At 38.1% G+C, this 44,413-nt stretch carries 50 protein-coding genes, 11 tRNA genes, 1 rRNA gene and 1 riboswitch; of the genes, 13 read left to right on the top strand and 49 right to left on the bottom strand.

Features of this window, described 5'->3' with window-relative positions; genetic code table 11:
- The 13 genes from T323_RS0125495 to T323_RS0125435 form a co-directional block, all read right to left on the bottom strand.
- Nucleotides 1–216, bottom strand: a 16S ribosomal RNA gene (locus tag T323_RS0125495); the annotation flags it as partial.
- Nucleotides 217–378: 162 nt separating this feature from the next.
- Nucleotides 379–455 (bottom strand) — tRNA-Ile (locus T323_RS0125490).
- A 7-nt stretch (nucleotides 456–462) separates the two neighbouring features.
- Nucleotides 463–536: transfer RNA gene (locus T323_RS0125485), tRNA-Gly, on the bottom strand.
- Nucleotides 537–545: 9 nt separating this feature from the next.
- Nucleotides 546–622 (bottom strand) — tRNA-Pro (locus tag T323_RS0125480).
- A gap of 7 nt (nucleotides 623–629) precedes the next feature.
- A tRNA-Arg gene (locus T323_RS0125475) sits at nucleotides 630–706 on the bottom strand.
- A 45-nt stretch (nucleotides 707–751) separates the two neighbouring features.
- Nucleotides 752–837 (bottom strand) — tRNA-Leu (locus T323_RS0125470).
- Nucleotides 838–889: 52 nt separating this feature from the next.
- Nucleotides 890–974 (bottom strand) — tRNA-Leu (locus T323_RS0125465).
- A gap of 17 nt (nucleotides 975–991) precedes the next feature.
- Nucleotides 992–1,067: transfer RNA gene (locus T323_RS0125460), tRNA-Asp, on the bottom strand.
- A gap of 22 nt (nucleotides 1,068–1,089) precedes the next feature.
- Nucleotides 1,090–1,165 (bottom strand) — tRNA-Val (locus tag T323_RS0125455).
- A gap of 40 nt (nucleotides 1,166–1,205) precedes the next feature.
- Nucleotides 1,206–1,280, bottom strand: a tRNA-Glu gene (locus T323_RS0125450).
- A gap of 6 nt (nucleotides 1,281–1,286) precedes the next feature.
- Nucleotides 1,287–1,377, bottom strand: a tRNA-Ser gene (locus tag T323_RS0125445).
- Nucleotide 1,378: 1 nt separating this feature from the next.
- Nucleotides 1,379–1,453 (bottom strand) — tRNA-Asn (locus tag T323_RS0125440).
- A 153-nt stretch (nucleotides 1,454–1,606) separates the two neighbouring features.
- Entirely contained in the window at nucleotides 1,607–2,062 is a 456-nt protein-coding gene (locus T323_RS0125435) for a SprT family protein (RefSeq protein WP_026675773.1), read from the bottom strand.
- A 107-nt stretch (nucleotides 2,063–2,169) separates the two neighbouring features.
- Between T323_RS0125435 and cmpA the strand changes: the two genes are divergently transcribed.
- Nucleotides 2,170–2,304, top strand: coding sequence for a cortex morphogenetic protein CmpA (gene cmpA, locus T323_RS29075; protein WP_156942536.1), 135 nt, complete (start codon nucleotides 2,170–2,172; stop codon nucleotides 2,302–2,304).
- Nucleotides 2,305–2,362: 58 nt separating this feature from the next.
- On the opposite strand, the gene T323_RS0125425 is transcribed toward cmpA, so the two are convergent.
- From T323_RS0125425 to acpS, 14 genes are all read right to left on the bottom strand, one after another.
- Nucleotides 2,363–4,543 carry a Tex family protein gene (locus T323_RS0125425; protein ID WP_026675772.1) on the bottom strand — a complete coding sequence of 727 codons (2,181 nt, stop codon included), beginning with the start codon at nucleotides 4,541–4,543 and terminating at the stop codon, nucleotides 2,363–2,365.
- Between the two features lie 153 nt (nucleotides 4,544–4,696).
- Nucleotides 4,697–5,302, bottom strand: a complete 606-nt coding sequence (locus T323_RS0125420) for a PP2C family serine/threonine-protein phosphatase (protein ID WP_026675771.1) — start codon at nucleotides 5,300–5,302, stop codon at nucleotides 4,697–4,699.
- Complete coding sequence (gene sigB, locus T323_RS0125415; RefSeq protein ID WP_026675770.1) at nucleotides 5,303–6,088, bottom strand: RNA polymerase sigma factor SigB; 786 nt, start codon at nucleotides 6,086–6,088, stop codon at nucleotides 5,303–5,305.
- Nucleotides 6,051–6,533: an anti-sigma B factor RsbW gene (gene rsbW / locus T323_RS0125410; protein WP_026675769.1), complete on the bottom strand. Its 483-nt coding sequence runs from the start codon at nucleotides 6,531–6,533 to the stop codon at nucleotides 6,051–6,053. Before rsbW ends, sigB begins: the two co-directional genes overlap by 38 nt.
- Complete coding sequence (locus T323_RS0125405) at nucleotides 6,530–6,871, bottom strand: STAS domain-containing protein (RefSeq protein WP_026675768.1); 342 nt, start codon at nucleotides 6,869–6,871, stop codon at nucleotides 6,530–6,532. Before T323_RS0125405 ends, rsbW begins: the two co-directional genes overlap by 4 nt.
- 54 nt (nucleotides 6,872–6,925) lie before the next feature.
- The gene (locus T323_RS0125400; protein WP_035179971.1) at nucleotides 6,926–7,951 is read right to left on the bottom strand and encodes a PP2C family protein-serine/threonine phosphatase; all 1,026 of its coding nucleotides are present in this window, start codon (nucleotides 7,949–7,951) and stop codon (nucleotides 6,926–6,928) included.
- 11 nt (nucleotides 7,952–7,962) lie between these two features.
- Nucleotides 7,963–8,373, bottom strand: coding sequence for an anti-sigma regulatory factor (locus T323_RS0125395; RefSeq protein WP_026675766.1), 411 nt, complete (start codon nucleotides 8,371–8,373; stop codon nucleotides 7,963–7,965).
- A gap of 4 nt (nucleotides 8,374–8,377) precedes the next feature.
- Nucleotides 8,378–8,734, bottom strand: a complete 357-nt coding sequence (locus T323_RS0125390; RefSeq protein WP_026675765.1) for an STAS domain-containing protein — start codon at nucleotides 8,732–8,734, stop codon at nucleotides 8,378–8,380.
- Nucleotides 8,735–8,749: 15 nt separating this feature from the next.
- Complete coding sequence (gene rsbRA / locus T323_RS0125385; protein WP_026675764.1) at nucleotides 8,750–9,568, bottom strand: RsbT co-antagonist protein RsbRA; 819 nt, start codon at nucleotides 9,566–9,568, stop codon at nucleotides 8,750–8,752.
- Nucleotides 9,569–9,714: 146 nt separating this feature from the next.
- Nucleotides 9,715–10,065: a type II toxin-antitoxin system PemK/MazF family toxin gene (locus T323_RS0125380; protein WP_026675763.1), complete on the bottom strand. Its 351-nt coding sequence runs from the start codon at nucleotides 10,063–10,065 to the stop codon at nucleotides 9,715–9,717.
- Between the two features lie 3 nt (nucleotides 10,066–10,068).
- Entirely contained in the window at nucleotides 10,069–10,320 is a 252-nt protein-coding gene (locus T323_RS0125375; RefSeq protein ID WP_169737926.1) for a CopG family ribbon-helix-helix protein, read from the bottom strand.
- Between the two features lie 141 nt (nucleotides 10,321–10,461).
- Nucleotides 10,462–11,637, bottom strand: a complete 1,176-nt coding sequence (alr, locus tag T323_RS0125370) for an alanine racemase (RefSeq protein WP_026675761.1) — start codon at nucleotides 11,635–11,637, stop codon at nucleotides 10,462–10,464.
- Nucleotides 11,638–11,813: 176 nt separating this feature from the next.
- Entirely contained in the window at nucleotides 11,814–12,839 is a 1,026-nt protein-coding gene (locus T323_RS0125365) for a LolA family protein (protein ID WP_026675760.1), read from the bottom strand.
- Nucleotides 12,840–13,368: 529 nt separating this feature from the next.
- Nucleotides 13,369–13,728, bottom strand: coding sequence for a holo-ACP synthase (gene acpS / locus T323_RS0125360; protein WP_026675759.1), 360 nt, complete (start codon nucleotides 13,726–13,728; stop codon nucleotides 13,369–13,371).
- A gap of 107 nt (nucleotides 13,729–13,835) precedes the next feature.
- Here acpS and T323_RS0125355 point away from each other — a divergent pair, with 107 nt between their 5' ends.
- The gene (locus T323_RS0125355) at nucleotides 13,836–14,588 is read left to right on the top strand and encodes a rhomboid family intramembrane serine protease (protein ID WP_026675758.1); all 753 of its coding nucleotides are present in this window, start codon (nucleotides 13,836–13,838) and stop codon (nucleotides 14,586–14,588) included.
- A 68-nt stretch (nucleotides 14,589–14,656) separates the two neighbouring features.
- Here T323_RS0125355 and T323_RS0125350 read toward each other — a convergent pair whose 3' ends face one another.
- The 5 genes from T323_RS0125350 to T323_RS0125330 all read right to left on the bottom strand — a co-directional run bounded on the left by T323_RS0125350 (nucleotide 14,657) and on the right by T323_RS0125330 (nucleotide 19,485).
- Nucleotides 14,657–15,202 carry a hypothetical protein gene (locus T323_RS0125350; protein ID WP_026675757.1) on the bottom strand — a complete coding sequence of 182 codons (546 nt, stop codon included), beginning with the start codon at nucleotides 15,200–15,202 and terminating at the stop codon, nucleotides 14,657–14,659.
- Nucleotides 15,203–15,220: 18 nt separating this feature from the next.
- Nucleotides 15,221–15,547, bottom strand: a complete 327-nt coding sequence (locus T323_RS0125345) for a DUF2325 domain-containing protein (protein WP_026675756.1) — start codon at nucleotides 15,545–15,547, stop codon at nucleotides 15,221–15,223.
- Nucleotides 15,548–15,726: 179 nt separating this feature from the next.
- Nucleotides 15,727–16,869, bottom strand: a complete 1,143-nt coding sequence (locus tag T323_RS0125340; RefSeq protein ID WP_026675755.1) for a Ger(x)C family spore germination protein — start codon at nucleotides 16,867–16,869, stop codon at nucleotides 15,727–15,729.
- The gene (locus T323_RS0125335; RefSeq protein ID WP_026675754.1) at nucleotides 16,866–17,957 is read right to left on the bottom strand and encodes a GerAB/ArcD/ProY family transporter; all 1,092 of its coding nucleotides are present in this window, start codon (nucleotides 17,955–17,957) and stop codon (nucleotides 16,866–16,868) included. Before T323_RS0125335 ends, T323_RS0125340 begins: the two co-directional genes overlap by 4 nt.
- Nucleotides 17,932–19,485 carry a spore germination protein gene (locus T323_RS0125330; protein ID WP_026675753.1) on the bottom strand — a complete coding sequence of 518 codons (1,554 nt, stop codon included), beginning with the start codon at nucleotides 19,483–19,485 and terminating at the stop codon, nucleotides 17,932–17,934. The genes T323_RS0125335 and T323_RS0125330 overlap by 26 nt, the downstream gene beginning before the upstream one ends.
- Before the next feature lie 167 nt (nucleotides 19,486–19,652).
- Here T323_RS0125330 and mgtE point away from each other — a divergent pair, with 167 nt between their 5' ends.
- Complete coding sequence (gene mgtE / locus T323_RS0125325) at nucleotides 19,653–21,011, top strand: magnesium transporter (protein WP_026675752.1); 1,359 nt, start codon at nucleotides 19,653–19,655, stop codon at nucleotides 21,009–21,011.
- A 148-nt stretch (nucleotides 21,012–21,159) separates the two neighbouring features.
- A complete protein-coding gene (locus T323_RS27695; protein ID WP_035179968.1) occupies nucleotides 21,160–21,750 on the top strand; it encodes a YitT family protein in 591 nt (196 codons plus the stop codon).
- Nucleotides 21,751–21,982: 232 nt separating this feature from the next.
- Here T323_RS27695 and T323_RS0125315 read toward each other — a convergent pair whose 3' ends face one another.
- From T323_RS0125315 to T323_RS0125300, 3 genes are all read right to left on the bottom strand, one after another.
- Nucleotides 21,983–23,167: a hypothetical protein gene (locus T323_RS0125315; protein WP_026675751.1), complete on the bottom strand. Its 1,185-nt coding sequence runs from the start codon at nucleotides 23,165–23,167 to the stop codon at nucleotides 21,983–21,985.
- A 1-nt stretch (nucleotide 23,168) separates the two neighbouring features.
- On the bottom strand, nucleotides 23,169–23,702 hold the full coding sequence (gene sigX, locus T323_RS0125310; RefSeq protein WP_026675750.1) for an RNA polymerase sigma factor SigX: 534 nt from the start codon (nucleotides 23,700–23,702) through the stop codon (nucleotides 23,169–23,171).
- Between the two features lie 326 nt (nucleotides 23,703–24,028).
- Complete coding sequence (locus T323_RS0125300) at nucleotides 24,029–24,448, bottom strand: universal stress protein (RefSeq protein WP_026675749.1); 420 nt, start codon at nucleotides 24,446–24,448, stop codon at nucleotides 24,029–24,031.
- Between the two features lie 184 nt (nucleotides 24,449–24,632).
- On the opposite strand from T323_RS0125300, the gene T323_RS0125295 reads away from it, so the two are divergent.
- Nucleotides 24,633–25,226, top strand: a complete 594-nt coding sequence (locus tag T323_RS0125295; protein WP_156942535.1) for a DedA family protein — start codon at nucleotides 24,633–24,635, stop codon at nucleotides 25,224–25,226.
- 70 nt (nucleotides 25,227–25,296) lie between these two features.
- On the opposite strand, the gene T323_RS29270 is transcribed toward T323_RS0125295, so the two are convergent.
- The 7 genes from T323_RS29270 to T323_RS0125260 form a co-directional block, all read right to left on the bottom strand.
- Nucleotides 25,297–25,473 (bottom strand): hypothetical protein, encoded by a 177-nt coding sequence (locus tag T323_RS29270; RefSeq protein ID WP_169737925.1) that lies wholly within the window; start codon nucleotides 25,471–25,473, stop codon nucleotides 25,297–25,299.
- 242 nt (nucleotides 25,474–25,715) lie between these two features.
- Nucleotides 25,716–25,847 (bottom strand): hypothetical protein, encoded by a 132-nt coding sequence (locus T323_RS29650; RefSeq protein WP_279390782.1) that lies wholly within the window; start codon nucleotides 25,845–25,847, stop codon nucleotides 25,716–25,718.
- 28 nt (nucleotides 25,848–25,875) lie between these two features.
- Nucleotides 25,876–26,187 carry a hypothetical protein gene (locus tag T323_RS0125280; protein WP_026675746.1) on the bottom strand — a complete coding sequence of 104 codons (312 nt, stop codon included), beginning with the start codon at nucleotides 26,185–26,187 and terminating at the stop codon, nucleotides 25,876–25,878.
- Between the two features lie 16 nt (nucleotides 26,188–26,203).
- Nucleotides 26,204–26,743, bottom strand: coding sequence for an acireductone dioxygenase (gene mtnD, locus T323_RS0125275; RefSeq protein ID WP_026675745.1), 540 nt, complete (start codon nucleotides 26,741–26,743; stop codon nucleotides 26,204–26,206).
- A 12-nt stretch (nucleotides 26,744–26,755) separates the two neighbouring features.
- Complete coding sequence (locus T323_RS0125270; protein ID WP_026675744.1) at nucleotides 26,756–27,367, bottom strand: methylthioribulose 1-phosphate dehydratase; 612 nt, start codon at nucleotides 27,365–27,367, stop codon at nucleotides 26,756–26,758.
- On the bottom strand, nucleotides 27,364–28,020 hold the full coding sequence (locus tag T323_RS0125265; RefSeq protein ID WP_035179990.1) for a 2-hydroxy-3-keto-5-methylthiopentenyl-1-phosphate phosphatase: 657 nt from the start codon (nucleotides 28,018–28,020) through the stop codon (nucleotides 27,364–27,366). The genes T323_RS0125270 and T323_RS0125265 overlap by 4 nt, the downstream gene beginning before the upstream one ends.
- Entirely contained in the window at nucleotides 28,010–29,206 is a 1,197-nt protein-coding gene (locus tag T323_RS0125260; RefSeq protein ID WP_026675742.1) for a 2,3-diketo-5-methylthiopentyl-1-phosphate enolase, read from the bottom strand. Before T323_RS0125260 ends, T323_RS0125265 begins: the two co-directional genes overlap by 11 nt.
- Nucleotides 29,207–29,413: 207 nt before the next feature.
- Nucleotides 29,414–29,519: riboswitch (SAM riboswitch) on the top strand.
- A gap of 74 nt (nucleotides 29,520–29,593) precedes the next feature.
- Here T323_RS0125260 and mtnK point away from each other — a divergent pair.
- A complete protein-coding gene (gene mtnK / locus T323_RS0125255; RefSeq protein ID WP_026675741.1) occupies nucleotides 29,594–30,805 on the top strand; it encodes an S-methyl-5-thioribose kinase in 1,212 nt (403 codons plus the stop codon).
- Nucleotides 30,802–31,833 carry an S-methyl-5-thioribose-1-phosphate isomerase gene (gene mtnA / locus T323_RS0125250; protein WP_026675740.1) on the top strand — a complete coding sequence of 344 codons (1,032 nt, stop codon included), beginning with the start codon at nucleotides 30,802–30,804 and terminating at the stop codon, nucleotides 31,831–31,833. The genes mtnK and mtnA overlap by 4 nt, the downstream gene beginning before the upstream one ends.
- A 489-nt stretch (nucleotides 31,834–32,322) precedes the next feature.
- Here the strand turns inward: mtnA and T323_RS0125240 are convergent, their stop codons facing one another.
- Both T323_RS0125240 and T323_RS0125235 read right to left on the bottom strand, forming a co-directional pair.
- Complete coding sequence (locus tag T323_RS0125240) at nucleotides 32,323–33,111, bottom strand: carbon-nitrogen family hydrolase (RefSeq protein ID WP_026675739.1); 789 nt, start codon at nucleotides 33,109–33,111, stop codon at nucleotides 32,323–32,325.
- 17 nt (nucleotides 33,112–33,128) lie between these two features.
- On the bottom strand, nucleotides 33,129–34,298 hold the full coding sequence (locus T323_RS0125235) for a pyridoxal phosphate-dependent aminotransferase (protein WP_026675738.1): 1,170 nt from the start codon (nucleotides 34,296–34,298) through the stop codon (nucleotides 33,129–33,131).
- A 167-nt stretch (nucleotides 34,299–34,465) separates the two neighbouring features.
- Between T323_RS0125235 and T323_RS0125230 the strand changes: the two genes are divergently transcribed.
- From T323_RS0125230 to T323_RS27685, 4 genes are all read left to right on the top strand, one after another.
- Entirely contained in the window at nucleotides 34,466–35,281 is an 816-nt protein-coding gene (locus T323_RS0125230; RefSeq protein ID WP_051556729.1) for an alpha/beta hydrolase family protein, read from the top strand.
- A gap of 99 nt (nucleotides 35,282–35,380) precedes the next feature.
- Nucleotides 35,381–35,503, top strand: a complete 123-nt coding sequence (locus tag T323_RS29645; protein ID WP_279390781.1) for a hypothetical protein — start codon at nucleotides 35,381–35,383, stop codon at nucleotides 35,501–35,503.
- 24 nt (nucleotides 35,504–35,527) lie between these two features.
- Nucleotides 35,528–35,812: a hypothetical protein gene (locus tag T323_RS27690; RefSeq protein WP_051556728.1), complete on the top strand. Its 285-nt coding sequence runs from the start codon at nucleotides 35,528–35,530 to the stop codon at nucleotides 35,810–35,812.
- 69 nt (nucleotides 35,813–35,881) lie between these two features.
- On the top strand, nucleotides 35,882–36,700 hold the full coding sequence (locus T323_RS27685) for an MBL fold metallo-hydrolase (RefSeq protein WP_051556727.1): 819 nt from the start codon (nucleotides 35,882–35,884) through the stop codon (nucleotides 36,698–36,700).
- 25 nt (nucleotides 36,701–36,725) lie between these two features.
- Here the strand turns inward: T323_RS27685 and T323_RS0125215 are convergent, their stop codons facing one another.
- The gene (locus T323_RS0125215) at nucleotides 36,726–37,643 is read right to left on the bottom strand and encodes a YncE family protein (RefSeq protein WP_026675736.1); all 918 of its coding nucleotides are present in this window, start codon (nucleotides 37,641–37,643) and stop codon (nucleotides 36,726–36,728) included.
- A gap of 147 nt (nucleotides 37,644–37,790) precedes the next feature.
- On the opposite strand from T323_RS0125215, the gene T323_RS0125210 reads away from it, so the two are divergent.
- Both T323_RS0125210 and nagZ read left to right on the top strand, forming a co-directional pair.
- Nucleotides 37,791–38,714 (top strand): GNAT family N-acetyltransferase, encoded by a 924-nt coding sequence (locus tag T323_RS0125210; protein ID WP_051556726.1) that lies wholly within the window; start codon nucleotides 37,791–37,793, stop codon nucleotides 38,712–38,714.
- A gap of 15 nt (nucleotides 38,715–38,729) precedes the next feature.
- Nucleotides 38,730–40,304, top strand: a complete 1,575-nt coding sequence (gene nagZ / locus T323_RS0125205; RefSeq protein WP_026675734.1) for a beta-N-acetylhexosaminidase — start codon at nucleotides 38,730–38,732, stop codon at nucleotides 40,302–40,304.
- Nucleotides 40,305–40,651: 347 nt separating this feature from the next.
- On the opposite strand, the gene T323_RS0125200 is transcribed toward nagZ, so the two are convergent.
- The 4 genes from T323_RS0125200 to T323_RS0125185 form a co-directional block, all read right to left on the bottom strand.
- The gene (locus tag T323_RS0125200) at nucleotides 40,652–40,990 is read right to left on the bottom strand and encodes a hypothetical protein (protein ID WP_026675733.1); all 339 of its coding nucleotides are present in this window, start codon (nucleotides 40,988–40,990) and stop codon (nucleotides 40,652–40,654) included.
- A gap of 113 nt (nucleotides 40,991–41,103) precedes the next feature.
- Complete coding sequence (gene floT, locus T323_RS0125195; RefSeq protein WP_026675732.1) at nucleotides 41,104–42,639, bottom strand: flotillin lipid rafts scaffold protein FloT; 1,536 nt, start codon at nucleotides 42,637–42,639, stop codon at nucleotides 41,104–41,106.
- A gap of 20 nt (nucleotides 42,640–42,659) precedes the next feature.
- Nucleotides 42,660–43,193, bottom strand: a complete 534-nt coding sequence (locus T323_RS0125190; RefSeq protein ID WP_026675731.1) for an NfeD family membrane protein — start codon at nucleotides 43,191–43,193, stop codon at nucleotides 42,660–42,662.
- 5 nt (nucleotides 43,194–43,198) lie between these two features.
- Nucleotides 43,199–43,885, bottom strand: coding sequence for a PspA/IM30 family protein (locus T323_RS0125185; protein ID WP_026675730.1), 687 nt, complete (start codon nucleotides 43,883–43,885; stop codon nucleotides 43,199–43,201).
- Between the last annotated feature and the right edge of the window lie 528 nt (nucleotides 43,886–44,413).

Below are 44,413 nucleotides of genomic sequence, written 5' to 3'. Positions count from 1 at the left end.
AGCCATCTTTTAAAATGGAATTATGCAATTCCATCTATTATCCGGTATTAGCACCGATTTCTCGATGTTATCCCAGTCTACAGGGCAGGTTGCCCACGTGTTACTCACCCGTCCGCCGCTAACATCAGGGAGCAAGCTCCCATCAGTCCGCTCGACTTGCATGTATTAGGCACGCCGCCAGCGTTCGTCCTGAGCCAGGATCAAACTCTCCATAAAAGTGTTTGATATAGCTCAAAAATAATTCATTGACGAGATATTACTATCTCTTTAATTCGCTTGGCTTTTTCTTGTTCAGTTTTCAAAGAGCTATTTTGTTGCCCTGTTAGGACAGCTTAACCATCTTAACAAATTTAATTCATATTGTCAAAAGGTAATTTATGGTGGGCCTAAATGGACTCGAACCATCGACCTCACGCTTATCAGGCGTGCGCTCTAACCAGCTGAGCTATAGGCCCATAAATTTGGAGCGGGTGATGAGAATCGAACTCACGACATCAGCTTGGAAGGCTGAGGTTTTACCACTAAACTACACCCGCTTATTTAAATGGTCGGGAAGACAGGATTTGAACCTGCGACCCCCTGGTCCCAAACCAGGTGCTCTACCAAGCTGAGCCACTTCCCGAATATAATGGCGCGCCCTGAGAGATTCGAACTCCCGACCTTTTGATTCGTAGTCAAACACTCTATCCAGCTGAGCTAAGGGCGCATGATACCATTTAGAAAAAAACATACATATTATTTTATGAGAGTTTGGTGCGGTCGAGAGGACTCGAACCTCCACGGGGTTGCCCCCACTAGCCCCTCAAGCTAGCGCGTCTGCCATTCCGCCACGACCGCATCTATGACACACATTATCGTATGTTTTTCGTTTATAATTGTGACAATCAAATGGTGCGGGTGAAGGGAGTCGAACCCCCACGTCATAAGACACTAGATCCTAAGTCTAGCGCGTCTGCCAATTCCGCCACACCCGCAAATAAAGACAAAAAAATGGCGGTCCCGACCGGGATCGAACCGGCGATCTCCTGCGTGACAGGCAGGCATGTTAACCGCTACACCACGGGACCATTCCTTTAAATTTGTTATATATGGTGGAGGATGACGGGATCGAACCGCCGACCCCCTGCTTGTAAGGCAGGTGCTCTCCCAGCTGAGCTAATCCTCCGTTAGATTAATAATCAATCTATGAATCTTCATTAAATAGTTGGTGACCCGTACGGGATTCGAACCCGTGTTACCGCCGTGAAAGGGCGGTGTCTTAACCGCTTGACCAACGGGCCATAAAATGGCGGAGAAGGAGGGATTTGAACCCTCGCGCCGCTCGCGCGACCTACACCCTTAGCAGGGGCGCCCCTTCAGCCACTTGGGTACTTCTCCGTGGCTCCACAGGTAGGACTCGAACCTACGACCGATCGGTTAACAGCCGATAGCTCTACCACTGAGCTACTGTGGAATAATAATATCGTGAAATTTCTTGTTTCGACTTAAACTATTATACATAAGACGAAATTATATGTCAACAACTTTCGAAATATTTTTTTGTCGTTGTTGACTTGTCTTCAACAGCGACTTCTATAATATAGCACAAATAAAAAATGAGGTCAACTCATTCTGTAACCTTCAATAATTTACCTGCACATTTCCCACAGACATACTTTGTAACGTTAATTCTTCTTTTCCTTGTATACTTAGTCTTGCAGCTTGTACACTCGTATAAATGAACTGACGTGCTAACTCGTCTTGTATTAGGCAGGACCTGACAATAGCGACTTCCTCCTACCTCTTTTAAGAGCGTTTTAAAATCCGTATCTCGATGTTTATAACCTTTCCTTTGAATGTGAAGATGATAATGGCATAATTCATGTTTAATAATACCGACAAGTTCGTCATATCCATGAACCTCATATTGTTTTGGATTAATTTCAATATCGTGTGTCCGAAGTAAATAACGCCCGCCCGTCGTCTTCAACCGTGAGTTAAAGCGTGCTTCGTGTATAAAAGCTCTTCCAAAAAAAGAAAGCGAAATTTCTTCCACAAGTTTTTGCAAAGCCATTTGGTCCATCATTTTCTTCTCCTTTTTATCTTAATCCAATGAAAATCATTCAACTTTGACAAACTCCCCTTCATATAATGATAATAGTAACACATACAATAAGGAGATGGGTATCCATGCCTTACTGGTTAAAAAGCCAATTAAAACAAGCTTATATGCAAAAAGACCGTTATCAGATTTTGCTTTTAAACCAATGTTGGTTTTATTACAGGAAAACACAATTTGATGAAATGGAGAGACGTTGCAAATAATCGCTACAATAAGAAGAGAAATGACGGACTACAAAAGTCCGCCATTTCTCTTTTTTCCTTATACAGTTTGCTTTTCAGGTTGGAGCATCGTTAATGCGACACGATGTTTTTTATGGTCAACACTATCCACCCAAACCGTCACCACATCACCTACTGCAACGACTTCTAATGGATGCTTCACAAAGCGATTTGTTAGTTTAGAAATATGAACAAGCCCATCTTGCTTCACACCGATATCAACAAACGCTCCAAAGTCAACTACATTTCGAATTGTTCCTTGCAACTCCATTCCTGGTGTTAAATCTTCAAGTTGCAATACACCCTTCTTTAAAATCGGCTTTGCAATATCATCACGGGGGTCTCTACCAGGACGAACTAATGCATCGATAATATCCTTTAGCGTTAACTCCCCAACTCCTAACTCACTAGCCAATTCAGGTAACGGGGTTTTTGTTACCTTTTCTTTTAATTCCTCTGTCCCTAATTCTTCTAATGAAGCTCCTACTTTTTCTAGCAGCATCTTCGTTTCTTTATAACTCTCAGGGTGAATACCCGTTCGGTCTAAAGGATTTTTCCCACCTTGGATTCGTAAAAACCCAATACACTGTTCATATGTTTTTGCTCCTAAGCGCGGAATTTTCTTTAATTGACTTCGATCTGTAAACCGACCTTCCTCCTCTCTTTTTTTCACAACATTTGTTGCTACCGCTTTTGATAACCCAGCTACATATTGCAAAAGAGACGCAGAGGCTGTATTCACATTAACACCAACTCGGTTTACAACGAGTTCAACGACAAATGTAAGCTGGTCATTTAAATGCTTTTGCGAGACATCATGTTGGTACTGACCTACACCTACTGATTTCGGGTCGATTTTTACTAACTCTGCTAGCGGATCCTGTAACCGTCTTGCAATCGACACCGCACTTCGTTCTTCAACTTGAAACTCCGGAAATTCTTCTCGACCTAAATCTGAAGCAGAGTACACACTTGCTCCCGCTTCATTAACAATAACATACGAGATATCTAATTTCTCCGCTTGAATGACATCCGCAATAAACTGTTCTGTTTCACGCGACGCCGTTCCATTCCCAATGGCAACAACATTTACATTATGTTTTTTAATTAATGACAATACGACACTCTTTGCTTTTTCCGTTTCATTTCTAGGCGGAGTAGGGTAAACAACATCAATGGCTAATACTTTTCCTGTTTCATCAACGACTGCTAATTTACAGCCTGTCCGATAGGCAGGGTCAACTCCTAATACAACCGTATCTTTAATCGGCGGCTGCAATAATAGATTCCGTAGATTTTCAGAAAAAATATGAATAGCCTGTTCTTCCGCCTTTGTTGAAAGTTCATTTCGAATTTCTCTTTCAATAGACGGTTCGATTAGCCGCTTATACCCATCTTCAATTGCCTCCATTATAAAAGGAACAGTCGGTGACCCATAACGCTTAATGTACCTTTTCTCAATTAACTTGATCATGCGTTCTGCTGGGAAGCTGACAGAAACTTTAATAATATCTTCCTTTTCCCCACGGTTCATCGCTAACACACGATGCGGGACAATCTTTTTCACTGGTTCTTCATATTCATAATACATTTCAAATACCGCTTTTTCATCCGCTTCCGCATTTTTCACTTTAGTCGTAATCTTGCCATCTCTTCTCGCCAATTCCCGAATCTCTTTTCGAATGTCGGCATCATCCGAAACCCACTCAGCAATAATATCTTTTGCTCCTTGTAATGCGTCCTCAATCGTATGTACTTCTTTTTCTTCTGATAAATATGTCGCTGCTTCTTCCTCTACATGACCTTCTTTCGGCTGCGATACTATCCATTCTGCTAATGGCTCTAATCCTTTTTCTTTTGCGACAGTTGCTTTCGTTCTGCGCTTTTGTTTATATGGACGATATAAATCCTCAACCTCTTGTAGCTTTTGTGCCTTTGTAATCGCTGCAGCCAATTCATCTGTCAACTTTCCTTGTTCCTCAATTAACCGTAATACTTCTTCTTTTCGGTCTCTTAAATTTACGGCATATTGCCATTTTTCTGTAATCGTGCGAATCTGCACTTCATCGATGCCACCTGTCATCTCTTTACGATATCTAGCAATAAACGGGACTGTGTTCCCTTCCTCAATTAATGAAATAACCGTTTTTATAACTTTCGAAGATAATGATAATTCTTTTGCAATAACTCCAACCATATCTTCGTGATTATGATTTGTCATTATACCTCTCCTTTTTTCTCAGCTTTCCATACAATAGTTCTATTATAGCTAGTTTTTCTTTAAGACAAAACAAATAAACCACGAATACTTCAGACTGTATGTGAAGACCGTTGTGTAAAAACAAAAAACCTTAGTTACACTAAGGTTTTTCTGTTAACGAATTTTGCCAATGAGTACCGTTAAATCATCGGCCTTGTTTTTAATGTTTTCCTGGATAAACTCAGCAGCCTCATCTGGTGATTGCAACATCGTTGTATTTAATTGCTTACTTGAACTTAATTTCATTCCGTCCGAGTACAGTAAAAATGCACTTCCTGACTTGTAAGGGTACCGCTCTACTTTAATTGTATTTTTCCGACCTGATAAAAATCCTCTTGTTGGAATTGGCCTGATTACTTCTCCATTTGGTAAGTAATAGATAAACCCGATATTCCCCACATTACTGTAATGTAGTAGATTTTCCTCATAATCAACTTTAAGAACCGTCAACACAGCTCCCCGTTTTCCTACTAACGCATCATTGCACCGCTTCATTAATACTTCAAGAGGTTCATAATGAAATTCTTTTATCATTTTCATTACTTCATCTGAAGATATTAATGCTCCTTCTCCGCTTCCTAATCCGTCGGCAATGGCACATAAAAAATATTGTTTTGTTTCTATCATGACGTAAGAGTCACCGCAACAATAATTTCCCGCTTTTGCTTGCTGGTACACTGCGACTTTCACATGGTCATGAATTTTATACTCGACAACCAATTATAGACACTCCGATGGCTCTACACGAATTGACTTTCGTAACTTTTCTAATGCTTTTCGCTGCAAGCGGGAAACATGCATTTGTGATATTCCTAATTTTTCACCGGTTTCTTTTTGACTTAAATTTTCATAATACGTATACAATAAAATTTGCCTTTCCCGTTCATTTAGCACATCAAATGCTTTTTCTATCACCATTTGTTGATCCGTTCGGTCAAACCCTTGATCTTGTTGTCCAACTAAGTCTAAAAGGGTTACTTCCCCACCTTCTTGATCAGCCTCCAACGATCGGTCAACAGATAAAGCTTGGTAGCTTTTGCCCATCTCCATTGCTTCCAATACTTCTTCCATCGAAACATCCAGGTAATCCGCAATTTCTTCCACCTTTGGTGAACGTTGCAGCTCCGTTGTTAATGCTTCCACCGCTTTTTTGATCTTTGGCCCTAACTCTTTAATTCTTCGCGGCACGTGAACACTCCATGTTTTGTCACGAATAAACCTTTTAATTTCTCCAATAATCGTTGGTACGGCAAAGGATTCAAACGACTTTCCGAACTCCAAATCAAATCGTTTGAGGGCGCCAAGAAGACCAACCATACCGACTTGATATAAGTCCTCCTCATGTTCCCTACCTTTAGCGAACTTTTTTGAAAGAGTTTGAACGAGCGGATCATAATGCGTTACTAATTTAGTTTGAATCTCTTCATTTTGATTTTTTTGAAACTCTCTTATCCACTTTTCGATGTCTTCACTGCTCTTGTTTTGTTGCTGAGGTTTCATCGACATATCGTTCCACCCCATCTCTTTGAAGAAACTTCGTCATCACTAACACAACTCCGTTTTCCTCGCTGATTTCGACTTTATCCATTAATGTGTTGATTAAAAAGAGGCCAAGCCCCCCCTCTTTTAACTCTGAGACGGAACGATCCCCATTTATCGGTCCCATCGTTTCGCGAATTTGCTCTACATTAAAACTTCTTCCCCTATCCGCTACAATCACTTCAAGTCGGTCTTCATAGATTTGAAAAGAAACTGAAATTAGTCCTTCTTGCGTATACGCATGATCTACTACATTAGTGCATGCTTCCGCAACCGCTATTTTAATATCTTCAATTTCATCATAAGAATAGCCTACCCGATTTGCAATTCCAGAAACGGTTAGTCGAATCACTCCGACATATTCAGGTTTGGCTGGAACGGTCATTTCAATGAGGTCACGTTCTTGAATCATTTTGCTTCTTCCCTCCTGTTTTCATCGATGTCTAAGTCTAATACTTCATCAAGGCCAGTTATTTTAAAGAGACGCTCTACTCGGCTTGATAATCCTTTAAGCTTGATTTTACTATTATGTGCATGTGAAGATTTTAGCGCTCCGATAAAGATTCCTAACCCAGTACTATCTATATAATTAACCTCTGATAAGTCGATAATCACTTCTGCCCCTGACTGCTCAGTTAATGGTAATAACGCCTCTCGGAGGTTGGGTGCAGTGTATGCATCAACTTCACCAGATAAGTATACGATAACTTCATTAGCGCCTTTATTCACCTGATTGATTTCTAAATTCATTCTTGCTCCTCCTCGTGTTTTCCATATTCTTTACATACCACGCTTCGTCCATACTTAAACCTGTCTGCGTAAAATCATTAACGTAAAATCATCTTTTAACGCAAACCCTTGAAGCTGGGCCAATTCATGGTAAACGTTGTCAACAATTTCTTGTGCACTAAGATGCATATATTTACGAATAAGATTTGTTACTTCCTCTCTTTCAATAAAACGTTCATCTACTCGACATTCTGTAACACCATCAGATAGTAACACGATAAAATCGCCTTCATTCACTTTCTTCTCATACTCTCTAAATTTCGTTTTACGAGATACACCTAACACTAAACCTTTTGCGTACAGTTCTTCAAACGTATCTTGTTCATAATTGTAAAAAAAGCCGGGTTCATGACCAGCACCTGAATAGAAAAACTCATGCGCACGTGGGTCATAAGAGCCGTACATCATTGTTATAAACATACTTTCATCAACATTTTGTTCAACAACTCGGTTTAGGTTTTCTAATAATGCACCTGGCTGCATTCTTTGTTCTGGTAAACTGTCCATCGCATATTTAATCATCGACATACATAAAGCAGCAGGTACTCCTTTTCCGATGATATCTGCAATCGCTACTCCCACACACTCGTTTTCATCTTTTACACAATAATAATAATCCCCACTCATTTTACTTGCTGGCACACTAATGATTCCTATATCTAACGAATCGACGACTGGGATTTCTTTTGGTAAAAGTGTTTGTTGCATATTAGCAGCAACATCAATTTGTAATTCCAATTCTCGTTGCCGATCACGTAAAATTTGGTGTTCACGATAGGCTAACCCGTAACCAATCATCACTTCTAACAAAAATTCAAAAGAGTCTCTCATTTCTTCTGCTACATGAGGGTATACTTCTTCAAGCACTGAAAAATGTAAACTAATTAATTCTTCTGGCGATGTTTGATTTTCTAATAGCTTTTTACTGTACTGTTGGGCTTTATAAAGTCCTTGCTCGCTTTTATTCTCCAAATAGCTTTTTAGAATTTCTTTATATTTGGTAGGTAGTGTCACATCAATCTCTTTATATTCAATCACCATCTTACCTCCTTTTAGCGGAGCCACTTAATAGCGGTAATTACAGTCCCATTTCCACGTGACGATTCGATTGTGAAATCATCCATCAATCTTTTCACTCCTGGTAACCCTGCTCCAAGACCACCTGAAGTTGTAAACCCATCTTCCATCACTTGACGAACATCATCGATCCCAGGCCCTTCATCTTTCGCCGTAATTTTGATTCCTTTTTGAGCCATTGGAGAATCTGAAGAAATGAGCTCAATGACAATAATTCCTTCATTTGCGTATAAGTATATGTTACGAGCTAATTCTGAAATTGCTGTAGTAATTCTTGCTTGATCTACACTACCAAACCCAATCTCTTTCGCTATTGTTCGCCCCGCTTGTCTAGCAGCAACAATCTCCCACTCACTCTTCACTTCTACTTTGGAATGGAATGCCATCTTTTCATCCCTCCAATTCCTGTTGCAACTTCTCCAACCCTTGTTCTAAATCTAGTGCTGTCTTTACATTATTTAATGTAATGCCCATATCGATAAGAGTAATCGCAACAGCAGGCTGAATGCCGGTCAACACTACTTTAGCCCCCATTAAATTAGACATATCTACTACATCACCTAACACCTTTGCTATAAATGAATCAATCATTTCAACAGAAGTTAAATCAATAACAACTCCCAATGAACCTTCTTTGTGAATTTTATTTAATAAATCTTCTTGGAATTGTAATGCGGTTTGATCATCCAACTCAATTTGAACACTAACGAGCAAGTAATGATGTAGTTTTAAAATCGGTATTCTCATAATTACATCCCCTGCCTATACATCAATAATTTGTTTATTCGTAAACTCAAGTGCAGATTCAATCCCTTTTCTTAATGAACTTTTTGTAGGGAAATTACTTAAATCAATACCTAAATTTACAATCGTTTGAGCAATCTCAGGGCGAATTCCGACGAGGATACACTTGGCACCAACTAATCGTACAGCTTCAGCTGCTTGAATGATATGGTGAGCAACCATCGTATCGACAACTGGGACCCCAGTAATGTCAATTAGCACCACTTGGGAACGATGTTTAATAACCCCTTCTAATAGATTTTCCATTATTAATTTTGCCCTTGCCGTGTCAATGGTTCCAACTAACGGCATGACACTTATACTTTCAAACACCGGAATGAGCGGTGCTGACAATTCTAGAAGTGACATTTTTTGTAATTTAAATGTATTTTCCCAAGACCCCGTATAATCGTGAACAAGTTGATTAATAATGCCATCTATCCATGCTTCTGTATTATAAAAAATACTAATTAACTTTTTCACATCTTTTTCATAGTCTGATAGTAATTCAAAAATAACACGGCGAAACGCTTGAAGCCCTTGAGTAAAATAAGCAAGTGGCCACCCAGCCCGAATTAATCGATCTGTATATTGGCTTAACTTTTCATTTGCTTCTGATAATGAGAGCTCCAATGTATCTAAAATTACATGCCCAAATTCAAGATTCATAGTATGAAAGGCTTGTTCTGAGACACTTTGGACATATAAATCGTCTTTCACATTTTCAACTTCTTTTAGCCATCGTTCAATTAATTGCTGTTTGTTTTGAATAATGAGATCAATAATAAAAGGTTCCATTATCCCACCCCCACATTTGTTATTATTTCATTTCTATAAAGAAGTTGCAAAACCTGCGCCCATTGCATATGAAGTAGTAAAAGGATTTATAAACAAAAAAGTTGCATCCTCTTGTACTAGTGGAGCAACCTTTTTCACCTATCCAATTAAAAATCAATTAAGCCTAATGATATTTGCAGCGCATCATTTACACGACTCATCATATCATCGTCAAGATGTGTAATCTTATCTGTTAAACGCTGCTTGTCAATGGTCCGAATTTGTTCCAATAAAATCACTGAATCTCGGTCAAAACCATAACGTTTTGCATTAATCTCAACATGTGTCGGTAATTTTGCTTTTTGAATTTGTGCTGTAATAGCAGCTACAATGACAGTTGGACTAAATCGATTTCCAATATCATTTTGAATGATAAGAACGGGCCTGACTCCACCTTGTTCAGAGCCTACAACAGGTGAAAGGTCAGCGAAATAGACATCGCCTCGTTTTACAATCAAAAGCTACACCCCACTAACTAAGCGATCTAGGGTATGCTCTGCTTCCTCCTCAGCAAGAAAGGCTTCCGATGCGATGTTTAAATTAATTTTAGCCATTTCCATATATCCCTGCTGCATCGTTTCGCGTATCTTACGTTTTTTCCGTTCACGAAGATACATTTTCGTAGCTTGGTAAATAAATTCACTGCGGTTTACGTTCTCTTGCTTAATAACACCATCCACCTCATTTAAAATGTGCTGTGGTAAATTAACCATGATCCGTTTTGTGCTGTTTTCAGACACAAAAAACCCCCCCCAACATACGACTAACGACCTTTTTTTCTTCCAATAACAATAATAGCACTATAGGGAAAGAATTGCAAAACGTTCTTACTCCTTTTACAACTGTTCAATGTTTTATAAGATTATTTTATTTTTAATCGAAACAATTTGATTATTTCGAATATAAACACGTGGTACTCGTTGACCGATCATACAAGGCACTTCATAATTAATGGTCGCAAAACGCATCGCAATATCATCAATGGAAATAGATTCAGCTTGTTGCTGTCCAATTAATGTGACTTTTGTTCCTTCCTTCACTTCATAAGGGAGACGCACCATACATTGATCCATACAAATCCTTCCGACAAATGGAGCTTTTTTACCGTCAACAATGACATGCCCTCCATTTGTAGAGTGGTAACGATACCAACCATCGGCATATCCAATCGGAATCGTTCCAATCCATTCCCAGTCTTTCGTTTGATAGGTCGCCCCGTAACTTATTCCTTCTCCTGGAGGGACATGTTTCACTTGTGTGAATCGGCTATGCAAAGAAAATGCTTCTTTTAATCGGACTGGAAGTAGATCTTTAATCTCTATTGATGGGGTTAGTCCATACATCGATATTCCAAGACGAAACATATTAAAGGCCCTGTCTGGAAATCTTAGTCCTGTTGCGCTGTTTCCACAATGAATATAAGGAATTGAAATTTCGTGCTTGTTAAATAAGGCCAATACTCGTAAAAACCTAACATATTGTTTTTCAAAATAGTCAAATGTTAACTCATCTGCAGTTGCAAAATGGGTAAAAACCCCTTCAATTGAAAAATGATCGCTTCGTTTAATGATTTCAATTACATCATTTCCTTCTTCTTCGGTTGTTATACCAATTCTGCCCATGCCTGTATCGAATTTCAAATGAACGAAGATTTGCTCTTTTCCCTTATAAATAGACTGGACGTTTTCAACCCATGCTCGACTCATCGCGGTGACCGTAATCTTATATTGAACGGCGATGCTAACATCTTCTGGTCTTATATATCCTAATACAAGAATCGGTGCGTCAATGCCCGCTTTTCGTAACATGATTGCTTCATCTAAAATCGCGACAGCTAAATAAGCTGCCCCTGCATGTAATGCCGTTTTCGCTACTTCTACAGCACCATGCCCATAACCATCTGCTTTCACAACTGCCATTACATTCATATCTTGTTTAAAAATAGACTTTATATTTTTTATATTTTCTTCAATACAATCTAGATTCACTTCAACCCATGTATCACGATAATACTTTGGAACGTTTTCCACTTCGAGGGACACCTCTACTTATTCATGATTTAATCATGATTATCATTTGTAGAGAAGGAGATGTCAAATAATTTCTAGAATAAGCTTTCGAAGCTTCACTGCTATACCAAATTTTTTATATTTTCTTATATGTTGAAAAAGTAGGCCCAGTATTAGCCAGGCCTACCTACTTCCTCTTATTTCTCTAATGTTCCATACACGGAACGAGCAATCGAAATCATTTCTTCTGATTCTAACTCACTTGATGCAAGAATGAAGTCGACACCTTCATAAGACCAAAGAATCGAATCATTCGTTAAGATTCCAACCGTAAATCCTAAATCTACAGGCTCACCTTCACTAATATTCATCGGTGTGCTTGCCGGAACATATTTACTTCTTTGTTGGACAATCGTAAAGTTACGTTCTCCTGTGTATGACAACACAACTTTTTCGCCTTCCTCTGTTTGAACCGTTTGAGAACCTGTTAGCGATGTTCCATCAGGCTCATACATTGGATATAGAACGGTTAATGGCTGTTCAGTTGCTTCTTCTCCTTCAGCCATTGTTGGAATTTCTTCTAAAGAAGCTCCTGTCATGTTTCGCTCTGTTTCAAAGTCTCCTTCGCCAAAGCTTGCATTCATTTCAAATGATGTGAATTCTACTTCGACTAACACTTCAAAATCTGTATTCATAATTTTCACAGATGCTGGTGTTAAGTCTTTTTTGTTGAGCATGATTTCTTGACTGTGCAAGTTTTTATTTTGATAGTTCGTTGTTGTTTGGAAGACATAATGATCCTCACTCGCAGTAAACGAACGGTCACCATCAAGTAAAATGTCGGAAACTAATGATTCGTACAAATATACTTGACTATTGTTTTTTGGCCAATCACTTTGGAAGCGGAAGCTTTTGTTTAATGCTGGTGTAAGTACGAAAACCCCATCATCATTTCTTAGAATAATTTGATTTTGATCTTTATTTTCGTTGTGTAGTGCTACACGATAATACGTATCACTTTGATGCCAAATCTCCACATCATACTTTTGTGCTTCCGTACCGGTTTGTAGCGTCATCGTTGCATTGGCTTTGTACCCTGTCATTTCACTTAACGTGGTATCTAAGTCTTCAAGAATGTCCTCCTGCGTTTTTTCTCCGCACCCTGCTAAAAATACCATTGTGAGAACCATACTGATAGCTATTGTCCATAACCTTTTTCTCACGTCTGTTCACCCCTTTGTCTCAATTAACGACAAAGAAGGGACCATCATTTTGCATTGCATTTGGATCATATCGGTTCATACATTGAGGTATTTCTCATTGAGGTTCCTTGCTTCTTATGGTTAAACCCATTTAATCGCAAAGCAACAATGGTTCATGTCACACTTTTCACTTCCTATGCTCACGTATGAAATGAACGGCAAGCTTGACTATCCCATTTCGTAGTGTAACAGATCGGTCAGCTTTGATAGCCGGCAGAGGTTTTCGTCTTATCTAGAAGATAAATCAATGATGACTGTAAACAAAAAACGAAAAACGGCTTCCACATATGACTACTAACGCCGTACTCAACACCCGCACATTTTAAGTCCATTGTGATTGTCATCTTGCATAACAGACTGCCTAACTCAAAAAAAATACCTCAAAGCGATGATGATAACGATCAAATGCCTTGATCCCTCCTACCGCATTACACTATATGAGACAAACTAGAACAATATGCAGACTAGCTTGACAAGCTTAATATTTTTTTTAAGAATCCTCCATATACTCAATAATGACTTGAGCTACGGCAAATTCCTTACTATGGGAAATTGAAACATGAACTTTCCTATCTAGCAGTGGAATATAAGGTTTCCCTCTTTCATCAGATAAGATTTGAATATCTTGCCAACCGTATTGTTTCGATATTCCTGTCCCGACAGCTTTCACAAAGGCTTCTTTGGCTGCAAATCTTCCGGCCAAATATTCTACTTTCCTTTTTGCCGATAACATATCATATCTCGTTCGTTCTTCTAGGGTTAAAATTTTTTCAACGAACCGTTCATTTGAGTCTTGGGCTTCTTTTATTCGTTCTAATTCAATAATATCAATTCCTACACCTTGGATCATGGAATCACCTGCTTAGCATAATATCTTTTAGGCATCATAAACTTACCAATAATCTTATATCCATGGTAGTATAAACGATATAGACTTTAATAAAAAGGTGGATTTTGATGTTTATTCGTAATGAAAGCTTTTATTCTTTTCGAAACAACTATAAAGTCGTTACCGCCCTTATCGTCATACATCTTCTATTATTCTTATGGATGAACTTTTTCCCTGGTGGCAATTACATTCGTTTTTATGGCATTGGGTTTAACCCGCTCATTGCTGAAGGTGAGCTATGGCGACTTGTTACACCGATTTTTATGCATGTCACTCTCCAGCACGTCCTATTTAATTCTTTTTCACTCGTGTTATTTGGACCAGCACTTGAGAAAATGTTAGGACCTGTTAAATTTTTTGTTGGATACGTTTTATTTGGGATTATCGCAAACATTGCAACATTTTATATCGGCGGCTTACAATACCCTCCCCATTTAGGAGCATCTGGCGCCATATTTGGTTTGTTCGGTTTGTATTTATACATGACCATTAATCGTAAAGATTTAATTGACCAAGCGAATTCTCAAATTGTCATTACGATTTTAATTATTGGGCTCATTATGACGTTTCTTAACCCAAATATTAATATTTTCGCTCACCTTTTCGGATTAATTGCTGGGGCAGCTTTAGCACCATTGTTTTTAATTGGGGCAAAGCCATACTACTACACTCCAACTCGTCATGTACATGACCAAGGGGAAGTAACATTTAACCCTAACCGTTGGAAGCGTAGACGATTTAATCAAAAAACAATCGGAAAATTGTTTTGGCTCATATTTGGGGTTCTTGTCCTTGTTGGGTTACTCGTACGTTTCCTTTAAACGAAAAAGCCATTTGTTTTCAAAATAAATATAAAAGTCATCATTGCGATAATGGCAATGATGACTTTTTATATGCTCACTACAGTATAAAGTTGTTTATAGGCTTCACATTGATAAAGATATGTTTTCCCTGACGTCACATCAATGACTTCAATCGATGATAATCGTGCCCGTCCACCCATTGTTTTCGAAAGAACATCACAATACTCTTGTACCATTTGTGAGTTCGTTTCTACTAAATATTTGGTGACACACTTCGTATTAGGATAATAAATGGTTGCTTCCTCAACGAACTGATTATTGTCCACTATTGCCTCTTTTGTTAAATATGTTAATAGATAATTAGTTATCTTTGCTAACGTTAAAACATACTGTGCCACTGAATCAAATGCATGTCTACACCAAGCCGTCCACTTTTCCTCAATAATCGTTAATAATTGCGTAAACGTTCGTTCCGTTGTAGAAAGCTGTAAATAACATGAGACGATGTCATTTAACGCAAGTTGAGCTGGCCCTCTCCAGTCTTTATACAAACAGTCTGAATTTATGTCATAGGCTCCATACGGGCATTTAATATAATTACTATGTTCTGATGTAAGACATTCTAGTTTCACCGTTTTTGACACCTCATATTAGTTTTGAAAATAGCGACATGAATCTTTTTGACCGCATTGTTCCATCTGACATTTTCCGATTGCCTGATAAATGGAGCACCATGACCGTTTCGCGTAGCAAATCGGTATACCTTGTTCATTTGCTCGTTTTTTTAATACCGTTGATAAGTTGTGGTTAATATAATCTGTCAGAACCAAGACTAAATCGACATGAGTTGGAATTTCTTTCTTTACTTGTTGTACTTTTCTACCGCTTATATGTAACACTTCACGAAACCCAATCCCCTCAAGCTTACTTGGGATTTTTCCTAAGTGATCTGCTCCTACGATTAAAAGTGATGACACTTTGCAAACACTCCTCCACGATTGATAATCGTTATCATTTGTTACACCTATTGTAATTGATATTGATTATCAATGTCAAATCTATTTTGATATGTTTACAAAATTGATACAATTGAAAAGGTTGGCTGTAAAGAAAATAATCATCCTTTCTATTAGCCAACCTTTATCACTACGAGCCTTTACCGACCAATTTTCTCTTTATGGTAATATCCTCTTTGTCCTGTATCGTCGATTTCAAACTCAACATTAATTTGAAATTGTGCTTCCTTCCAGCCACTTTCTAACCAGTTTAGCTGTTCAAAATACCCTGGATTCATCGCCCAAATGCGATGCCCCATTAACCATGGTTCAATATTTTCTTCTTGCATTCTTTTAATTAAAGCATGAATTTTATCTTTAAAATATTGCTCCGTTTCTTTTTCTACTTCTTTTATAAAAGAATCTGTATCTTTTACAGTGACATCAGCAAGACTTACGATTTCACCACTCCCTTTTATATCAATATGAAAGGTAACAGGATCCGTCTCCTCAAAGTGAATCGATTGTTTTAACTTTGACCTTGCTAATGACGTTGTTACTTTTACATCTTCATGTTCAATCACAACTGTACAATTCATATCAGTTACAAAGTCATCCTTTAACAACGTACTTAAGCCGACTTCTTTTTCTCGAATTTTTGTTTTTAATTGATAGTCTTGAAACACACCCATGCCTTCCACAATAATTTGTTCACCTTCTAAATAAGCCAATGGAATCGAAGACGCCCCTGAAACCATATTAGTATCTCGAAGAAACTTAAACAAACGAATTCCATTTGTGCGTGCTACTTTTTGTTCTGCTTGAAAAAATCGATCTAAATATAAAGCAGGCAATGTGACTAGAGGAGATTCTTGCCTTGTGAACTCCGATGCCTCTCCTTCAACAACAACTAAGTACACTTGGTTTGCCACAGTCGATTCACGATCAAGCAAATCCACAACTTCTTTTAAACCATCTCTAGCTATTTCCTCTGAAATAACAACTGCCTTTAAATGCCCAAAAAACAAAACTGAAGGTGTATACGTTTCTAATTTAACAAAAGCATCCCAAATCGTATCACTTTCAACTGTAAAGGATTCATATTGTCTCCCTCCTAAGCCAGAGGGTCCGTTACTAGCATCCGTTAAGATTGGTAATTGAATCGTAATTTTATATAAATGGTCTTCCCCTTTATCGATGCCCATACCGATAATCATTGAACGCTGGTCGAGTTCTCTTGAATCAGGTACACATGCTCCCATCATGACACATATAATGAGCAGGATCATAACGATTTTTTTCATGCCGATTCATTCCTTTTCTTTCTAACGATTAAATAAAGCAAACAAACAGAAGGAAGGAGTAAAGAGTATATGATCGTGTTCATATGATGTGCTCTCCAATACTCATCAATAATCGGCGGTGAAGACATCGTTAAAATAAACAGCAAGCTACATATAATAAATATTGCAATTTTGCCATTTAATTTTGGGATACTTACTTTTGTCATATAAAGAAGAAACCAAACATGAACAATGACAATTTTATAAAACACGATAATCCAAAAACTTAAAAACAATAAATCTAATCGTTCAAATACACCTGTATCGGTTCCAAACGATTGTACAAGCGAAATAAATGGCGAAGTTAAATGTAAGCTTTCTTCATACCCGAATGTGCCTAACACGACGATAGCTAAAGCGACATAGGTGACTACTACAAAAACTAATCCAGCACTAGTCGCTTTCAACACGTTTTCTGGTTTATGAACAAACCCGATAATACCAAGTAACGTGACCAATCCTCCGTAACGAGCCATATCTGATATCGAACTTTTTAATAATACGGTAATATCGAATGCGGTTACAGGTGGTATATATAACCAACGAAAATTCTCATTAAACCCTAAAATAAAAATCACAAATAATATGAGCGCTTCGATAGTGACTGTCATCACTAAAAAGCGACTTATCGCTGCTAATCCATAATACACACCAACCGCAACGACAACTAAAAATAATAAAATATAGATCCACTTTTCAATATTCGGTAATAAAAACGAACCGACTACAATCGACATCCCTGTAAGGGCTACACCACCCGCATAGATGATACTACAAAAAAGGTAAATGACGATAAAATAATACACAGGCTTCCACACCGCTTGCTGCAGTTCTCCAAAAAAGTCTCCGTCGTGATACGTTTTAATAAACAAATGAATTAAAAAGAGAAACCCGAAGTATGGAATCGCTGTGATGATGAGCTTTAACCATGCACTCCGGATTTCCTCTCCAGCGACATAAGGAAGAAAAGCAATTCCAATACTAATCGTGGAAGCGATCGTATATGAAAACAAATCAAATGACTTAAGTGTTTTCTTTACGGTTTTCATGTTGACTTGCCCCCCCGACGTCCTTTTCTCGCAAGTAAGTTCTAGCAAAAATATTGAGAAGCTCTTTTGGATTCAATGGGCTGAGTGGTGACATATATGGTTTCTTAAATGAGGTCAAAGCACATACATGAATCGTTAGTAAACAAACACCTAATACAACCCCAAACAAACCTAAAATGGAAGCAAAGAACAATAAAATATATCGAACAATTCGCCATGATGATGCAAGCTCCCACGAAGGCGCGGTAAAAGCTGAAATCGCTGTAAATGCGATCACAATGACCATAACACTACTCACGATTCCTGCTTCTACAGCTGCTTGTCCAATAACAAGCCCACCAACAATCCCGATTGTTTGACCGATAAAACTCGGTAATCTTATACTTGACTCGACTAATGTATCTAACGCAAACATCATTAAAAATGCTTCAATCGCTGCTGGAAATGGAATGTTATTACGTGATTCAGCAATTGTTAATGCTAGCGTTGTTGGGATAAGTTCGGGATGAAAAGCGACTAAGGCAACATATAAAGCAGGTAAGAGTGTCGCTACAAACATACTCATCATCCGTACTAGTCTTATAAAGGTTACACTCCAAACAGAACCTTCATCATTATCGTCTCCAGTTTCATAAAAGGACGCTAATGTACTCGGTAAAATAATTCCAAATGTAGAGTTATCTAACAAAATCACAATTTTCCCTTGCGTTAGAGCAAAAGCTGCTTGATCCGGTCTTTCTGTCTTTTTTACTTGGGGAAACAATGACTTTGGAAACTCTGTAATATGCTGTGCTAAAATCGCTGTTGTTGTAACATTATCTGCTTTTACACTACTTATCCTTTCTAAGACATCGTAAAGCAAATCACTGTCAACGTACTCGTCTAAATAAACAACTAGTGTTTTTGTTTGAGTTAAACTTCCCAACTTATATTTCCGAGCCTTTAAACGTGGGTCTTTAAAATATTTTCGTAATAATGATAAATTTTTAACAGCATCTTCCACAAACCCTACTTTCGGCCCGTATACTTGCTGTTCTGTTGACGGCTCTGATAAATTTCTAGTTTCAAAATTAGGAAGAGCCACCGTAATCGGCTTTACCCCACTTAAGTGACAAATAACATCGCCTTTTAAACAGTTATCTAGAAGCTCCCTCCAATTTGCCGGTGTCGAATATTTTACGTTATAAATAACCTCTCCTAATTCTTTTAGTGGCTCTTCGATTTGTTTTTCGACTCTAAGAACAAACGGCTGAATGACTCCTTCTTGCAAGCGCTCGTGATGGATAATGCCATCAAAATAATATACCGTTAGTGTTTGGTTTGATGGCAATGTTACCGTTCGTTGTTCAAAATCTGAACTATGTTCAAAAATTATATTTAAATTTCGGGATACTTCTTCTTCACAAAAAGGAACTTCATCAAGTTCAGAAATTCCAATTTTATTATGGAGAAAATCTTGATAATCAGGTGTTTCAAATTGTTTTTTATCAGTTATTTTCCTCTGCTGTTTCTTTTTTTGACGAAGCATAGCTATCCCACCTAACATTGTGGTACTCTTTTTTTAGTATGTTATGGAAAACAATTGCTATGCATTGGTAATTTAATTCATGATTTTTTTTACATTTACTAATCGATGTGGATTTAGTACAGTAAATGTGGAACAGTAAAACGATAACTGAGTTTTGAGGTGAGATGATGGTTAAAAACATGACGGAAAATCAAATGCTCGTATTAGTAATAAAATATTTAAAAGAATCAAAAAAAGCTGCGATACAAGAAATATTAGACGAGCTTCACCCCTATGATTTTGCTCAGCTTTATCGCGGTCTTCCTGAAAAGCACCATCATAAATTTTTACTATTTTTAACCCCTCAACAAATTGCTGATTTAATTCAAGAATTAGAAAGTGACATGCAAATCGAAATTTTACATAAATTAGGAATTGAACGTTCCTCAAACATTATGAACTTAATGGATAACGATGATCTTGCCGATTTACTTAGCGAGTTATCTGTGGACCGAATCCAAGAGTTCCTTGAAGGAATGAAACAAGAAGAATCTCAAACCGTTCGTGATTTAATGAGCTATCCTCCTGATACTGCAGGTGGATTAATGACAAATCAGTTTATTTGGATTAAAGAATATCACACTGTAAGAGAAGCAGTAGACAAGCTGAAGCATTACGCTAGTTTTTCTGAAAATATTTATTATCTTTATGTCATTAACGACAATAAAAAACTAGTCGGCGTTATTTCTTACCGTGATTTACTTATTGCCAATCTTGAAGATAAAATTAGCGACCTTATGTTTAGTCGCGTAGTCTCTGTTCCTGTTGATGCAGACCAAGAAGAAGTGGCTCAAATTATCGAGCGTTATGACTTTATTTCAGTTCCTGTTATCGATAATGAGAATACACTTCTTGGAATTATTACGGTCGATGATGCGATGGATGTGTTAATTGAAGAAGCAAATGAAGACATTCATAAGATTTCTGCAACAGGGAAAGACATTGACTTTAATACGAAAGCAACCGTTGCTTCGACGAGACGGTTGCCATGGCTTATTCTTTTATTATTTATTGGGCTCGTTTCCGGTGGAATCATCAGTCGCTTTGAAGCAACACTTGAACAAGTGGTTGCACTTATTTTCTTTATGCCAATGATTGCTGGAATGACAGGGAACACAGGAACCCAATCATTAGCTGTTGTCGTTCGAGGAATCGTAACAACCGATGTTGACCGAAAAACAACGATCCGACTTATTTTCCGTGAATTGCGTGTCGGAATTATCATTGGTATCACGTGTGGTTTATTGATTTCAATTATTGCTTATTTTTGGCAGGAGCAAAACATGGTCCTTGGTTTTGTCGTTGGGTTGTCTTTATTACTAACTCTCATTATCGGTACACTAGCTGGAACCGTTATACCACTACTCCTTTATCGGTTGGGTGTTGACCCAGCCGTTGCTTCGGGACCACTCATTACAACACTAAATGACATTTTTTCGTTAATGATTTATTTTGGGATTGCTACAGCCTTTCTAAATGTCTTATAGAATAACCTTTCAAAGCTTCACTGCAATACCAATATGTACAAAAGATAAAAACGACGAAGCGAGAAGCTTGGTCGTTTTTCCTTGTTCTTCCCTCTGGTTTTGTTGCATATGATGATACAAGCCTTAGGAAGGAATGGGGTTCATCGTCATGTGGAAAGAAGCTCAAGCAGTCATACTAGGAAGTCTAATTATCGGTATAGGGATTAACCTTTTCTTTATTCCTTATCACATTTTGGATGGGGGTATAATCGGATTAGGATTAATTTTTCATTATTTATGGAATGTGGAAGTAGGAATAACCATTGTTGTCATCAGTGTTCCTATTTACATCATGGCGTGGAAATCCTATCGCCTCTTTTTTTATAAAAGTATTCCCGGGTTAGTCGTTTCTGCTCTTTTTATCGATCTTTGCTCACTTTTCCCCTTTAATCAATATACCTTTGGTCCACTAACAAGTGCTGTTGTCGGCGGTTTGCTTCTTGGAGTCGGTGTAGGGTATATGTTTCGCTATGATATTAGTACAGGTGGATTAGATTTACTCGCTCAAATGGTTGCTGATGCTACAAAAGTGAACGTCGGAATCGTTATTTTTGTCGTTGATATTCTCGTCGTTGTTGCTGGCCTTTATGTGATTTCACCGACAGAATTACTGTTATCGACAATTGCCGTTACTGCAACCGCCTTTTCAACCACGTTATTAACAGGCTCTGTTCACTCGACACGTCATACACATGCATAAGGTTGTGAACGAAATGGGTTCTTGTGACAACTTTAACGGACATCTGTTCCGCTATAGTATCGAATCTGGCTCACTAGTGGAAGCTATCGGACTTATATACCGCTATTTTTCTCATAGGGAAGCCGCTCTCCTTAAAAAAACAAGAAATACCGGAACGAATGTCCGAAACGTTAAGATGGAGTCAACCTCCCAAAAAGGCCGTATGAAATCTAATTCATACGGCCTTTTCATTCTAACTTCCTTCAATAAAACCATTACTATAAAGTTCTGTGGAAATCGGTGACGTCATGTCGTAATCTCCAACAACATCTATACCAGCATTTTCAAATTGAACTTCAGCAATATCGTAGTAGCGTGCCGTTAATAAAATCGCATCCACTAACGCTATATGTTCATTTACATCAGAAAGGACTGTTCCTTCTTGAAATTTAACAATAGCCGGCCCCTTTTCAGTTACTTGTACTTCCGGGACCTCCACTTCGGCTACTTGAAATACGCTTTTAATGTCTTCTTCCCAACTAATGTCCATTTGTTGTAACGCTTGTTCAAACGATCCCACTTCAAACTCCTCATAGAACATCGGTACTAAAACCATATAATTTTGTTCAGTCGTAAACACTTGATACCCATATTTTTTATCGAGTAACGACAGTGTCACTCCATTCGCATAATTCCCTAAATCTTCTCCTGAAACAGTTTCCACAATCAATGTTCCATAACCTAAGTTGGAAAACGTATGCTCTGCTGCTTGAATAATCGCTTCTTCTTGTCCCGATGAACCACCTAATAACATGTCATCAGGAATCATTAAGCGTACTGTGTTTTTATTTACTTCCTCAAAGGTCATGCCTTTTAATTTACTTTCATCTAGCCCAACAGCCTTTGGTTCAAACTGATCAATTAAGTCTCTTACTTGTTCTAGTCGATTATCTACACTTCCAACAATGCTAACAGGGATACTATACGTTCCCAGCTCTGTTACTACTGTTAGGGCAATCCCGTACACTCGCTCATCTGCTGCAAGCTCTTCTTGACGTATGACCTCAAGATACTCCACTCCGCTAGATTGCTCAAGCTCTACTGCACTTTCAGCCATCCCTGCAGAATAAATTTCATTTTGCATATTTCCTTGGTCATAATCTTCTTGTATTTGCTCCATCGTGACAAAGTCTGCTTCACCTTCTCCGCCATTTAAAAACTGCGGCACTAAAATGACGAGTAGAAACAAAGCGGCGACACTCGCAATACTAGGGATTACCCATTTGACGTTTTTTCTTTTTACAGTCGGGGTGTTGTTCATTCGCTGCTGAAGTTGTTGGAAAACGACGTCTTTAGAACGTTTATCTTCAATTAATGGCATTTGTCGTAATTGTTGTTCAAACGGTCCTTCCATCTCTTTTACATTATGCTCGTTCATCTTACCCCTCCTTCACCTTTGCTAAATTAGGGTGTTCTACAAAGCCTTTTAATGCTTTGACAGCACGATGCTGTGTTGTTTTCACTTTACTTTCTGTCCATCCTAATATGGTCGCTGTTTCTGTTATTGATAAAGATTGAATATAACGAAGAACAATCACTTGTTGTTGATCAATGGTACACTGCTGTAAGCCTTGATACATTTGTCGTATTTCTTCTCGTTGGGTTACAATTTCTTCTGGAAGAGGCGCAGAATCTTTTACCACTTCATTTTCAATCGGGGAAAGTAATCCTAACCACTTTCGCTTTTGGCGATTTTGCATTCGGATCCAATCAATGGCAACATGTCGAGCGATCGAATATAGCCATGTTTTTTCGGAACTTTTCCCTTCAAATTTCTCATACGACTGCAATACTTTAATATATACCTCTTGAACAAGTTCTTCCGCCGTTTCCCGGTTTCGAACCATATAAAATATAAATTGAAATAATGACTGGTGATAGGTTTCATATAAATAATCAAACTGACTCTCCAACCGATTACACCTCCTCACAAATAATAGACGCTGTATTTCAAAAATAGTTACAAATAAAGAAAAACGCGGGAGCTAGATTAAACTTTCAAAGCTTCACTGCTATACCAAAACTTTTCTAATATAAAAAAACTCATCAATTCACGTTGATGAGCTAATTCCACTTTCTCCTCTAATATTCCTTCTGTACTTTGAACCGTTTTTTAAGAAATGAGACGACTCCCGATTATCCAATACAATAAACCATAAAGTAAACCAATTCCTAAAATAATAATAAATAAAGCTTTATTTGAGAATTCCACATGGAACCACCTTTCTTTCATCCCCCATTATTTAACGATCAAAACCGGACATGATACTCTTTTTGCAACTTTATGACTAACGCTACCTAAGACCATTTCCTGTAGGGCGTTTAAACCACGACTTCCTATGACGACGAGGTCAAACTGATTTTCATTTGCATATTTAACAATCGCAGGTCCTGGCTCCCCTCGAATAATTTTCACTTCAAATGGCACGTTCTCCTTGTTTGCTTGAACCTCTATTTTTTTAAGCTTTGCCTTTCTGTTTTCTTTTATCCCTAACGCATCCCAATTTCTAAGAACATCCGCTTTTGACGTCTGTCCATCAACCACATATAATACAGTTATTTTGGCTTGTTCATTCCCTTTAGCAATGGAAATTGCTTTCTCAGCCGCTTTTATAGAATGTTCAGAACCATCAGCAGCAAGTAAAATTTTATTAAACATACAAACCTCCCCCTTTTTCCCTTTATATCAAACGTACCGATAGGGGAGAAAATTGTCAACGGTTATAAAAATTTCTCGAAAGTTCTTTGAATAATCATGGTTATTTGTTCACCAAATGTTTAAAATGGATAAGAAGAACTATCGCTTTATTTAAGAGTGGCTTTCATAGTAAATGGGGTATCATATGGAACTTTTTGAATATTTTTTATCGAATTATGGCTATCTTGCTATTATTCTTATTTTATTAGGGGGTATCGTCGGATTACCTATTCCTGACGAAGTGCTATTAACGTTTATCGGTTTTTACATTTATAAAGGGAAATTGACATTTTTGCTCTCTTTTTTATCTGCTTCTATCGGGGCAATCGGAGGCATCTCATTGAGTTACTATTTAGGGGTTCGGCTTGGGTTTCCATTTTTACTTAAATATGGTCCCAAAATTAAAATCACATATAAAAGAATAACTTTTGTCCAAGAAAAATTTCAAAAATACGGGCCAATCCTTTTATTTATTGGTTTTTTTATTCCTGGCATTCGTCAAGTCACAGGTTATGTTGCGGGGATTTCTAGATATAATTTTAAACGTTTTGCTCTGTATTCTTACTCAGGTGCCCTTTTATGGGTGATCATCTTCCTTATTTTAGGTCATGAGTTAGGGTACAGATGGTATATTATTAAAGAATATCTTATAAAGTATAGTTTGTATGGGGTTATTTTGTTATGTATATTTTTAATAGGGTTTTGGTGGTATTTAAAATGGAAAAAGCCAAAATACTAGTATCCGCTAGGGGAAAACGGTAATCTTATATGCCTGTTCCCCCTAATGGATTGTGGCATTTCAATAACGGTTATTGAATTTCTTTTTTTCTGTTTTCCATATAACGAATTCTTGCTTTTTCAATAATGAGAGTAATCTCCGTAATGTACTTTTTCGACTCGTTATAAGTATCAGCCTCATTCATTTTTTCTTGCAATTGTTTTACCTGTTCTAGCTCACGATCATTTAAATACTTGAGCTTTTCCAAGCGTATTCTCCTTTCCTTGTCTATCTCTCTATCAATGGATTTTTGTTTGTTGTGGCTAAATTTGATGAACTGAGGGGTTTTTTGTGGGGAATTTACTATTAATATACCATAATGTTGAAAAAAAAACTATGTAAAAAGACTAGTATTTCATGACTTCATTTTTACTCTCTTTCAGTTACAGCGACTGTCAGAAAAAAGGTTGGGACATACGTCATTTAACGGTGTCCCAACCTCTATTTGTATTATGGGAAAAACGGCATATCAAAAACGAAATGAGCAAGTAAAAAGACAACTGTCATCATCAGTATACCTACAACAACACCATTTATGGCTTCTTTTACGATGATTTCCTGTTCCTTTTTTTCCTTTTCCATCCTTCGTCTCTCCTTTCCTAATCTTTTGCTAAGAAAAGAAAGGAGTGAACGCGGTGCTTTGCCGTTTAATTGGCATTAGCCTTTTTTGTATAAGTAAGAGTGGAATAAAAGAATCTATAAATCGTTGAAACGACGGGAGTTGTGGTAAAAACACTATCGCCGTCAAAAAAACGAGTATCTTTGGATTTTCATCAAATTGCAATAAACTTGAAACGGTTTCTGCCACTTGCTCAGTCGTAATAATAATATCATCTTGTTGTTGAGAAGCTTGTCCGTGAGTTGGCAGTATTACTAATAAAAGTAGTCCAATAATCAGAAGTACACAAACTTTATGTCTCATCTCGTTTCCTCTTGTTTTACACTTGGTGTTCTTTTTCTTCATATGGATGTGCTACCCATCCATCCGTATCAATAAATAACCGGACAGCAACAACCTGTCGGTCATCCATTAGCGTAAAGAAATGCGGGGTATGTTCAGGTACGGAAATAACGTCACCCGCTTCTAATTCAATATCAAAATATCCTAAGTTATCATTTCCTTTTACAATAAAAATACCATGTCCAGCTGTAATCGCTCGGACTTCATCATCCGTATGAGTATGCACTTGTTCAAATTTCTTTAATAGGTCTTCTAAGTTCGGTGTCGCATCAGAAAGAGCAACGATATCCCAATTGCCATAATTTCTTCTTTCCGCAAGCGAGCGGATTTCCGTATCAAACGCCTTTAAAATCTCTTGTTTTTCCGCATCGGATAACGTAAATTTCTCTTTTAATGGATCAGGTAATTTATCCATATCCCAATGCTCATATAATACACCTTGTGATTCTAGAAAAGCACCTACGTTTTCAACACCTTCAATCACTTCTCCACTATTTCTAACTTTAATTACTGCCATTTCATCTTCCCCCTAATTAAAATTTGCTTTTGCTTGCATTAATGTTAAATGATACGAAAACAAAAACTCACAAGCCTCTAAATGACGTTTTGCCTCAAAGGCGCTATCTCCCCATACGGTTATCCCATGATTGCGTATTAAAACGGCTCTTGTTTCAGGTGTAATGACTTCTTTTATTTCGTTTGCTAGCTTTGGTAAATCGTGAATGTTTTCAACAATAGGAATGACAATTTCTCCATTTTCATCCCAAATCCCAAATGCTTTAATTAATTCTTGACTATTAAATGTCACTGCTCCTTTTGAAGCATATAGTTCAGAAATAACATTGTTTTCAACCGTGTGAACATGCAAGCTACAAGAAGCCGTTGTTTTCTTATACACTTCTAGGTGAATGTCCGTTTCAGCTGAAGGTTTTAATGTAGAGTCGATAGGTTTCCCTTCTTCATCAACAAGTACAAAGTCTTCATCCGTTTCTTTATATTTATCTTTCCCACTAACAGATACAAGACAAGTTAAAGGGTCATCACTCACTTTAATCGACAAGTTTCCACTTGTACCGGGAAACCATTGTCGTTGACCGAGCTCTCTCTTTATGTCAGCAATTTCTTTCCATTGTTGTTTCACGACGTCACCTCGATTTGCTTTAAGATATCAATGACATCAAAGAAGCTTTCAAATGGTTGATAAGGTAGTTGTAATTGTTTGCACTCTGCAAGTAAGTAGTCTCTTGCAATAACTAAATCCGCTTGTTTCGCAGCTTGCAAATCACTAATGGAATCCCCAATAACGATGCGGAATCTACCTTTGCTCAATTTTCGAATAATCGATGGCTTACAGCACCCACATTCCTTTTGACAATTCTCATCACATGGATGTGGCCATTCAATTTTTATCGTATCACCAGAAAAATTAGCCTCGTTACAATAAATGGGTAATGGATACTTATGTAGCAAAGGCTCAACGAAAAAGTCTATTCCTCCACTTACGACATTCAATTCAATGCCTTGCTCACTCGTAAATTGGACAAAGTCATCAAACCCTTGGCGTATTTCAGCTTGTTCTAGTGTAAAGTCTATGATTGCGTTTTTTTTGGATGTTGGCAATAAGGCAAACATTTCTCCTACTCCATCTTGAAGTGATTTCTTTTTTGCTAATATTTCATCAACGATCAATAACCACTCGGGTGGAGCAAACTTTTTCATAATTTCAATTATGTTATCATTGTTTGTAATTGTCCCATCGAAATCACAAAAAATAACAATGTCTTTACTTTGCATCTCCCCATATATTAAGTGCTTTGGCAAGCTCTTCACTTCCTTTAGCGATTTCTTCTAGTGACTCATTTCTTAATGTTCCTTCAATGGCTGCTACAAATGCTCTAGCTCCTGCCGCTGTTCCATTTGGATGGCCGTGTATTCCTCCACCAGCATTAATAATACTATCCACTCCAAAGTCAGCAAAAAGCTGAGGAACTAACCCTGGATGAATACCTGCTGACGGAACAGGAAATGCGGTTTTAAAATGCCCATCCGCACTTGTTAAATTTTTCGCAATACCAAGAGTGGCTTCTTTCTCCATCGCAACCGAGCCATATGGTGATGGAAATAGAACAAAGTCAGCCCCTACGACCCGCAACAATTTTCCTAAAAGCAATGCTGGCGAAAATCCATACTCAGGAGAAGAAATAAAAGCCCCTGACATAGCCGGATGTGCCATAATCGGAACGTGAATTTCTTTTTCTTCTGCCAAAGCTTGGAGTACATCGAGCCCGTAGGAAAACACATTAAATAATAAAGCATCTGCCCCTGCTTCCACTGCGCGTTTTGCTTGGTCGATAATGGAAAATGTGCGACCTGTAATATTAACGGCGTATAAAGTCCTTTTGCCTGTTTGCTCATAACTTTGTCTTAATGCTTCTTTACAAACCTTTACTCTGTCCGTTAGAGGGGTTAATTCATTTTCAAACAAAATCTCATCATCTTTAACAACATCTACCCCGCCTAAGCCCTGTTCTTTCATTTGCTCTTGTAAATACGATAAATCGCGTCCGATAACCCCTTTAAAAATGCTCATTAATAACGGTCTTTCATGACTGTCAAGCATAGAACGGATGCCTTCGATGCCAAACTGCGGTCCAGGGTATGCTGATTTTAAATCCTCTGACAGCTCCAAGTCGAGGAGCTTAATCTTCCCATCAAGAGAAAGCTTTCCAAACGTTGTTGTCAGAATGGCAGGCAAATCATTTGTGTAATTTACACTAGGGTATGAAATTTTAATTGCTCCATAACCATCCGAAGTTTCACTAGTCGAGACAACCGTTCCCTTATGCTTTTTCATTTGCTCCTGAAGTACAAGCGGCAAGTCTGTCCAAGAACCTACAGTCAGACCAATGGCAATGGATTGAGCTTTTTTTTCTAAATTTTTCGGGTCATCAACTCGATATGTAGCGATAACTTGTCCCACAATTTATCCACCTTTCGCTTTGCTTTCTCACGCTCTTTGATTTTGTGATGATTATCTATTGTTTTTTCAGTTATGTCAATACTAATTATCCTCACCGTTTCCACTCTATCCATACATTTCGTCATGAAAGCATAATTATTGACGAATTTTTCTGAATCTAATTGACAATTTGACTTTTGCCAGTTATGATTTCAATCATATGTATAACTCTTATCAAGAGAAGGCTGAGGGATTTGGACCGATGACGCCCGGCAACCGGCTATAACGCTATGGTGCTACTTCCAACAGAGCAAACGGCTCTGAAAGATAAGAGGGATGAAGTCTATTATTCAACCCTCTTTGTCGTATGGACAAGAGGGTTTTTCTTATCGGATGGGGAGGAAGTCAATGAAACGTGAATATAAGGAATATCTACCACTTACTGAAAAGACGGCGGTCTCACTACTTCAGTCGATTGGACTATTTGCCGAATCTGATTCTGTCTTTTGCCAAGAAATTGGGGATGGCAACTTAAATCTTGTTTTTCGAGTCTCTCATCAAGATTCAAATCATTCTTATATTATTAAACAAGCACTACCATACGCGAAAGTCGTGGGTACAAGCTGGCCGCTCACATTAGATCGGGCGCGAATTGAAAGTGAAGCTCTACAAAAAGCGTATTCCTTATTACCGCAATTTGTCCCAAAAGTTCATTATTCTGATATCGAACAAGCGGTAACCGTGATGGATGACTTATCTCATCTTGTTATTATGAGAAAAGGTCTAATCCAAGGGAATCACTATCCAAATGTCGCAAAGGATATTGGTCTGTATTTGGCTCACACTTTATTTTTCACATCGGATTTTGGCATGGACCAGCAAAAAAAGAAACAACTCCAAGCGACATTTGCAAACCCTGAGTTATGTAAAATTACAGAGGATCTCGTTTTTACAGATCCATTTTTTGACCATGATACAAATGACTTCCCAGAGTCGCTCCGTCCTTTTATTGCTGATGTCATTTGGAGTGACCGTGATTTATTAAAAGAAGTGGCTTTATTAAAGCATACCTTTCTAACTCATAGTGAAGCTTTAATTCATGGGGATTTGCATACAGGAAGTATTTTTTCTAGTACAGAAGAAACAAAAGTCATTGATCCTGAGTTTGCTTTTGTTGGCCCGATCGGTTTTGACCTTGGTGCTTTTATTGCTAACATTATCTTAAATTATGTAGCTCAAATCGGGCACGCACCTAATGATGAAACATTATCTTCCTACCAACACTATTTATTATCTTTATTGGAAGATGTATGGAACACATTTGAAAGTACGTTTCAGTCTTTATGGGAAACAAATGGTACAGATCCCTTGTTTCAAGAAAGGGAATTCCGTGAAACTTTCTTAGCTCATGTTTTTGCTGATGCTATCGGCTTTGCCGGTTGTAAAATCATCAGAAGAACCATTGGACTTGCCCAGGTTGAAGATATCGAAAGCATACAAGACGAAAAAGTCAAAGAACAAGTCAAGAAAGAAGCATTATTGCTTGGAAAACAACTTATTTTAACTCGTCATACTATAGTTTCGATTAAAAACGTTATAAAGGTTGTGAAAGAAGCATGACAATACGTGCAGTTGAATGGAATACCGATTCCATCATTTTACTTGATCAACGGTTGCTCCCAAAGAAAACAGAATTTATTACTCTTCGCACAATTGAAGATGTATGGGAAAGTATTTTTGAATTAAAAGTGCGTGGCGCCCCTGCTATTGGGATTACAGCTAGTTACGGTTTAGCGTTATGGGCGTCTCAAGCGACGTTTGACAGTGTTGATAAGTTTAAAAAGGAGCTCAGCGTAAAAAAAGACTATTTATGCTCTGCTCGTCCTACTGCCGTTAATCTTTTTTGGGCGTTAGAGCGACTTGTTTCATCAATTAGAAACACGGATTCTATCGAGCAAGCACAAGCGCAACTTGTTGAGGAAGCAATTCGGATTGACCTAGAAGACGAAGAAGTTTGTCGACAAATCGGAGAACATGCATGGACCTTGCTTAAAGATGGAGATACAGTCTTAACTCATTGCAATGCAGGTGGAATTGCAACAGCGAAATACGGAACTGCGCTTTCTCCTTTTTATCTCGGAAAAGAACGCGGCTTATCGTTACGCGCATTCGCGACCGAGACTCGCCCTGTTTTGCAAGGGGCTCGACTAACTGCATGGGAGCTTCAAAATCTAGGAGTTGATGTGACTTTAATTACTGATAATATGGTGGCTCATACGATGAAAACAAATTCGATCAATGCCGTCATTGTTGGGGCTGACCGAGTGGCAGCGAACGGCGATACGGCCAATAAAATTGGTACGTTTGGTATTGCCATCATTGCTCAAGCATTGGGCGTTCCGTTTTACGTCGCTGCTCCGTTATCGACCATTGACTTATCAACGAAAACCGGCGATGACATCAAAATTGAAGAACGGCACCCAGATGAAATTCGCCGGATTCAAAACGAACTAATTGCCCCTACTAATATTCCAGTGTTTAATCCTGCATTTGATGTGACACCGTCACACCTTATAACCGGGATTATTACTGAAAAAGGGGTAGTCAAAGGAAATTACGAAGAAGCACTACAAGCTTTGTTTACGTAAGATGACTTGTGGAAATTAGAAGAGGAGAAGCCTTTGATTAGAAAAATGCGGGAGCGTCTTTTCGTTTCAAGCGAAGTGCGGAGCGCTGCCCGCTTTTGACAGTGAACTCCAAGTGCTCTTTTTGAGATGAAATGCGTAGGTGCGCAACCTTCGCTCTTCTAGAATGTGCTTTGGCGCTTCACTGCAATTTCTAAATTATGAAGGACACTTTCTTTCATTTTTTCCTTCGTTTTGTCCTTCATCGCCTTTATGAAGGACACTTTCTCAAGTTTTCCCTCTCGTTTTGTCCTTCATCGCCTTTATGAAGGACACTTTCTCAAGTTTTCCCTCTCGTTCTGTCCTTCATCTCCTTTATGAAGGACACTTTCTCTCGTTTTTCCTCTCGTTTTGTCCTTCATACCCTTTATGAAGGACACTTTCTCTCACTTTTCCTCTTGTTTTGTCCTCCATTGCCTTCCATAAAAGAAGAACACTCACAGACGCGACTCTTTATTCATATAAATTCGGGCGCCGGCTTTGAAACACGGGTACTTGATTCCGTACTGAGCGTACTTGAGTGGAATCAATCGTTACGATAATCGTTTCTTCCTTTTCCATAGACCCTTCTGCTATTTCTTCTCCCCACGGTGAGACGACCGTTGACCGCCCGCAAAATTGAACATCGTTATACGTTCCCACTCGGTTGGCAGCGACGATAAAACATTGATTTTCAATTGCTCTCGCTCTTTGAAGAATTCGCCAATGATCCTTTCTTGCTTCTGGCCACTCCGCTACAATTACAATAATTTCAGCTCCAGCTAACGCTAATTGTCTGGATAGTTCAGGGAATCTCAAGTCATAACAAATAATAACACCAATCTTAATGCCATCTACCGTAAAAATCGCTGCTTTTTCTTTTCCTCCTGCTAAATAAAGATGTTCGTCAAGCATAGGGACTAAGTGCATTTTATCGTATTGATGAATACAATTTCCCACGCGGTCAAACACGAGCGCTCTGTTATATATTTTCTCATTTTCCATCGTCGCTATCGAGCCACCGATAATATTGACATCATAGGTTTTTGCTAATGATGCTAACCATTGTGCGGTTTCTTTTTTTTCTGTTTCTGCTAATGTATGCAAATCCGGTAATGTATACGCTGTTGTCCACATTTCTGGTAAAACAAGCATATCTGGGCTTTCAGCTGCCATCACTTCTTCCACCCAATTCTTCACTTTTTCGCGGTTTGCCACTGGGTCTGCTGGGACGATATCCATTTGATAAATCGCTATTTTCATAAAACCCTACCTCCTCGTTAGAAAAGTTTTAATTTATCAATTCTTGCCACCACTTCTTCTAGCCTTTCAAGATCCTCAAGTAATGCGACACGCACATATCCTTCTCCCCACTGACCAAATCCACGCCCTGGTGCAACCGCAATATGAGATTTTTGCAATAATAAATCGGCAAACTCGTCTGATGTCATGCCATTGGGGCAAGGGAGCCATGAAAAGAAAGATCCTTGTGGCGCCTTTACATCCCAACCAATCGATTGCAAACCGGAGATGAGGTGGTTTCTACGTTTTTCATATAAAGTGACGAGCTGTTCCACACAATCCTGAGATTCTAATAAAGCCGTAGCTGCTGCTTGTTGGATCGCACCGAATAAACTTACGTAAAGATGATCTTGTAAGACATTTAGCATCTCAATGACAGAACGATTCCCTACTGCAAACCCAACACGCCAGCCTGCCATATTAAAAGTTTTTGATAATGTATAAATTTCAATTCCGATGTCTTTTGCTCCTTCTGCTTGTAAAAAACTAACTGGCTTTTTCCCATCAAATCCAATGGCACCATAAGCAAAATCTGAAACTACGCAAAGTTTGTTTTTTCTAGCAAATGAAACGGTCTGATCATAAAACGCCAAAGGTGCTGTTGCCCCTGTTGGATTGTTCGGATAATTTAAAAATAATAGTTTAGCTTGGTTCAATTTTTCTTGTGGAATCTCTTCATAGTTAGGTAAAAAATCATGTTCTGCTTTCAATGGCATCATTTCCATCTTTCCACCTGCTAACGCCACACCAGACCAATAATCTGGATATCCTGGGTCTGGCACTAACGCAACATCGCCGGGATTAAGCAAACATTGGCTAATTTCAATTAAGCCGCCTTTCCCGCCGAATAAAATACACACTTCTTGCTCTGGGTCAATATCGACATTAAATTCCCGCTTATAATAGGTGGCAACCGCTTCTTTTAAAAAACCGTAACCTCGAAAAGGCGAGTATTTATGAAAGTTAGGATTGTTTGCCCCCTCTTGTAAGCTCTTTACAATATGTTCAGGTGTTGGCTGATCAGGATTGCCTTGTCCTAAATTAATTAAGTCTGCTCCTTGTTGTTTAAGCTGATTTACTTTCCCAACAAGCTTCGCAAAATATTGTTCAGGCAACTGCTCCATCATGCGGTTCATTTTAAATTCCATCCATTTACGCCCCCATTTATATGTTCACTCTTTTCATCGTAGTCGCAACCGTAATTGACCGTCAAGTCCCTGTTTTATTTTCTGTTGACAGTTTATTTATTTCTCACTATAATTAAAACCAAGTAAACAAATAGGAATAATAAAAATAATATAGGCAGGTGTCTACTATGACGATGAATTTGGTTTCTTTTTATTCAAACAGTTCCCTACTATCTGGTGCGATTCACTATCCAAAGCTTGAACAAAATAAGCAATACCCTGCCATTGTTCTTGTTCACGGTTTTGTCGGAAGCAAAGTAGGAGAACATCGTTTGTTTGTGAAAGCAGCGAGATATTTTTCGGAAAAAGGTTTTATTGTGTTTCGATTTGATTTTCGCGGTTGTGGCGAAAGTGAAGGCGATTATAGCGATGTCACATTAACGAATCAAATCCACGAACTTCAAAGCACACTTGACTATATTGAAGAGATTCCTGAAGTGAACAAAGAACAGATTACTGTCATTGGTCATAGTTTAGGTGGCGCTGTTGCCTCTCTTACTGCATCTATAGACAATCGAGTAAAACAATTACTATTATGGTCTCCAGTTGCAAACCCTTTCCAAGACATTACAAGAATTACAGGCTTACTTGCCGTAAAAAAAGCCGCAAAAGAAGGCGTTTATGATTATCAGGGATTTTATATTAGTGAGCAATTCTTTCAAGACTTAAAGCGACACGAACCACTTTTATCTGTAGCCTCCTATAAACAGCCAGTCCTTATCGCACATGCAGAAATGGATGAAGATGTACCGAAAGGAAATGCCCAATTATATTTTGACAGCTTAAAAAACAGACAGACAAAAACGGATGTGTTTTACATTGCAAAGGCCGATCATACATTTTCAAGTTATTCATTTGAACATCAACTTTTTGAAAAAAGTTCGAATTGGTTAGAGGAAGTTTTACAAAAAAATGAAGTGCAACTATTAAAGCAGCCTTTTTAGGGTGCTTTTTCTAATTTAAAGTCACCTAACCAATCACTTAACAATCAATGTAAGCATACAGTAATGAGAAGAGATTTACGCTCGGAACGGAGGCTGGACATGAATCCAATATCACGAACGGTTCTACTAGTTGTTAGTATTTTTCTTGCGATTTCCTTTATGAGTGGAGCTACCTTAAGAGAACCACCAACGACTAGACCAAGATGGTTTCTATTCTTTTAAAACTTGCTTAGGATGGTGAATCCATTGTCCCATCAAAATTCAAATAAAAAAAATCATTTTAAAGATTTTCAAAGGTTTGCAAAAGAAGAACAAATCAAGTTAACCCCACAACAATTAGCCGTCGTCGCCGCAATTTTAACAAATGCTTTACACGTTCAATCCATTTTATTTGATAAAGACCAAACGATACAAATTCTACTACGTGGTACCCTTTCTCCAAATAACAATCTTGATAGCTTACTTGATGAAGTTCGCGGACTATCCATTGGTGATTTATTTCAAATTATTGAAGACAGTCGGACCAATTAACAAATTCCCTTTCTAGCTTACAATATGGTAAAATACATCTAGTTTAACAGGAAAAAGGAGATAATGACGATGTCTTCCGTATCAAAAATTCAACAATTCGGCCCAGTTTCTTGCCTTAGAGGACTTATTAAAAAATTGGGCCGAACGTTTACATATTGTGTGTATTATGTGGATGGTCTTTTAATTGATACAGGGCCGCCAGCAGCTAGAAAAGCAGTGGAAGCGTTTGTAAAAAATAAAAAAATTACCGCCATTGTTCTTACCCATTCACATGAAGACCATATTGGTAATGCGCAATGGCTTGCCGACAAATACAATATACCCGTTTATATGAGTTCGCTTACAAAAAAGCAACTCGAACAAGATGTTGTAATTCCTTTTTATCGCCGGCTCATATGGGGAAAGGTACAACACACAAACGGTCTTGTATTAGAAACAGAAATAAAAACAAATCATTACCACTTTACTGTTATTCCTACACCGGGTCATTGTGATGGTCATATTGCGTTGTTGGAACCACAGGAAAAATGGCTGTTTTCAGGTGATTTATTTTTATCAAAGCGATTATTATATGGTATGGCAAATGAATCTGTCCCGATTTTGCTTCGGTCAATAAAAACCGTACTTAAACATGATTTCTCAACCGTTTTTTGTGGACATGCTGGTATTGTTGAAAACGGAAAAGAAAGTTTTATTGCGAAAAAGGAATATTTAGAACGGTTAACAGCAAGCACATTATCGCTTCAAGCGAAAGGCTACTCCGCAGAAATGATAGCGAAACTTCTTTTACCTCAACAAAAATTAGTTTCATGGTTTTCTAAAGGAGAAATGTCACCTCTTCATTTAATTACTTCTATTATTAATGAGCATTCCATAAAAATACGATAACAGAAGCCTGTTATCGTATTTTTTCTTATTTTGTTAAAAAGGCAATCCCGTCTGGATGGATTCCAACATCAATCGTTTCTTCTACTTTTAACGTACTCATATTGATAATCGAGATATCATTTGTTTTATTATTGGCAACGTATGCATACGTGCCTTCACGGTTAAAAACTGTTCCACCAGGCCAGACCCCTACCTGAATCCGTTTAATTTCCCACGGTCTTTTTTCACCTTTTAACTCGTGCTCTGTTTCAATGATAGATAAATCTCCAGACTCACGGTTCGGTATGAGTGCATATTTACCGTCAGGCGAAAACACAAGACGAACAGGAACCGCTCCTATTCTTCTTTTATAATCTACTTTTAACGTTTCTCGGTCGATAACGAGTAAATTATTATCATCTTGGTTTGCGACATACAAATGTTTTCCATTTGGATGAACCGCAATTCCTTCAGGTCCTTTGCCAACCGGAAAATGAGTGATGATTTCATCTGTTTCCGTGTTCAGAACCGTAATATTATTACTTCCGATATTCGGAATATATGCGACCTTTTCATCTGGAGAAAACGCAATCATATGTGAATATGTTTGATTTGTCGGAATGACCTTTTCTACTTCCTCCGTCGCCACGTTAATGACAAACACTTTCTCACTATATGTAGATGCCACATATAATTTTTTGCCATCTGATGTGATTCCTAACCCATGTGGAAAATCAAAATCGGGATGTTCAATCACATCCGTAACTTCAAATGTCTCGTTATCAATGACATTTAATTTGTTTCCTAGTGAGCATGCAATATACGTTTTCTTCCCATCAGGCGTAATAACGACTTCATGAGGATTATAATCTGTTTCAATCGTTTTCACGGTATCTCTTGTTTTAACATCAATAAAGGATACTGTATCTTCATCTTTATGTAATACAACTAAGTAGCTATTCATATCTACTCCTCCTTTTCTTGCTTCCTACTATACTTGTTTTTTTCATGAAAAACAAAAACTTAACACAATCTATACAAGTCATGATACAATCTAAATATAGATAACCTATCTAGACAACTTTACCACTATATCACTTTGAGGTGACTTATGCATATTACATATACCGCAATTCATGAAAAAGACTTAAAAATTTGTCAGTCGCTCTGGAATGAAGAGTATTCAAAAAGCTACCCAATATCTGATCGGTTATTTATTCAAAATAGTCCTTTTTCTGCTTTGTGTAAACAAAGCTCCTCTTTCGCCTTTAATGAACATGGCGAAATGGTCGGATTCATATTAGTCAAAGTACAAAACAACAACCACTACATCCATCTTCTTTTTGTAAAAAAAGCGTTTCGAAACAAAGGAATTGGAACAGCTTTGCTTAAAAAAGCAGAAAATGACTTTTCTCAATTCCCGATTTTTGTTGGGACAGATATGTATCATTATTTCCCAGGAATCCCGCTTGAGTGGAAAGATGTTCATGAATGGTTTGAAAAAAGAGGCTATACAAAAGATGAGCCTGTTTTTGATATGAAAAACGAATATTCCCCGACAGAGCCATCGCCTTCCATTCAAAGTCCATACACGATTCAGTTCGCCAGCCTGGAAGACAAGGAGCCTTTTTTATCTTTTTTACAACAGCATTTCGGCTCCCGCTGGCATGATGAAGCAGTTGACTATTTTCAAGCAGGAGGAACAGGAAAAGAATTTTCATTACTGAAAGATAAAGGGAGCATCATCGGCTTTGTCCGGCACAATCAACTAGATTCTCCTCTCATTGGTTCGAATTTAAATTGGGCTCCTTTGTTCCATACTCCTCATGTTGGAGGCATTGGACCTTTAGGGATTGATCCTGCTTATCGAAAACAAGGGTTAGGAGAAGTCATTGTAAATGCTGCGATTGTAGCTCTTCAAAAAAGTGGAATAACAACGATGCTTATTGACTGGACTCATCTTGTTGATTTTTATAAAAAGTTTGGCTATGACGTGTGGAAAAGCTATATTCCATATAAAAAAATAAATGAATAAAGGTAGGGGATTGCGATGAATTTGCGAAAAACGATGTCATTGGATGAAAAAATTGGGCAAATGTTTATGTTTGGTTTTGACGGGTTAACACCAAATGAACAAATCATGGACTTAATCGAAACAGATAAAATCGGTGGTGTTTGTTATTTTAAGCGAAACACAAATAATCCTGAACAAGTATTCCGCCTCTCAAAAGCTCTACAAGAAAAAAGTGATATTCCGTTATTTTTAACGATTGACCAAGAAGGCGGAATGGTCACAAGACTCACAAAAGGCGTAACAATAAGTCCAGGTAATATGGCGTTAGGTGCAGCCAATGATCCAGATGGTGTGAAGCAATTATGTGAAGTTGTAGGAAACCAATTAAAGCAAATCGGGATCAATATGAACTTTGCTCCTTGTATTGATGTGAACAATAACCCTGACAACCCCGTTATTGGTGTCCGTTCCTACGGAGAGGATCCTGACCACGTAGCGCTGCTTGGAACAAAAGCTGTAGAAGGATATCAAGCAGCAAATGTCTCTGCCGTTCCAAAGCATTTTCCTGGTCATGGCGACACTGCCGTTGATTCACATCTTGGTCTCCCGATTGTAGAAAAAAGCTACGAACAACTTAAAGAGCTTGAGCTCGTCCCATTTAAAGAGGCTGTTGCAACTGGTGTTGACTCGATTATGGTGTCACATGTCTGCTTTCCGGCGGTAGAAGATATCCCTTCTACATTATCGAAAAAAATGGTCACTCATGTGTTACGAGAGGAAATGAAATATACAGGGGTTATTGTCACCGATTGCATGGAAATGAAAGCTGTTCTTGATACGTATGGTGTAGAAGAATCGACCATTCGTGCTGTAGAAGCGGGCATTGATTTAGTGTTATTTAGCCATACGTATGAATTCCAAAAACGAGCAAAACATGCTTTAGTAGAAGCCGTCCACTCAGGCCGCATTTCAGAAAAGCGGATTGATGAATCAGTAAAACGGATTCTCTCATTAAAACAAAAACGCCTTTTCAACGAGCCGACATCTTACTCAGAAGAACAACTTCAACAGGCTGGAAATCAAGCTCTATCTATGCGGTTAAGCGAGAAAAGCATTACCGTTGTAAAGGATGAGAATCACTTACTTCCTCTTAAGAGAAACGACAAAACGCTTGTCCTCTTACCTGAAATTAAGGCGACATCTGTTGCAGATGAAATTTACGATAACCAAATGACATTGCAGCCATATTTATCTTCCTTAACGAATATAGAAGAAATCCAATATTCAACGATGAACGAAGATATACTCCGGCAAAAGTGTAAAGACGCCGACCAAATTGTCCTCGTCACCTATAATGCTAGTTCTAGTCAGGCTCAAAAAGAATTCTTACAATCTCTAGTGAAAGGCAATGAACAAAAAACAATTGTGTGTGCGATGAGAAACCCGTATGACTATTTATGTTTCCCGACGATTAGTACGTATATTTGTACGTATGAAATCGAAACCGGTGCGAAAACCGCATTATGCAAAGTACTTACCGGGGAAGTAGCAGCATCCGGTACACTCCCTGTTTCCATTCCAGGTTATTTTGCAGTCGGACATTCGGTTTAAGAAAAGGAATTCAGCAGTAGGGAAGATGAACGGTAGGTAAAATGTCCTTAAAGACGCATTTTTTTCTTGTGTTTAAACGTAACGGACCTCTATTCCGCTATTTCATGCAAAACATCTCTTTTTATATTTCTTACGGACATACGTTCCGCTAACTAGCTAAAAGAGCGATAAAAACTCGCTGTTTTACTACTATAACGGAACGTATGTCCGTTAACATTTGAAATACATGACTTTTCATTAAAATAACGGAACACATGTCCGTAAGCCTCACGATATGGTCTTGAGCCTCTCAAATGCATAAGCTTGGAGAGGCTCACCAACCAACCACAGACAAATCACTACCTTGGTTATTCACCTAATCGTAATGTTTCTAACACAAGTGTTCCATCTTCTTTCGTTCCATATGAAAAATAAACCGCTTCTCCCTCTTGGACAGTGTCAAGGTCTCCAACGACTCCATCTTTTGTTGAGTATGTTTCCTCGGTGCCATTGTGTTCAATGATAACTTGGTCGCCGTCAAGCTTTTGTTTAAACACACCTTGGATTTGTTGAGTTAACTCAATTCCTCCTGCCGCTAAATCTGTCTCTTCTTGTTCGATTTGACCTTGTTCCTCAACCTCAGATTGACACCCAACAACAATGAATGTAAAAACAAGAGAAAGTGCAATAACGATACCCTTTTTCATTTTCATTACCTCCTTTTGAATACTAAGACGCCATAAGGAAGCAATAGTTTCAGTTTATTTTAGTCTTTAACAAAAAAAGAAGTGGAAAGGACTAATCCCCTCCACTCTTCTCATTATTCTTCTGTATCCGGTTGTTCGACTTTCTTTTGACTTTTAATTTCTTCTGTTAATTCCTCAATGCTATGTCTCACATTGCCTTTTCCAGATAAGTTTTCAATCAGGCCTTTTACATCAATACCTGAAGAGGCTTTTAACGACTCTTGTAACGTGCTCATTAAATCCGTCGCATAACCTGTTACTTTATTTGCCCCACTGTTGCTGCCGCTTCCACCTGTGTCAACAACTGTAATTTTATCAATATTCGCTAATGGACTTGCAATTTCTTTCGCATAAGAAGGTAACATTTGTAAAATCATATCGAGCATTGCAGCTTCTCCATATTGCTCGTATGCTTCTGCAATTTTCTCTTTTGCTTCGGCTTCTGCCAAACCTTTTAAACGAATAACTTCAGCTTCAGATTCCCCTTGTGCTTTCTCTGCTTCCGCTTTCGCTAACCCGTCAATGCGAATTTTTTCTGCTTCGGCTTTGGCCATTGCTTCAATTCGATATTTGTTTGCATCTGCCTCTGCAAGTTGCTTGCGTTTTTCAGCTTCTGCACTTTGCTCAACCGCATAACGGTCAGCATCTGCTTTTTTCTTCACTTCCGAGTCATATTGCTTTTCACGACGTAGAATCTCTTTTTCTTCTAACTCAATTTGCTTCTGACGTTCAATAATTTGAATTTGCATTTGTTGTTCTGTTACTTCTTGTTTTGAACGAGCTTCTTCTAAATGATACGCTTGGTCAGCACGAGCTCTTGCTCGGTCTTGCTCTTGGCGATACTCTGCAATTTTTAACTGATTGCTTTTTTCTGCCTCTGCAATTTCTGTTGCTCGTTCTAATTCTGACTTTTTCGCTTCTTTTTCGGCTTCGGCTTGCTTAATTCTCGTTTCTTTTACTGCCTCGGCTGTCGCAATATCAGCATCACGTTTGACTTGCGCAATTCTCGGTTTTCCTAAAGAATCAAGATATCCATTTGAATCGCGTACATCTTTGATTGTAAACGAGACAATGACTAACCCCATTTTGGCTAAATCATATGATGCTACCTTTTGTACTTCTTGTGAAAATTTCTCTCGGTTTCGGTAAATTTCTTCAACCGTCATCGAACCTAAAATAGAGCGTAAATGTCCTTCTAGTACTTCTTTTGCTTCTTGCTCTCTATCTGCTTTTGTTTTCCCTAAAAATTGTTCAGCTGCAGTTGCAATTTCACCGATAGAACTACCAATTTTAATAATAGCTGTTCCATCAGCCATAACAGGTACCCCTTGTTCCGTATACACTTCAGGAGTTTGAACATCGAGTTTGCTAGATAACAAGCTTAATGGTTTTGCTTGTTGGAACACGGGTAAAATAAAAGTACCGCCCCCACGAACGATTTTGATGCGGTTCCCCGCTTCGTCCACGTTGACATTTTTCTTTCCTAAATAACTTCCTGTTACGATAAGTGCTTCGTCAGGTCCTGCAGTACGATACTTCGATACAAATACACCTATTAATGCAATTAAAATGACGACGACAACACCAACAACAATCATAATCACTTCCATACTCTTCCTCCTCGATTCAATTACACAATTTGTTCATGAACAGTTACATATAAGACACCTTCTTTTACATCAATAACGAGTACATCAGTTTCAAAAGGAATGTCTATATTGTCAAAACTTCTAGCTGATTTAGAAATGCGTTGAGTCTTGCTTTCAATTAACACTTCTCCAACTCCATCTTTCGGAATCGTCAAAATGACTTTGCCAATTCTTCCTTTTAAGTCTTCATCAGAGTAGGCAAGCGATTCTTCCGCATTCGATAATGGGATAAAAATAAAAATATTAAGTAACGTAACAAATAAAAGCGCCCCACCTCCTGAAATAAACAAAATAAGAAAGCTATTCATTACTGTGAAGCGCTCAAGTAAATAACCTGTTGCACTTAAGATTGAAATGAACGATAGAACTAGACTTGGGTTAAAAATACCATCTGGGATAAACTCGAATATTCCTTCGATTATATCTCCAAGTAAAATATAAAGAAGTGTAAGGACTCCACCTATAATAAGTCCTACTAAATATATAAACTGTAAGGAATATCCAAGTATCTCCATATTATCTAACCTTTCGTCTCATCCTTTTGAGTAAGTTTCTCTCGTAAACGGGCTAATTCAGCATCAACCTCTGTCCTTTTATCGAGTTCTTTAATTTCGTTGTCCAAGCTTTGGTTCGTTTCGCGAAGCTCTTCACTTGCATCAGCTTCTGCTTCTTGTCTCATTATTTTTTCTTCCATTCGGTTAAAACCTCGTTTTGCACTTCCAGACTCCACTGAAGACATTAAACGATTTGCTTGTGCTTTTGCCTTCGCAGCTTCAGCACGTGCAACTAATGTGACACGCTTATGCTTCATTTCACTGTATTCATGTTTCATTTCGTTTAGCTTTGTTTTTAAATCCTCAACTTGTTGCAATGAGTTTTCATGCAACTGTGCGATTTCAGCATACTCTGTTTCTGCTCTCTTTTTTTCTAGTAAAATCCGTCTAGCTAAATCCTCATTGCTTTCTTCTAACGCTTTTAATGCTTGCTCTTCTCGAGTGTCAACTAACTTAGCTGTATCTTCTTTTTTTCGAGCAAGTAATTTTTGTTCTGCAATTATTTTTGCTGTTGTACTTTCCATTTCTGCAATTTCACTTTCCATTTCACGTAAATACTCATCGACCATTTTTACCGGGTCTTCTGCTTTATCAATCATATTGTTGACTTCAGAGCTTACTAACGTTTTCATTCTTCGAAAAAATTGGAACATTACAACCACCTCTACCCATTCATATTTTTGTTTGCTTATTATGTAATACGTATTATGTTACTTTCTCGTTTCATTTTTTTAATTTTTTTGAAGGAGTACCATCATTATCCTATGTAAAACTTACCAGTTCATTACTAAAAATACAATAACATTTACATGAATTTTGTAGAAACTTTTGAGTTTTTATCAGGTTTTGTATAAGCAGACCCGTTAATTAAGAAAAATGCGGGAGCGTCTTTTCGTTTCAAGCGAAGAGCGTAGCCTTCGCTCTTCTAGGTTAAGCTTTCAAAGCTTCACTGCTACACCAAGATTTTTATACTCCCTCTTTTAAGAAAAACTGAGTGAGGAAACCCACCTCACTCAGTCCTTTTTTGTTTCCTGCAAATCTGAAAGCCTGTACTCTACTCCATGTACGCCTTTATAATACTCAGAAAACATATCTCCTCCACAAGTTTACACTAAACAAACATAGCTGATAGAAGCTTTTGGACACTTCTCTCCGGTTTTGCACTCGTTTTGTCCTTCATC

The organism is Alkalihalobacillus bogoriensis ATCC BAA-922, assembly GCF_000621445.1.
In the GTDB taxonomy this organism is placed as follows: Bacteria; Bacillota; Bacilli; order Bacillales; family Bacillaceae_F; genus Bacillus_AO; species Bacillus_AO bogoriense.
Note: the sequence above shows the minus strand (reverse complement) of the source record. Positions and strands in the feature narration are given on the sequence as shown.

Bases quoted from the DNA above. Each gene is read 5' to 3' on its own strand.
- T323_RS0125435 (WP_026675773.1), bottom strand. From the start codon at position 2,062: ATGGACCAAATGGCTTTGCAAAAACTTGTGGAAGAAATTTCGCTTTCT.
- cmpA (WP_156942536.1), top strand. From the start codon at position 2,170: ATGCCTTACTGGTTAAAAAGCCAATTAAAACAAGCTTATATGCAAAAA.
- T323_RS0125425 (WP_026675772.1), bottom strand. From the start codon at position 4,543: ATGACAAATCATAATCACGAAGATATGGTTGGAGTTATTGCAAAAGAA.
- sigB (WP_026675770.1), bottom strand. From the start codon at position 6,088: ATGTCGATGAAACCTCAGCAACAAAACAAGAGCAGTGAAGACATCGAA.
- rsbW (WP_026675769.1), bottom strand. From the start codon at position 6,533: ATGATTCAAGAACGTGACCTCATTGAAATGACCGTTCCAGCCAAACCT.
- T323_RS0125405 (WP_026675768.1), bottom strand. From the start codon at position 6,871: ATGAATTTAGAAATCAATCAGGTGAATAAAGGCGCTAATGAAGTTATC.
- T323_RS0125400 (WP_035179971.1), bottom strand. From the start codon at position 7,951: ATGGTGATTGAATATAAAGAGATTGATGTGACACTACCTACCAAATAT.
- T323_RS0125395 (WP_026675766.1), bottom strand. From the start codon at position 8,373: ATGGCATTCCATTCCAAAGTAGAAGTGAAGAGTGAGTGGGAGATTGTT.
- T323_RS0125390 (WP_026675765.1), bottom strand. From the start codon at position 8,734: ATGAGAATACCGATTTTAAAACTACATCATTACTTGCTCGTTAGTGTT.
- rsbRA (WP_026675764.1), bottom strand. From the start codon at position 9,568: ATGGAACCTTTTATTATTGATCTCATTATTCAAAACAAACAGCAATTA.
- T323_RS0125375 (WP_169737926.1), bottom strand. From the start codon at position 10,320: ATGGTTAATTTACCACAGCACATTTTAAATGAGGTGGATGGTGTTATT.
- acpS (WP_026675759.1), bottom strand. From the start codon at position 13,728: ATGATCCAAGGTGTAGGAATTGATATTATTGAATTAGAACGAATAAAA.
- T323_RS0125355 (WP_026675758.1), top strand. From the start codon at position 13,836: ATGTTTATTCGTAATGAAAGCTTTTATTCTTTTCGAAACAACTATAAA.
- T323_RS0125340 (WP_026675755.1), bottom strand. From the start codon at position 16,869: ATGAAAAAAATCGTTATGATCCTGCTCATTATATGTGTCATGATGGGA.
- T323_RS0125335 (WP_026675754.1), bottom strand. From the start codon at position 17,957: ATGAAAACCGTAAAGAAAACACTTAAGTCATTTGATTTGTTTTCATAT.
- T323_RS0125330 (WP_026675753.1), bottom strand. From the start codon at position 19,485: ATGCTTCGTCAAAAAAAGAAACAGCAGAGGAAAATAACTGATAAAAAA.
- mgtE (WP_026675752.1), top strand. From the start codon at position 19,653: ATGGTTAAAAACATGACGGAAAATCAAATGCTCGTATTAGTAATAAAA.
- T323_RS27695 (WP_035179968.1), top strand. From the start codon at position 21,160: ATGTGGAAAGAAGCTCAAGCAGTCATACTAGGAAGTCTAATTATCGGT.
- T323_RS0125315 (WP_026675751.1), bottom strand. From the start codon at position 23,167: ATGAACGAGCATAATGTAAAAGAGATGGAAGGACCGTTTGAACAACAA.
- T323_RS0125300 (WP_026675749.1), bottom strand. From the start codon at position 24,448: ATGTTTAATAAAATTTTACTTGCTGCTGATGGTTCTGAACATTCTATA.
- T323_RS0125295 (WP_156942535.1), top strand. From the start codon at position 24,633: ATGGAACTTTTTGAATATTTTTTATCGAATTATGGCTATCTTGCTATT.
- T323_RS29650 (WP_279390782.1), bottom strand. From the start codon at position 25,847: ATGGAAAAGGAAAAAAAGGAACAGGAAATCATCGTAAAAGAAGCCATA.
- T323_RS0125280 (WP_026675746.1), bottom strand. From the start codon at position 26,187: ATGAGACATAAAGTTTGTGTACTTCTGATTATTGGACTACTTTTATTA.
- mtnD (WP_026675745.1), bottom strand. From the start codon at position 26,743: ATGGCAGTAATTAAAGTTAGAAATAGTGGAGAAGTGATTGAAGGTGTT.
- T323_RS0125265 (WP_035179990.1), bottom strand. From the start codon at position 28,020: ATGCAAAGTAAAGACATTGTTATTTTTTGTGATTTCGATGGGACAATT.
- mtnK (WP_026675741.1), top strand. From the start codon at position 29,594: ATGAAACGTGAATATAAGGAATATCTACCACTTACTGAAAAGACGGCG.
- mtnA (WP_026675740.1), top strand. From the start codon at position 30,802: ATGACAATACGTGCAGTTGAATGGAATACCGATTCCATCATTTTACTT.
- T323_RS0125240 (WP_026675739.1), bottom strand. From the start codon at position 33,111: ATGAAAATAGCGATTTATCAAATGGATATCGTCCCAGCAGACCCAGTG.
- T323_RS0125235 (WP_026675738.1), bottom strand. From the start codon at position 34,298: ATGGAATTTAAAATGAACCGCATGATGGAGCAGTTGCCTGAACAATAT.
- T323_RS0125230 (WP_051556729.1), top strand. From the start codon at position 34,466: ATGACGATGAATTTGGTTTCTTTTTATTCAAACAGTTCCCTACTATCT.
- T323_RS29645 (WP_279390781.1), top strand. From the start codon at position 35,381: ATGAATCCAATATCACGAACGGTTCTACTAGTTGTTAGTATTTTTCTT.
- T323_RS27685 (WP_051556727.1), top strand. From the start codon at position 35,882: ATGTCTTCCGTATCAAAAATTCAACAATTCGGCCCAGTTTCTTGCCTT.
- T323_RS0125215 (WP_026675736.1), bottom strand. From the start codon at position 37,643: ATGAATAGCTACTTAGTTGTATTACATAAAGATGAAGATACAGTATCC.
- T323_RS0125210 (WP_051556726.1), top strand. From the start codon at position 37,791: ATGCATATTACATATACCGCAATTCATGAAAAAGACTTAAAAATTTGT.
- nagZ (WP_026675734.1), top strand. From the start codon at position 38,730: ATGAATTTGCGAAAAACGATGTCATTGGATGAAAAAATTGGGCAAATG.
- T323_RS0125200 (WP_026675733.1), bottom strand. From the start codon at position 40,990: ATGAAAAAGGGTATCGTTATTGCACTTTCTCTTGTTTTTACATTCATT.
- floT (WP_026675732.1), bottom strand. From the start codon at position 42,639: ATGGAAGTGATTATGATTGTTGTTGGTGTTGTCGTCGTCATTTTAATT.
- T323_RS0125190 (WP_026675731.1), bottom strand. From the start codon at position 43,193: ATGGAGATACTTGGATATTCCTTACAGTTTATATATTTAGTAGGACTT.
- T323_RS0125185 (WP_026675730.1), bottom strand. From the start codon at position 43,885: ATGTTCCAATTTTTTCGAAGAATGAAAACGTTAGTAAGCTCTGAAGTC.